This is a genomic window from Tepidimonas aquatica (assembly GCF_007556585.1).
Classification (GTDB): domain Bacteria; phylum Pseudomonadota; class Gammaproteobacteria; order Burkholderiales; family Burkholderiaceae_C; genus Tepidimonas; species Tepidimonas aquatica.
In genome coordinates this window covers 1-55468 of record NZ_VJNA01000017.1, presented here as the reverse complement: position 1 = coordinate 55468, position 55468 = coordinate 1, and the positions used below count along the sequence as shown (strand labels likewise).

At 69.6% G+C, this 55468-nt stretch carries 56 protein-coding genes, 1 tRNA gene and 1 pseudogene; 26 read left to right on the top strand and 32 right to left on the bottom strand.

The genetic code is table 11. The features are described 5' to 3' along the window. Window positions 1-354: 354 nt before the first annotated feature. Genes acnB through Taqua_RS08000 form a run of 3 tightly spaced genes read right to left on the bottom strand, consistent with a single transcriptional unit; the run spans window position 355 to window position 4985 of the window. A complete protein-coding gene (gene acnB / locus Taqua_RS08010; RefSeq protein ID WP_144326180.1) occupies window positions 355-2949 on the bottom strand; it encodes a bifunctional aconitate hydratase 2/2-methylisocitrate dehydratase in 2595 nt (864 codons plus the stop codon). A gap of 25 nt (window positions 2950-2974) precedes the next feature. After that, the gene (locus Taqua_RS08005; RefSeq protein ID WP_144326179.1) at window positions 2975-3982 is read right to left on the bottom strand and encodes an HpcH/HpaI aldolase/citrate lyase family protein; all 1008 of its coding nucleotides are present in this window, start codon (window positions 3980-3982) and stop codon (window positions 2975-2977) included. Window positions 3983-3998: 16 nt separating this feature from the next. Further along, a complete protein-coding gene (locus tag Taqua_RS08000) occupies window positions 3999-4985 on the bottom strand; it encodes a malate dehydrogenase (protein ID WP_144326178.1) in 987 nt (328 codons plus the stop codon). A 143-nt stretch (window positions 4986-5128) separates the two neighbouring features. Between Taqua_RS08000 and Taqua_RS07995 the strand changes: the two genes are divergently transcribed. From Taqua_RS07995 to accD, 18 genes are all read left to right on the top strand, one after another. Then, on the top strand, window positions 5129-5932 hold the full coding sequence (locus Taqua_RS07995) for a GntR family transcriptional regulator (RefSeq protein WP_144326177.1): 804 nt from the start codon (window positions 5129-5131) through the stop codon (window positions 5930-5932). Window positions 5933-6058: 126 nt separating this feature from the next. Beyond that, on the top strand, window positions 6059-6490 hold the full coding sequence (sdhC, locus tag Taqua_RS07990) for a succinate dehydrogenase, cytochrome b556 subunit (RefSeq protein ID WP_144326176.1): 432 nt from the start codon (window positions 6059-6061) through the stop codon (window positions 6488-6490). Between the two features lie 23 nt (window positions 6491-6513). After that, a complete protein-coding gene (gene sdhD / locus Taqua_RS07985) occupies window positions 6514-6879 on the top strand; it encodes a succinate dehydrogenase, hydrophobic membrane anchor protein (protein WP_132961937.1) in 366 nt (121 codons plus the stop codon). Between the two features lie 3 nt (window positions 6880-6882). Then, window positions 6883-8691 carry a succinate dehydrogenase flavoprotein subunit gene (gene sdhA, locus Taqua_RS07980; protein ID WP_144326175.1) on the top strand — a complete coding sequence of 603 codons (1809 nt, stop codon included), beginning with the start codon at window positions 6883-6885 and terminating at the stop codon, window positions 8689-8691. 31 nt (window positions 8692-8722) lie between these two features. Further along, entirely contained in the window at window positions 8723-9424 is a 702-nt protein-coding gene (locus Taqua_RS07975) for a succinate dehydrogenase iron-sulfur subunit (protein ID WP_132961939.1), read from the top strand. A 22-nt stretch (window positions 9425-9446) separates the two neighbouring features. Then, a complete protein-coding gene (locus Taqua_RS07970) occupies window positions 9447-9764 on the top strand; it encodes an FAD assembly factor SdhE (protein WP_144326174.1) in 318 nt (105 codons plus the stop codon). Then, window positions 9761-11071 (top strand): citrate synthase, encoded by a 1311-nt coding sequence (locus tag Taqua_RS07965; RefSeq protein WP_132961941.1) that lies wholly within the window; start codon window positions 9761-9763, stop codon window positions 11069-11071. Before Taqua_RS07970 ends, Taqua_RS07965 begins: the two co-directional genes overlap by 4 nt. A gap of 120 nt (window positions 11072-11191) precedes the next feature. Beyond that, window positions 11192-12613 carry a 3-isopropylmalate dehydratase large subunit gene (gene leuC / locus Taqua_RS07960; RefSeq protein ID WP_144326173.1) on the top strand — a complete coding sequence of 474 codons (1422 nt, stop codon included), beginning with the start codon at window positions 11192-11194 and terminating at the stop codon, window positions 12611-12613. 20 nt (window positions 12614-12633) lie between these two features. Next, a complete protein-coding gene (locus Taqua_RS07955; RefSeq protein WP_221933927.1) occupies window positions 12634-12768 on the top strand; it encodes an entericidin A/B family lipoprotein in 135 nt (44 codons plus the stop codon). Further along, a complete protein-coding gene (gene leuD / locus Taqua_RS07950; RefSeq protein WP_144326171.1) occupies window positions 12769-13419 on the top strand; it encodes a 3-isopropylmalate dehydratase small subunit in 651 nt (216 codons plus the stop codon). It begins immediately after the preceding gene. A gap of 78 nt (window positions 13420-13497) precedes the next feature. Further along, window positions 13498-14568: a 3-isopropylmalate dehydrogenase gene (gene leuB / locus Taqua_RS07945; RefSeq protein ID WP_144326170.1), complete on the top strand. Its 1071-nt coding sequence runs from the start codon at window positions 13498-13500 to the stop codon at window positions 14566-14568. Between the two features lie 250 nt (window positions 14569-14818). Next, window positions 14819-15937 carry an aspartate-semialdehyde dehydrogenase gene (asd, locus tag Taqua_RS07940; RefSeq protein ID WP_144326169.1) on the top strand — a complete coding sequence of 373 codons (1119 nt, stop codon included), beginning with the start codon at window positions 14819-14821 and terminating at the stop codon, window positions 15935-15937. Window positions 15938-16117: 180 nt separating this feature from the next. Then, window positions 16118-18535, top strand: a complete 2418-nt coding sequence (locus Taqua_RS13715) for a motility hub landmark protein FimV (RefSeq protein WP_281287775.1) — start codon at window positions 16118-16120, stop codon at window positions 18533-18535. A 12-nt stretch (window positions 18536-18547) separates the two neighbouring features. Further along, entirely contained in the window at window positions 18548-19342 is a 795-nt protein-coding gene (truA, locus tag Taqua_RS07930) for a tRNA pseudouridine(38-40) synthase TruA (protein WP_144326167.1), read from the top strand. A gap of 15 nt (window positions 19343-19357) precedes the next feature. Next, window positions 19358-20053, top strand: a complete 696-nt coding sequence (locus tag Taqua_RS07925; RefSeq protein WP_144326166.1) for a phosphoribosylanthranilate isomerase — start codon at window positions 19358-19360, stop codon at window positions 20051-20053. Beyond that, window positions 20050-21330: a tryptophan synthase subunit beta gene (trpB, locus tag Taqua_RS07920; RefSeq protein ID WP_144326165.1), complete on the top strand. Its 1281-nt coding sequence runs from the start codon at window positions 20050-20052 to the stop codon at window positions 21328-21330. Before Taqua_RS07925 ends, trpB begins: the two co-directional genes overlap by 4 nt. Then, entirely contained in the window at window positions 21327-22163 is an 837-nt protein-coding gene (trpA, locus tag Taqua_RS07915; protein ID WP_144326164.1) for a tryptophan synthase subunit alpha, read from the top strand. The genes trpB and trpA overlap by 4 nt, the downstream gene beginning before the upstream one ends. Window positions 22164-22223: 60 nt before the next feature. Next, the gene (gene accD, locus Taqua_RS07910; protein ID WP_144326163.1) at window positions 22224-23087 is read left to right on the top strand and encodes an acetyl-CoA carboxylase, carboxyltransferase subunit beta; all 864 of its coding nucleotides are present in this window, start codon (window positions 22224-22226) and stop codon (window positions 23085-23087) included. On the opposite strand, the gene nagZ is transcribed toward accD, so the two are convergent. The 22 genes and pseudogenes from nagZ to Taqua_RS07800 all read right to left on the bottom strand — a co-directional run bounded on the left by nagZ (window position 23084) and on the right by Taqua_RS07800 (window position 41908). Then, a complete protein-coding gene (gene nagZ / locus Taqua_RS07905; protein WP_144326162.1) occupies window positions 23084-24163 on the bottom strand; it encodes a beta-N-acetylhexosaminidase in 1080 nt (359 codons plus the stop codon). The two genes, accD and nagZ, sit on opposite strands and share 4 nt — an antisense overlap. 71 nt (window positions 24164-24234) lie before the next feature. After that, window positions 24235-24618, bottom strand: a pseudogene (gene acpS / locus Taqua_RS07900) (holo-ACP synthase); the annotation flags it as partial. Next, window positions 24615-25415, bottom strand: coding sequence for a pyridoxine 5'-phosphate synthase (locus tag Taqua_RS07895; protein WP_144326160.1), 801 nt, complete (start codon window positions 25413-25415; stop codon window positions 24615-24617). The pseudogene acpS and the gene Taqua_RS07895, both read right to left, overlap by 4 nt. After that, on the bottom strand, window positions 25412-26194 hold the full coding sequence (gene recO / locus Taqua_RS07890) for a DNA repair protein RecO (protein WP_144326159.1): 783 nt from the start codon (window positions 26192-26194) through the stop codon (window positions 25412-25414). Before recO ends, Taqua_RS07895 begins: the two co-directional genes overlap by 4 nt. A 3-nt stretch (window positions 26195-26197) precedes the next feature. Further along, the gene (era, locus tag Taqua_RS07885) at window positions 26198-27112 is read right to left on the bottom strand and encodes a GTPase Era (protein WP_425472590.1); all 915 of its coding nucleotides are present in this window, start codon (window positions 27110-27112) and stop codon (window positions 26198-26200) included. Between the two features lie 19 nt (window positions 27113-27131). Beyond that, window positions 27132-27845, bottom strand: coding sequence for a ribonuclease III (rnc, locus tag Taqua_RS07880; protein ID WP_144326157.1), 714 nt, complete (start codon window positions 27843-27845; stop codon window positions 27132-27134). A gap of 3 nt (window positions 27846-27848) precedes the next feature. Further along, window positions 27849-28256: a DUF4845 domain-containing protein gene (locus Taqua_RS07875; RefSeq protein WP_342780913.1), complete on the bottom strand. Its 408-nt coding sequence runs from the start codon at window positions 28254-28256 to the stop codon at window positions 27849-27851. Between the two features lie 29 nt (window positions 28257-28285). Further along, a complete protein-coding gene (lepB, locus tag Taqua_RS07870; RefSeq protein ID WP_425472589.1) occupies window positions 28286-29266 on the bottom strand; it encodes a signal peptidase I in 981 nt (326 codons plus the stop codon). Then, a complete protein-coding gene (lepA, locus tag Taqua_RS07865; RefSeq protein WP_144326156.1) occupies window positions 29263-31077 on the bottom strand; it encodes a translation elongation factor 4 in 1815 nt (604 codons plus the stop codon). The genes lepB and lepA overlap by 4 nt, the downstream gene beginning before the upstream one ends. Window positions 31078-31178: 101 nt before the next feature. Further along, window positions 31179-32675 (bottom strand): DegQ family serine endoprotease, encoded by a 1497-nt coding sequence (locus Taqua_RS07860; RefSeq protein WP_246094659.1) that lies wholly within the window; start codon window positions 32673-32675, stop codon window positions 31179-31181. A gap of 88 nt (window positions 32676-32763) precedes the next feature. Next, window positions 32764-33771 (bottom strand): MucB/RseB C-terminal domain-containing protein, encoded by a 1008-nt coding sequence (locus Taqua_RS07855; protein WP_144326155.1) that lies wholly within the window; start codon window positions 33769-33771, stop codon window positions 32764-32766. Window positions 33772-33775: 4 nt separating this feature from the next. Further along, window positions 33776-34384: an RseA family anti-sigma factor gene (locus Taqua_RS07850; protein WP_144326154.1), complete on the bottom strand. Its 609-nt coding sequence runs from the start codon at window positions 34382-34384 to the stop codon at window positions 33776-33778. Window positions 34385-34418: 34 nt separating this feature from the next. After that, entirely contained in the window at window positions 34419-35060 is a 642-nt protein-coding gene (locus Taqua_RS07845; protein WP_144326153.1) for a sigma-70 family RNA polymerase sigma factor, read from the bottom strand. 24 nt (window positions 35061-35084) lie between these two features. Then, window positions 35085-35552, bottom strand: coding sequence for a hypothetical protein (locus Taqua_RS07840; RefSeq protein WP_144326152.1), 468 nt, complete (start codon window positions 35550-35552; stop codon window positions 35085-35087). Between the two features lie 6 nt (window positions 35553-35558). Then, entirely contained in the window at window positions 35559-36803 is a 1245-nt protein-coding gene (gene fabF, locus Taqua_RS07835) for a beta-ketoacyl-ACP synthase II (RefSeq protein ID WP_144326151.1), read from the bottom strand. Between the two features lie 7 nt (window positions 36804-36810). Next, a complete protein-coding gene (gene acpP / locus Taqua_RS07830) occupies window positions 36811-37050 on the bottom strand; it encodes an acyl carrier protein (RefSeq protein ID WP_043703749.1) in 240 nt (79 codons plus the stop codon). Between the two features lie 88 nt (window positions 37051-37138). Further along, on the bottom strand, window positions 37139-37888 hold the full coding sequence (fabG, locus tag Taqua_RS07825; RefSeq protein ID WP_144326150.1) for a 3-oxoacyl-ACP reductase FabG: 750 nt from the start codon (window positions 37886-37888) through the stop codon (window positions 37139-37141). Window positions 37889-37934: 46 nt separating this feature from the next. Next, window positions 37935-38888: an ACP S-malonyltransferase gene (fabD, locus tag Taqua_RS07820; RefSeq protein ID WP_144326149.1), complete on the bottom strand. Its 954-nt coding sequence runs from the start codon at window positions 38886-38888 to the stop codon at window positions 37935-37937. Between the two features lie 16 nt (window positions 38889-38904). Then, window positions 38905-39924: a beta-ketoacyl-ACP synthase III gene (locus Taqua_RS07815; RefSeq protein WP_144326148.1), complete on the bottom strand. Its 1020-nt coding sequence runs from the start codon at window positions 39922-39924 to the stop codon at window positions 38905-38907. Between the two features lie 35 nt (window positions 39925-39959). Then, window positions 39960-40997, bottom strand: a complete 1038-nt coding sequence (gene plsX, locus Taqua_RS07810; RefSeq protein WP_144326147.1) for a phosphate acyltransferase PlsX — start codon at window positions 40995-40997, stop codon at window positions 39960-39962. Window positions 40998-41051: 54 nt separating this feature from the next. Continuing rightward, window positions 41052-41234, bottom strand: a complete 183-nt coding sequence (rpmF, locus tag Taqua_RS07805) for a 50S ribosomal protein L32 (protein WP_132961972.1) — start codon at window positions 41232-41234, stop codon at window positions 41052-41054. Between the two features lie 44 nt (window positions 41235-41278). Then, entirely contained in the window at window positions 41279-41908 is a 630-nt protein-coding gene (locus Taqua_RS07800) for a YceD family protein (RefSeq protein WP_144326146.1), read from the bottom strand. A 42-nt stretch (window positions 41909-41950) separates the two neighbouring features. On the opposite strand from Taqua_RS07800, the gene pdxH reads away from it, so the two are divergent. Further along, entirely contained in the window at window positions 41951-42583 is a 633-nt protein-coding gene (gene pdxH, locus Taqua_RS07795; RefSeq protein WP_144326145.1) for a pyridoxamine 5'-phosphate oxidase, read from the top strand. A gap of 22 nt (window positions 42584-42605) precedes the next feature. On the opposite strand, the gene folK is transcribed toward pdxH, so the two are convergent. Genes folK through Taqua_RS07770 form a run of 5 tightly spaced genes read right to left on the bottom strand, consistent with a single transcriptional unit; the run spans window position 42606 to window position 47197 of the window. Beyond that, the gene (gene folK, locus Taqua_RS07790) at window positions 42606-43073 is read right to left on the bottom strand and encodes a 2-amino-4-hydroxy-6-hydroxymethyldihydropteridine diphosphokinase (protein WP_144326144.1); all 468 of its coding nucleotides are present in this window, start codon (window positions 43071-43073) and stop codon (window positions 42606-42608) included. Further along, the gene (pcnB, locus tag Taqua_RS07785; RefSeq protein ID WP_144326143.1) at window positions 43066-44688 is read right to left on the bottom strand and encodes a polynucleotide adenylyltransferase PcnB; all 1623 of its coding nucleotides are present in this window, start codon (window positions 44686-44688) and stop codon (window positions 43066-43068) included. The genes folK and pcnB overlap by 8 nt, the downstream gene beginning before the upstream one ends. Further along, window positions 44685-45410, bottom strand: coding sequence for an HAD family hydrolase (locus Taqua_RS07780; protein WP_246094658.1), 726 nt, complete (start codon window positions 45408-45410; stop codon window positions 44685-44687). Before Taqua_RS07780 ends, pcnB begins: the two co-directional genes overlap by 4 nt. Further along, window positions 45407-46114, bottom strand: coding sequence for a DnaA regulatory inactivator Hda (hda, locus tag Taqua_RS07775; RefSeq protein WP_144326142.1), 708 nt, complete (start codon window positions 46112-46114; stop codon window positions 45407-45409). Before hda ends, Taqua_RS07780 begins: the two co-directional genes overlap by 4 nt. 3 nt (window positions 46115-46117) lie before the next feature. Beyond that, on the bottom strand, window positions 46118-47197 hold the full coding sequence (locus tag Taqua_RS07770) for an AI-2E family transporter (RefSeq protein ID WP_144326141.1): 1080 nt from the start codon (window positions 47195-47197) through the stop codon (window positions 46118-46120). Window positions 47198-47235: 38 nt separating this feature from the next. Here Taqua_RS07770 and purM point away from each other — a divergent pair, with 38 nt between their 5' ends. Then, a complete protein-coding gene (gene purM / locus Taqua_RS07765) occupies window positions 47236-48267 on the top strand; it encodes a phosphoribosylformylglycinamidine cyclo-ligase (protein WP_144326140.1) in 1032 nt (343 codons plus the stop codon). Between the two features lie 14 nt (window positions 48268-48281). On the opposite strand, the gene Taqua_RS07760 is transcribed toward purM, so the two are convergent. Both Taqua_RS07760 and murJ read right to left on the bottom strand, forming a co-directional pair. Beyond that, the gene (locus tag Taqua_RS07760) at window positions 48282-49133 is read right to left on the bottom strand and encodes a SirB1 family protein (RefSeq protein ID WP_144326139.1); all 852 of its coding nucleotides are present in this window, start codon (window positions 49131-49133) and stop codon (window positions 48282-48284) included. Window positions 49134-49137: 4 nt separating this feature from the next. Continuing rightward, window positions 49138-50700, bottom strand: a complete 1563-nt coding sequence (gene murJ / locus Taqua_RS07755) for a murein biosynthesis integral membrane protein MurJ (protein ID WP_144326138.1) — start codon at window positions 50698-50700, stop codon at window positions 49138-49140. A 39-nt stretch (window positions 50701-50739) separates the two neighbouring features. Here murJ and Taqua_RS07750 point away from each other — a divergent pair, with 39 nt between their 5' ends. The 6 genes from Taqua_RS07750 to Taqua_RS07725 all read left to right on the top strand — a co-directional run bounded on the left by Taqua_RS07750 (window position 50740) and on the right by Taqua_RS07725 (window position 55446). Beyond that, window positions 50740-51597, top strand: a complete 858-nt coding sequence (locus tag Taqua_RS07750; protein WP_144326137.1) for a 3',5'-nucleoside bisphosphate phosphatase — start codon at window positions 50740-50742, stop codon at window positions 51595-51597. Window positions 51598-51613: 16 nt separating this feature from the next. Then, entirely contained in the window at window positions 51614-52252 is a 639-nt protein-coding gene (locus Taqua_RS07745; protein ID WP_144326136.1) for an L-threonylcarbamoyladenylate synthase, read from the top strand. 25 nt (window positions 52253-52277) lie between these two features. Beyond that, on the top strand, window positions 52278-52946 hold the full coding sequence (locus Taqua_RS07740; RefSeq protein ID WP_144326135.1) for a site-2 protease family protein: 669 nt from the start codon (window positions 52278-52280) through the stop codon (window positions 52944-52946). 31 nt (window positions 52947-52977) lie between these two features. After that, window positions 52978-54276 carry a tryptophan--tRNA ligase gene (locus Taqua_RS07735; RefSeq protein ID WP_144326134.1) on the top strand — a complete coding sequence of 433 codons (1299 nt, stop codon included), beginning with the start codon at window positions 52978-52980 and terminating at the stop codon, window positions 54274-54276. A gap of 44 nt (window positions 54277-54320) precedes the next feature. Beyond that, window positions 54321-54413 (top strand) — tRNA-Ser (locus Taqua_RS07730). 220 nt (window positions 54414-54633) lie between these two features. Further along, window positions 54634-55446, top strand: a complete 813-nt coding sequence (locus Taqua_RS07725) for a cache domain-containing protein (protein ID WP_144326133.1) — start codon at window positions 54634-54636, stop codon at window positions 55444-55446. Window positions 55447-55468 lie beyond the last annotated feature (22 nt).

Genomic DNA, 55468 nt, shown 5'->3' with positions numbered 1-55468 from the left:
CAAGCCGACCGCGTTGGCCGCGTGCGCCGTCCAACGTTATCGGGTCACGGCAAACCTGCATGAGATAGGCACAAATGCCGGTCATCGTCGGACCAGTTTTGTAGGGCTTTTTTGGCGCGTGCCCATCGACGCGATGGCTGGAGAGCACGGTGACTTCAGAGAACCGCCTCCAGCCCTTTACGTTCGATGAGATCGAGCAGCTTTTGCGAGGGGCCACTGGGCTTCTTGTCGCCTATTTCTCACTTACGCACGGTCGAGACGCTGGACCCCTGGTCTGGGTAGCGCGGAGCTGTCAGCGCAACAAAAAAGCCCCCTTGAGGGGGCCTTAGTAGTGGCTGGAGCGAGCGCCGGGCGTCAGACCGTCACATCCTTGGCCGTCTCGATGTACTCGTCGATCTGGTCAAAGTTCATGTAGCGGTACACCTCGTCGGCCTTTTGGTTGATGACGCCCATTTCCGTCATGTACTCCTCGACCGTAGGCAGGCGGCCCAGGCGCGAGGCGATGGCGGCCAGCTCCGCCGAGGCCAGGAACACGTTGGTGTTGCGCCCCAGCCGGTTGGGGAAGTTGCGCGTGCTGGTGGACACAACGGTGGCGCCTTCGCGCACCTGGGCCTGGTTGCCCATGCACAGGCTACAGCCGGGTATTTCGGTGCGCGCGCCGGCGGTGCCGAAGGTGGCGTAGTAGCCTTCCTTGATGAGCTCGTTTTGGTCCATCTTGGTCGGCGGCGCCACCCACAGGCGCACCGGAATGTCACGCTGACCCTGCAGCAGCTTGGCCGCGGCGCGGAAGTGGCCGATGTTGGTCATGCACGAGCCGATGAAGGCCTCGTCGATCTTGGTGCCGGCCACCTCGGACAGCGGACGCGCGTCGTCCGGGTCGTTGGGGCAGCACAGGATCGGCTCCTTGATCTCGTTGAGATCGATTTCGATGACCGCGGCGTACTCGGCGTCGGGGTCGGCCTCGAGCAGCTGCGGGTTGGCCAACCACGCCTCCATGGCCTTGATGCGGCGCGCCAGCGTGCGCGCGTCCTGGTAGCCGTTGGCGATCATCCACTTCAGCAGCACGATGTTGCTCTGCAGGTACTCGATGATCGGTTCCTTGTTGAGCTTGATCGTGCAACCGGCCGCCGAGCGCTCGGCCGAGGCGTCGGACAACTCGAACGCCTGCTCGACCTTGAGGTCAGGCAAACCTTCGATTTCGAGGATGCGGCCCGAGAAGACGTTCTTTTTGCCTTTTTTCTCGACTGTCAGCAGCCCCTGCTTGATCGCGTAGTAGGGGATGGCGTGCACCAGGTCGCGCAGTGTGATGCCCGGCTGCATCTGACCCTTGAAGCGCACCAGCACCGACTCCGGCATGTCCAGCGGCATGACGCCGGTGGCCGCGGCAAACGCCACCAGGCCCGAGCCGGCCGGGAAGCTGATACCAATCGGGAAGCGCGTGTGCGAGTCGCCGCCCGTGCCCACCGTGTCAGGCAGCAGCATGCGGTTGAGCCACGAGTGGATGACGCCGTCGCCCGGGCGCAGGCTGACGCCGCCGCGGCTGCTGATGAAGGCGGGCAGCTCGCGGTGCATCTTCACGTCCACCGGCTTGGGGTACGCGGCCGTGTGGCAGAACGATTGCAAGACCAGGTCGGCGCTGAAGCCCAGGCAGGCCAGGTCCTTGAGCTCGTCGCGCGTCATCGGGCCGGTGGTGTCCTGGCTGCCGACGGTGGTCATCTTGGGCTCGCAGTACGTGCCCGGGCGGATGCCCTTGCCTTCCGGCAAGCCGCAGGCGCGCCCGACGATTTTTTGCGCCAGCGTGTAGCCCTTGCCCGAGTCCACAGGCGCCTTGGGCAGACGAAACACCGTCGACGGCGGCAGACGCAAAAATTCGCGCGCCTTGCCGGTCAGACCGCGGCCGATGATGAGGTTGATGCGGCCACCCGCGCGCACCTCGTCCAGCAGCACCTCGCTCTTGAGCTGGAAGGTGGCGATGACTTCGCCGTTCTTCTCGATCTTGCCGTCGTAGGGATAAATGTCGATGACGTCACCGAACTCGATCTTGCTGACGTCCACCTCGATGGGCAGTGCGCCGGAGTCTTCTTGCGTGTTGAAAAAGATCGGCGCGATCTTGCCGCCCAGCGTCACGCCACCGAAGCGCTTGTTGGGCACGTAGGGGATGTCTTCACCGGTCCACCAGATGACGCTGTTGGTGGCGGACTTGCGGCTGGAGCCGGTGCCCACGACATCGCCCACGTAGGCGACGAGGTGGCCTTTTTCCTTGAGCTTTTGCAGCACGCTGATGGGGCCCCGTTTACCGTCTTCGTCCGGCTCGAACGGCGCGTCGGGGCGCTTGTTTTTGAGCATCGCCAGCGCGTGCAGCGGGATGTCCGGGCGGCTCCAGGCGTCCGGTGCGGGCGACAGGTCGTCGGTGTTGGTCTCGCCGGGGACCTTGAACGCCGTCACCGTGATCTTGCGCGGCACTTCGGGGCGCGACAGGAACCACTCGGCATCGGCCCAGCTTTGCATGACGGCCTTGGCGTACGCGTTGCCGGCTTGCACCTTGTCGGCCACGTCATGGAAGGCGTCGAACATCAGCAGGGTCTTTTTCAAACCCTCGGCCGCCACCGGCGCCACTTCGGGGTCATCCAGCAGGTCGATCAGCGGCTTGACGTTGTAGCCGCCCACCATCGTGCCCAGCAGCTCCGTGGCCTTGGCCTTGCTGATGAGGCCCACTTGGATGTCGCCGTGCGCCACGGCGGCCAGGAAGCTGGCCTTGACCTTGGCGGCGTCGTCCACCCCCGGCGGCACGCGGTAGGTCAGCAGCTCCAGCAGGAACTGCGGGTCTTCGCCGGCGGGCGGGTTTTTGATCAGCTCGATCAGCTCGGCGGTTTGCTGCGCGGTCAGCGGCAGCGGCGGGATGCCCAGCGCGGCGCGCTCGGCCACATGTTGACGGTAGGCTTGCAGCATGGTCGTGCTCCAGTCAGGAAAAGCATTAGGAAAGCAGGCCGCGCACCGGCTGCGGCAATGCCACGCCGGTGGCGTGCGCGCGTTGCAGCACCTGCCAAAAATAGCGGAACGAAGCCCGGTCGTGCAAATGACCCTGGTAGGCGATCGGCGCCCACTGCGCAGCGGCGGCGCGCTCGATGATCTCGGCGGCGCGCTGCACCTCGTCCAGCGGCGGGCGCAGCGCCGTGACGATCGGCTCGATCTGGTCGGGGTGGATGCTCCACATGCGCGTGTAGCCAAACTCGCGCGCGGCGCGCTGCGCGGCGGCGGCCACCGCGGCGCGGTCGCGAAACTCGGTCACCACGCAGTGCGACGGCACCTTGCCGTGCGCGTGCGCGGCACTGGCGATGTCCAGCTTGGCGCGGCGCACCAGCGGGTGGCTGAATTGGCCCTGCAGCGTCATGGCCTCAGCCGGGATGGCCCCACCGTGCGCCGAGACAAAATCCATCAGCCCAAAGCTGAGCGAGGCCACGCGCGGGTGCGCGGCGATGTCAAACGCCCGATGCACCGCCAGCGGCGACTCGATCAGCGTGTGCAGCGGCAGCTCCGGGGCGCCGGCTGCGGCCACCGCCGCGGCGGCACGCTCGACGTCGGCCACCGACTCCACCTTGGGGATCATCAGGTGCGTCAGGCGCGCGCCCACCGCCCCGACGATCGTGGCCACGTCGGCTTCGAAGGCCGGGTGGTCCACCGGGTGCACGCGCACGCCCACGCGCGGCGGCACCGGTGCGGTCCAGTCCAGCCCACGCACCAGCTCCACCACCAGCGCGGCGTGCTCGGCCTCGCCCCCCACCGGGGCGCCGTCTTCGCAGTCCAGCGTGACGTCGAAGACGCACACGCCGTCGCGCTGCGCCCACTCGGCCTGCAGCGCGAGGCTTTTGCGCATGCGCGCCTCGACCCCGGCGTAGTGGTCGCACACCGGCAGCGCGACCGCACCCGCCGACGCGCCCAGCAGCACGTGGGCGGGATGCAGCGGCGCCGCGGCGGTGGTCATCGGCGTGGCCCCGGCATCAGAGCAGGTGCGCGACGGCGGCGCGCTCTTCTTCCAGCTCGGCCAGCGTTTTGTTCAAGCACTGCTGGCTGAACTCGTCGATCGGCAAACCTTCGACGACGGCGTACTCGCCGCCCTCGCAGGTGACGGGGAAGCCAAACATCACGTCCTTCGGGATGCCGTACCAGCCCTGCGACGGGATGCCCATCGTGACCCACTTGCCTTGGGTGCCCAGGGCCCAGTCACGCATGTGGTCGATGGCGGCGTTGGCCGCCGACGCCGCCGAGCTCAGGCCCCGCGCCTCGATGATGGCCGCGCCGCGCTTAGCCACCGTGGGCAGGAAGACGTTGCGGTACCAGTCTTCGTCGTTGATCATGGCCTTGACCGACTGGCCCTCGATGGTGGCGAAGCGGTAGTCGGCGTACATGGTGGGCGAGTGGTTGCCCCACACGCACAGCTTTTCGATGCTGGAGACCGGCTTGCCGGTCTTGGCGGCGATTTGCGACAGCGCCCGGTTGTGGTCCAGCCGCAGCATGGCGGTAAAGTTCTTGGCCGGCAGGTCAGGCGCCGACTTCATCGCGATGTAGGCGTTGGTGTTGGCCGGGTTGCCCACCACCAGCACCTTGACGTTGCGCGACGCCACCGCGTTGAGCGCCTTGCCCTGCGCGGTGAAGATCTGCGCGTTGGCCGACAGCAGGTCCTTGCGCTCCATGCCCGGGCCGCGCGGACGCGCGCCCACCAGCAGCGCGTAGTCGGTGTCCTTGAACGCGGTCATCGGGTCGCTGTGCGCTTCCATGCCGGCCAGCAACGGGAACGCGCAGTCCTCCAGCTCCATCATCACGCCCTTGAGGGCTTTTTGCGCCTTCTCATCGGGGATTTCCAGCAACTGCAGGATCACCGGCTGGTCCTTGCCCAGCATCTCACCCGAAGCGATGCGAAACAGCAGCGCGTAACCGATCTGGCCAGCGGCACCGGTGACGGCGACGCGCACAGGCTTTTTGCTCATGGGGTTCTCCAGTTACAGGTGGGGTACAACGGCCCCGAGTGTACCTTGGTAAACCCTAGGCGTCAATTTGTCTTATGTCTTATATAAGATATGATTGCGCCTGAACAACACGGGCTCCGCCCCTGGCGCCCGTCCCGCTAACCATGACGATCGAACGTCCACCCGCACGGCGCGTGCCCAGCGCCTCGGCCGATGCCCCCGCCGGCAGTGGCGGTGTGGGCGCGCCCGCGTTCAGCCCGCTGTACCAGCAAATCAAGGCGCTGATCCTGCAAAGCCTGCAAGCCGGCGAGTGGCGTCCGGGGGACCTGATCCCGAGCGAACAGGAGCTGGCGGCGCGCTACAAGGTCAGCCAGGGCACGGTGCGCAAGGCCATCGACGAACTGGCCGCCGACAACCTGCTGGTGCGCCGGCAGGGCAAGGGTACGTTCGTCGCCACCCACGCCGAGCAGCACGTGCAGTACCGCTTTTTGCGCCTGCACCCCGACCACGGCGACCGCGCCAGCGAAGGCCCCGCCACGCGCGACATCCTGGCCTGCCGCCGCGTGCGCGCCAGCGCCGACGTCGCCGCCGCGTTGCAACTGCGCGCCGGCGAAACCGTCGTGCAGGTCACGCGTGTGCTGGGCTTGGGGGGCGTGCCCACGATTTTGGAAGACCTGTGGCTGCCTGGGCAGGCCTTTCGCGGGCTGACGATGGACACGCTGACCGCCTACGCCGGCCCCATGTACGCGCTGTTCGAGAGCGAATTTGGCGTGCGCATGGTGCGCGCCGAAGAGCGCCTCAAGGCCGTGGCGGCCAGCCCGGCGGCCGCCACGCGGCTGGCGGTGCCGGCTGGCACGCCGCTGCTCAGCGTCGAGCGGCTCGCCTACACCTACAACGGTGTGCCGATGGAGCTGCGCCGCGGCCTGTACCGCACCGACCGGCACCACTACCGCAACGAACTCAGTTGAGGCACTGCAGCCATGTTGCATTGCAATAGAATCCGACAGTTTCCCGTCAGTGAACTGACCGACGATCGCGGCCCGCGCGTCGCGCGCTGACGGCAGCGAGCGCGGCCCCACCCCAGGAGAACCCCCATGACGCCCATGCGACCTGCGCGGCCCGAGTTTCGCAACATCAACGCCTTCAAAGACCTCACCACCTACCGGCTGCCGGTGGCCGGCTGGGTGTCCATCCTGCACCGCGCCAGCGGCGGGCTGATGTTCCTGCTGTTGCCGTTCGTGGTGTGGATGATGGACGCCTCGCTGTCGTCGGAGCTGTCGTACGGTGCGTTCACCGCCGCTTTTGACGCGGGCGTTGGTTTCGTACCCGGTTGGTTCCTCAAACTGGTGGTGCTGGCGCTGATCTGGGCGTACCTGCACCACTTCTGCGCCGGCGTGCGTCACCTGATCATGGACGCCACGCACAAGGTGGACAAGGCGTTTGGCCGCTCGTCGGCCATCGCCACGCTGGTGGTCAGCCTGGCGCTGACCGCGTTGCTGGGCGCCAAGCTGTTCGGCCTGTACTGATCACCCTGACGGAGTAACGACAAATGGCAGTCAACTACGGCTCCAAGCGCGTCGTCACCGGCGCGCACTACGGTTTGCGCGACTGGCTGGTGCAACGCATCACGGCGGTGCTGATGGCGCTCTTCACGCTGGTGCTGCTGGCGCAGGTCGTCGTCCACGCTGGGCCGCTGGGCTACGAGGGCTGGGCCGGCATCTTCGCCGCGCCGTGGATGAAATTCCTCACCTTCGCGGTGGTCGTCGCGCTGGCGTGGCACGCCTGGGTCGGCGTGCGCGACATCTGGATGGATTACATCAAGCCCGTGGGGCTGCGTCTGGCCCTGCATGTGTTCACCCTCGTCTGGCTGGTCGGTTGCACGGGCTGGGCGTTTCAAGTGCTGTGGAGGCTGTAAGCCATGACCGTCGTCACCACCAACCTTCCCCGTCGTCGCTTCGACGTCGTCATCGTCGGCGCGGGCGGCTCGGGCATGCGCGCCTCGCTGCAGCTGGCGCGCGCCGGCCTCAACGTCGCGGTGCTGTCCAAGGTTTTCCCCACCCGCAGCCACACCGTCGCGGCCCAAGGCGGCATCGGCGCCAGCCTGGGCAACATGTCCGAGGACAACTGGCACTACCACTTCTACGACACCGTCAAGGGTTCGGACTGGCTCGGTGACCAGGACGCCATCGAGTTCATGTGCCGCGAAGCGCCCAAAGTGGTGTACGAGCTGGAGCACATGGGCATGCCGTTCGACCGCAACCCGGACGGCACCATTTACCAGCGCCCCTTTGGCGGCCACACCGCCAACTACGGCGAAAAGCCCGTGCAGCGCGCCTGCGCCGCCGCCGACCGCACCGGCCACGCGATGCTGCACACGCTGTACCAGCAAAACGTCGCTGCGCGCACCACGTTTTTCGTCGAGTGGATGGCGCTGGACCTGATCCGTGACGCCGATGGCGATGTGGTGGGCGTGACCGCGCTGGAGATGGAAACCGGCGACATCTACATCCTGGAAGCCAAGGCCACGCTGCTGGCCACCGGCGGCGCCGGACGTATCTACGCCGCCAGCACCAACGCCTTCATCAACACGGGCGATGGCCTGGGCATGGCGGCGCGCGCCGGCATCCCGCTGCAGGACATGGAGTTTTGGCAGTTCCACCCGACCGGCGTGGCTGGCGCCGGCGTGCTGCTGACCGAAGGCTGCCGTGGCGAAGGCGCGATCCTGCTCAACGCCAATGGCGAGCGCTTCATGGAGCGCTACGCCCCGACGCTGAAAGACCTGGCACCGCGCGACTTTGTCAGCCGCTGCATGGACCAGGAGATCAAGGAAGGGCGCGGCTGCGGTCCCAACAAGGACTACATCCTGCTCAAGCTCGACCACCTGGGCCCCGAGACCATCCACAAGCGGCTGCCCTCGGTGTACGAAATCGGCATCAACTTCGCCAACGTCGACATCACCAAAGAGCCCATCCCCGTGGTGCCGACGATCCACTACCAGATGGGCGGCATTCCCACCAACATCAACGGCCAGGTGGTGGTGCCGGACGGCCAGGGCGGCCAGAAGATTGTCAACGGCCTGTACGCGGTGGGCGAGTGCTCGTGCGTCAGCGTGCACGGCGCCAACCGGCTCGGCACCAACTCGCTGCTGGACCTGCTGGTGTTTGGTCGCGCCGCGGGCAACCACATCGTGGCCAACCTGGACCGTGGCCGCGAGCACAAGCCGCTGCCGAAGGACGCCGCCGACCGCACGTTGGCCCGCCTGGCGCGGCTGGAAAGCTGCCGTGACGGCGAATACGCGCAAAACGTCGCCAACGACATCCGCGCCACGATGCAGCAGCACGCGGGCGTGTTCCGCACGCAGGCGAGCATGGACGAAGGCGTGCGCAAGATCAACGCCATCCGCGAGCGCGTCGCGCACATCGGCCTGAAAGACACCTCCAAGGTGTTCAACACCGCGCGCATCGAGGCGCTGGAGGTGGAAAACCTGATCGAGGTGGCGCAGGCGACGATGACCTCGGCCGCCGCGCGCAAGGAGTGCCGCGGCGCCCACACCGTCAAGGACTACGAGCGCCCGGCCGACGACCCCGAGTGCCCGCTGGGCCGCAACGACAAGGAGTGGATGAAGCACACGCTGTGGTTCAGCGACGGCAACCGCCTGGCGTACAAGCCGGTCAACCTCAAGCCGCTGACCGTGGCGTCCATCCCGCCCAAGGTGCGCACGTTCTGACGCCGCCGTCCCTACGCCGGAGACCACCGACATGGCCACACGCACATTCAAAATCTACCGCTACGATCCGGACAAGGACGCCAAGCCTTACATGCAGACGCTGCAGGTGGAGCTGACCACCGAGCGCATGCTGCTGGACGCCTTGGTCAAGCTCAAGGAGATCGATCCCACGCTGTCGTTCCGGCGTTCCTGCCGCGAGGGCGTGTGCGGCTCCGACGCGATGAACATCAACGGCAAAAACGGCTTGGCGTGCCTGACCAACCTGCGCACGCTGCCCGACACCATCGTGCTCAAGCCGCTGCCGGGGCTGCCGGTGATCCGCGACCTGATCGTGGACATGACGCTGTTTTTCAAGCAGTACCACTCGATCAAGCCGTACCTGATCAACGACACGCCACCGCCGGAAAAAGAGCGGCTGCAGTCGCCCGAGGAGCGCGAGGAGCTCAACGGCCTGTACGAGTGCATCCTGTGCGCGAGCTGCTCGACCAGCTGCCCGAGCTTCTGGTGGAACCCGGACAAGTTCGTCGGCCCGGCGGGCCTGCTGCAGGCGTACCGCTTCATCGCCGACAGCCGCGACCAGGCCACCGCCGAGCGGCTGGACAACCTGGAAGACCCGTACCGCCTGTTCCGTTGCCACACCATCATGAACTGCGTGGACGTGTGCCCCAAGAGCCTCAACCCGACCAAGGCCATCGGCAAGATCAAGGAGCTGATGGTGCGCCGCGCCGTTTGAGACCTTGCCGGAGCCTGGGGCCATGGACGACCGCACGCCGCTGGATGAGCGCGAGCTGGCGCGTCTGCGCTGGCGCTGTCGCCGCGGCCTGCTGGAAAACGACCTGTTCATCGAGCGCTTTTTCGCGCGCCACGGCGACACCCTGACGGTGCGGCAGGCGCGCGGCCTGGCGGCGCTGATGGACCTGGCCGACAACGACTTGCTGGACCTGCTGCTGCGCCGCCGCGAGCCCGAAGGCGCTCTGGCCACGCCCGAGGTGCTCGAGGTGCTGGCGTTGCTGCGCACTCCCAATCCCCACGACAACCCACCCACCGCCACGACGAGCAAGGACTCCCCATGAAACTGCAAGCCCACAAGGCCACCCTGTCGTTCTCGAACGGCGCGCCCAGCGTCGAGCTGCCGATCTACTCCGGCACGATGGGGCCGGACGTCATCGACATCCGCAAGCTGTACGCCCAAACCGGCATGTTCACCTACGACCCGGGCTTTCTGTCCACGGCGTCGTGCCAGTCGGCCATCACCTACATCGACGGCGACAAGGGCGAGCTGCTCTACCGCGGCTACCCGATCGAGCAGCTGGCCACGCAGTGCGACTACATGGAAACCTGCTACCTGCTGCTGTACGGTGAGCTGCCCAACGCGCAGCAAAAAGCCGAGTTCACCGAGCGTGTGACCAAGCACACGATGGTGCACGAGCAGATGCAGTTTTTCCTGCGCGGGTTCCGCCGTGACGCGCACCCGATGGCGGTGCTGACCGGCCTGGTGGGCGCGATGTCGGCCTTCTACCACGACAGCACCGACATCAACAACCCCGAGCACCGCGAAATCGCCGCCATCCGCCTGATCGCCAAGATGCCCACGCTGGTGGCGATGGCGTACAAGTACGGCATTGGCCAGCCCTACATCTACCCGCGCAACGACCTCAGCTACGCGGGCAACTTCCTGCGCATGATGTTCGCCACGCCGTGCGAGGACTACACCGTCAACCCGGTGCTGGAGCGTGCGATGGACCGCATCTTCATCCTGCACGCGGACCACGAACAAAACGCTTCCACCTCCACCGTGCGTCTGTGCGGCAGCTCCGGCACCAACCCGTTTGCGGCGATCGCCGCCGGCGTGGCCTGCCTGTGGGGCCCGGCCCACGGCGGCGCCAACGAGGCGTGCCTCAACATGCTGGAAGAAATCCAGGCCATGGGCGGCGTGGCCAAGATCGGCGAGTTCATCGCCAAGGTCAAGGACAAGTCCTCGGGCGTGCGCTTGATGGGCTTTGGCCACCGCGTTTACAAAAACTACGACCCGCGCGCCAAACTGATGCAGGAGACCTGCCACGAGGTGTTGGGCGAGCTGGGTCTGGACAACGACCCGCTGTTTGCGCTGGCGCGCAAGCTGGAGCAAATCGCGCTGGAGGACGACTACTTCGTGCAGCGCAAGCTGTACCCCAACGTCGACTTTTACTCCGGCATCGTGCAGCGCGCCATCGGCATCCCGGTCAGCCTGTTCACCGGCATCTTCGCGTTGGCGCGCACCGTGGGCTGGATCGCTCAGCTCAACGAAATGCTGGCCGACCCCGAGTACAAGATCGGCCGCCCGCGCCAGTTGTTCACCGGCGCGGCGCGACGCGACGTCCAGCCGATCGAGCAGCGCTGATGCCCCACGGCCGCACCCGGCTTGCGGCCGCCGCCTTGTGGGCATCGATCGACGCCACGGCCTACAATCGTAGGTCGTTTTTATGCCGCCACAGGCCTCACCCTGCACACGCCAACCACCATGGGCCGCACGCTGTACGACAAGATCTGGGACGAACACGTCGTTCACACCGAAGAGGACGGCACCGCCATCCTCTACATCGACCGCCACCTGGTACACGAAGTCACCAGCCCGCAGGCGTTCGAAGGCCTACGGCTGGCGGGACGCAAGCCGTGGCGCGTCAGCTCCATCGTCGCCACCGCCGACCACAACACCCCCACCACCGGTTGGGAGCTGGGCTACGACGGCATTGCCGACCCGATCAGCAAAGAGCAGATCGTCACGCTGGACGCCAACATCCGCGCCTTTGGCGCCGCGGCGTATTTCCCGTTCCTCAGCCCGCGCCAGGGGATCGTGCACGTCATCGGCCCGGAAAACGGCGCCACGCTGCCGGGCATGACCGTGGTGTGCGGCGACAGCCACACCAGCACGCACGGCGCGTTCGGGGCGCTGGCGCACGGCATCGGCACCAGCGAAGTCGAGCACGTGCTGGCCACCCAAACGCTGCTGGCGAAGAAGGCCAAGAATATGCTCATCCGCGTCGAGGGTGAGCTGCCGCGCGGCTGCTCGGCCAAAGACATCGTGCTGGCCATCATCGGCAAGATCGGCACCGCGGGCGGCACCGGCTACACGATCGAGTTCGCGGGCAGCGCCATCCGCGCGCTGAGCATGGAAGGCCGCATGACGGTGTGCAACATGGCCATCGAAGCCGGCGCGCGCGCCGGCTTGGTGGCGGTGGACGACAAGACCATCGAGTACGTGCGCGGCCGGCCGCTGGCGCCCAGCGGCGCCGAGTGGGAGCAGGCGGTGGCGTACTGGCGCACGCTGCACTCCGACCCCGACGCGCACTGGGACGCGGTGGTGGAGCTCGACGCGCGGCAGATCCTGCCCCAGGTGACCTGGGGCACCTCGCCAGAGATGGTGCTGCCGGTAACCGAGCGCGTGCCCGACCCCGAACGCGAGCGCGACCCCGTCAAGCGCGCCGCGATGGAGCGGGCGCTGCAGTACATGGGCCTGACGCCGGGCAAACCGATCACCGACATCACGGTGGACAAGGTGTTCATCGGCTCGTGCACCAACAGCCGCATCGACGACCTGCGCGAGGCCGCCGCCGTGGTGCAAAAACTTGGCCGCAAGGTGGCGCGCAACGTGCGCCAAGCGCTGGTGGTGCCCGGCTCCGGCCAGGTCAAGGCGCAAGCCGAGCGCGAAGGCCTGCACGAGATCTTCCGTGCCGCGGGCTTCGAGTGGCGCGAGCCCGGCTGTTCGATGTGCCTGGCGATGAACGCCGACCGGCTCGAGCCGGGCGAGCGCTGCGCCAGCACCAGCAACCGCAACTTCGAGGGCCGTCAGGGTGCCGGCGGACGCACCCACCTGGTCAGCCCGGCCATGGCCGTCGCGGCTGCCATCCACGGCCATTTTGTCGATGTCCGCCAGTTCGCGTAAGGCATCCAGACACGAGGGGAATGCAGATGCAACGGCTGATCGTGACCCTGCTGGCCTGCGCCGGCCTGTGGCTGGCGGGCTGCAACACCGTCCAAGGTTTGGGCAAAGACATTCAAAAAGGTGGCCAGGTCCTGCAAGACGCGGCCAAAAAATAAATGGAACGCTTCACCATCCACCGCGGGATCGTCGCGCCGATCGACCGTGAAAACGTCGACACCGACGCCATCATCCCCAAGCAATTTCTGAAGTCGATCCACAAAAGCGGCTTCGGGCCGCACCTGTTCGACGAGTGGCGCTACCTCGACCCGGGCTGGCCGGGCAAAGACCCGGCGACACGCCAGCCCAACCCGGACTTCGTGCTGAACCAGCCGCGCTACCAGGGTGCCTCGATCCTGCTGGCGCGCCAAAATTTTGGCTGCGGCTCCAGCCGCGAGCACGCGCCGTGGGCGATTCAGCAGTACGGCTTTCGGGCGCTGATCGCGCCGAGCTTTGCCGACATCTTTTTCAATAACTGCTTCAAAAACGGCCTGCTGCCGATCACCTTGCCTGACACCACGGTGGACCAGCTGTTCCACGAGGTGGCGGCGTTACCGGGCTACGAGTTGACCATCGACCTGCAGCGCCAGGTGGTGGTCAAGCCCGATGGCACCGAAATCGGCTTCGAGGTGCAGCCGTTTCGCAAATATTGCCTGCTCAACGGCTTGGACGACATCGGCCTGACGCTGCGCCACGCGGACAAAATTCGCGCCTTCGAAGCCGAGCGGCTGGCCCGCTTCCCATGGCTGGCGCGCACCTGGGCCGGCTAACCGATCGGCGCGGCGCCCTCCAACCCGCTGGGCGGCCACGGCGCCGCCCGTTGTCGATACTGTAGTTGCCCACACGCCATGAAAATCGCCATCCTGCCCGGTGACGGCATCGGCCCCGAAATCGTCGCCGAGGCCGTCAAAGTCCTGCGCGCGCTCGCCCTGCCGCTGGAGATGGAAACCGCCCCGGTGGGCGGCGCCGCTTACGAGGCCGCCGGTCATCCCCTGCCCGATGCGACACTGGCGCTGGCCCAGCAGGCCGACGCGGTGCTGTTTGGCGCCGTGGGCGACTGGAAGTACGACACGCTGCCGCGGCCGCTGCGGCCGGAGCAGGCCATCTTGGGGTTGCGCAAGCAGCTCGGGCTGTTCGCCAACTTTCGCCCGGCCCTGTGCTACGAGCAGCTGACGCACGCCTCCAGCCTGAAGCCGGAGCTGGTGGCGGGGTTGGACATCCTGATCATCCGCGAGCTCACCGGCGACATCTACTTTGGCCAGCCACGCGGGCGACGGGCCGCGCCGGACGGCCCGTTTGCCGGTGCCGAAGAGGCGTTCGACACGATGCGCTACAGCCGGCCCGAAATCGAGCGCATCGCGCGCGTGGCGTTCGAGGCCGCGCGGCAACGCAACCGCAAAGTCACCAGTGTCGACAAGGCCAACGTGCTGGAAACCTTCCAGCTCTGGAAGGACGTCGTCACCGAGGTGCACCGCGACTACCCCGACGTCGAGCTCGACCACATGTACGTGGACAACGCCGCGATGCAGCTGGTCAAGGCGCCCAAGAAGTTCGACGTCATCGTCACCGGCAACATGTTTGGCGACATCCTGTCGGACGAGGCGGCGATGCTGACCGGCTCGATCGGTATGCTGCCGTCGGCCAGTCTCAACGAGCGCGGCCAGGGGCTGTACGAGCCCAGCCACGGCAGCGCGCCCGACATCGCCGGCAAGGGCGTGGCCAACCCGCTGGCCACCATCCTGTCGGCGGCGATGATGCTGCGCTACTCGCTCAAGCAGCCCGAAGCGGCCGACCGCATCGAGGCCGCCGTGCAGCGCGTGCTGGCGCAAGGTCTGCGCACCGCCGACATCGCCAGCCCCGGCTGCACCGTGGTGGGCACGGCGCAGATGGGCGACGCGGTGGTCCGGGCGCTGGGGTGATGGCGGCGCGGTCAGCCTGCGGTCAGCCAGGCTGCGCTACAATGAAACGATGATGACGATGGCGCTTTCCCTGCTGAAACCGGCTGGACGCACCGCCGTGCGCACGGCGGTGGCTGCGCGCGCCACCATCAAAACCACGACCACGATTACCGGCTGACACCAGCCTGGTTCGTCGTGCGCCCACCCCGGCCAGACGAGCCGGGCAGCAGCCAGGGGCTTCTCCACCTCTTCGACTGAAAGGGCACACGCGATGAACAACGTTGGCAACCTGGTCGGCCTGGTCGGCTGGCGCGGCATGGTCGGCTCGGTCCTGATGGACCGCATGCAGGCCGAGGGCGACTTCGACCTGATCGAGCCGGTGTTTTTCTCCACCTCCAACGCCGGCGGCCCCGCGCCGGCGCAAGCCAAGACGCACCGCACGCTGCGCGACGCGCACGACATCCAGGCGCTGGCGCAGTGCGACATCATCATCACCTGCCAGGGCGGCGACTACACGAAAGAGGTGTTCCCCAAGCTGCGCGCCGCCGGCTGGCAAGGGCACTGGATCGACGCCGCCAGCGCCCTGCGCATGGAGCCCGACGCGGTCATCGTGCTCGATCCGGTCAACGAACACGTGATCCGCAAGGCCCTGGCCGCTGGCGGCAACAACTGGATTGGTGGCAACTGCACCAACTCGATCCTGTTGATGGGCCTGGGTGGGCTGTTCCGCGAAAACCTGGTCGAGTGGGTCAGCTCGATGACCTACCAGGCCGCCAGCGGCGCCGGCGCCAACAACATGCGCGAGCTGCTCAAGGGCATGGGTGTCATCCACGCCGCGGTGGCCGACGAGCTGGCCGACCCCGCTTCGGCGATTCTGGAGATCGACCGCAAGGTGGCCAAGGCCATCCGCGAGGACGTGCCGACCGAGTTTTTCGGTGCGCCGCTGGCCGGCAGCCTGATCCCCTGGATCGACGTGCAACTGCCCAACGGCCAGTCCAAGGAAGAATGGAAAGGCCAAGCCGAGGTCAACAAAATCCTTGGCACCACGCAGACCATCCCGGTCGATGGCCTGTGCGTGCGCATCGGCGCCATGCGCTGCCATAGCTTGGCACTGACCGTCAAGCTCACGCGCGATGCGCCACTGCCGGAGGTCGAGGCCATCATCCAGAGCGGCAACCCGTGGGTCAAGTGGGTGCCGAATGAGCGCGCGATCACCGTGCGCGAGCTCACCCCGGCGTCGATCACCGGCACGCTGCAGGTGGGCGTGGGCCGCGTGCGCAAGCTCAACATGGGGCCGCAGTACCTGTCCGCGTTCGTCATTGGCGACCAGCTGCTGTGGGGTGCGGCCGAGCCGCTGCGCCGCATGCTGCGCATCCTGCTGGGGGCCTGACGTCGCCCGCGTCGCCAACCGGCGTTGTGCCACGGCAACACCGGCGCCGTGCAGGGGCGCCGTGGTGCATGCAGGGGCGTGACGACACGCGCACCTTGGTCCCCTGCGGTACTATGATGGTGGCATCGTGCACGCACCGTGCGCCGGTGCGGCCATTCCTGCCGAGGAGCGCCCGTGTCCATGCCCGAACGTCACCCTCCGACGACGCCGCCCGCGCGTAGCTGGCGTCATGTCGCGCTCGCGGCAGCCCTGAGCCTGGGCGTGGCCAGCAACGCCTGGGCGCTGGCGTTGGGGCGCGTCAGCGTGCAGTCGCCGCTGGGCGAGCCGCTGCGCGCCGAAATCGACATCCCGGCCATCACCGACGAGGAAGCCGCCACCCTCGCGCTGGACATCGCCGGGCCGGAACGCTACCGCTCCGCCAGCCTGGAGTGGACCCCCTGGCTGCGCGACATCCAACTGGAACTGCAGCGGCGGCCGGATGGCCGCGCGGTGGTGCTGGTGCGCAGCGACCGGCCGATCACCGAACCTTTTTTGGACCTGGTCATCGTAGCCCGCTGGGCCGGGGGCGAACTGCTGCGCGGGTACACGTTGTTGTTCGACCCGCCGAACCTGCGCCCCCCCGCGCCCGTGGTGCCGATGGTGGGCACACCGCCGGCCGCGCCGGAGCAGCCGGCCGCGGCGGCCCCTGCACCCGCCGCCGCGCCGTCACCGGCCCCCGCGCCGGTGCGCAGCACCACGGTGCCCTCGCCACGGTCCCCGGCGACGACGGCGCCGGCCGGGCGGCGCATCACGGTTAGGCGCGGCGACACCGCCGGACGCATCGCGCAAGCGCAGCGGCCGGCCGACGTGACGCTGGAGCAAATGCTGGTGGCCATGCTGCGCGCCAACCCGCAGGCCTTCATCCATGGCAACGTGCACCTGCTGAAAGCCGGCGCGGTGCTCGACCTGCCCGACGCCGAGGCCGCACGCGGCGTCGACGCCGGCGAAGCGCGTCGGCTGGTGGCCGCCCAAACGCGCGATTTCGACGCCTACCGGCGACGCCTGGCGGCCGCCGCCCCCGCCCAGCGCAGCGACGCCCCCAGCCAGCAGGCCCAGGGCAGCGTCGAAGCCGCCGTGGCTGACACCAAGCCGCAGGCCAACACGGCGGACAAGCTCACCCTGAGCAAACCCGGCACCGACGACGCCGCGGCCCGCGTGGCGGCCGAACGCCAGCAGGCCGAACAACAGCAGCGCGCCGCCGAGCTGGAACGCAACCTGCGTGACCTGGAGCAACTGCGCCAACAGGCACAGGCCACCCCGCCCGCCGGCGCCGAACCGCCGGCCGCACCGGCCACCGAGGCGCCACCGGCGGCGCCTGCAGCCAACGAACCCTCCCCAGCGCCCGCCCCAGCGGCCGCGCCGGCAGCGCCGCCCCCACCGCCGCCCGCCACGCCGGCCGTGCCGGCGCCGGTGGCCCCCTCAGCGGCCCCGCAGGAGGGACCGGTGCAGGCGGTGCTGCAGCACCCCTGGACGCTGCCGGGCGCCGGCGCGGTGGTGTTGCTGCTGGGTGCTTTGGCCGCGCTGCGCTGGCGCCAGCGCCGCCGCAGCGCCGCGGCCGACGACGATACAGCTGGAGCTGCAGCGGCCAGCGTCGCGGCGGTCGAGGCAGAGCCTGCCGACGCCGACACCGCGGCACCGGCCGACGCGCTCGACACCGATAGCCCGGTCGATCCGGTGGCCGAAGCGGACGTGTACCTTTCCTACGGCCGCGACGCCCAGGCCGAGGACCTGTTGCGGGAGGCGCTGCAGGCCGATCCGCAGTGGCTCGACGCGCGACTCAAGCTGCTGCACATCCTGGCCCAGCGCCACGACACAGCCGGCTTCGAGGCCGAAGCACGTGCGCTGCAGCCGCTGGCCGACGCCACCACCTGGGCGCAGGTGTGTGAGCAGGGGCGCGCCCTCGACCCCGACAACCCACTCTATGGGCCAGGGGCGGGCGCCGCCGACACCGCCACGACCACGCCGGCCGCTGCTGAGGACGAATTGCCGACGCTGGACCTGGCGCTGGACACGGTCGATGCCACGGCGCAGGCCGGCGACTCGGCGCTCGACATCGACGTGGCGCTGGACAGCACGCTGAGCGCCGATGACGGTGCCCCCGCCACGGCCACGTCCCCCGCGCCGCCCGCCGACACCGAAACCAGCCCGCCCGCGGCGCCGCCCGCCCCCGCAGCGGCCGACGACGACCTTGGGCTGGACTTCGACATCGACCTGGAGCCCGCGGCAGCGGCCCCGGCGCAAACCCCTCCCGCGCCCGCCACGCTGCCGCCGGAGGTGGCGGAGCTGTCGCTGGACCTGCCGGTGGACGAAAGCACCGAAGCCGCGCCGCTGCCCGAGCTGCCGGCGCAAGCGCCGCCCGAGACACCCGGCCAGGATGGCAACGCCAGCGCCGAGCCCCCGACCGACCAGGATCCGCTGGAAACCAAGCTGTCGTTGGCGCGTGAATTCGAAGCCATCGGCGACGTCGACGGCGCGCGCATCCTGGCCGAAGAGGTGCTGGCCGAAGCGCAGGGCGAGCTGCGCGAGCGTGCCCAGGCCTTTTTGGCGCAGCTGGGCTGACGCCACTGTGGCATGACGGCACGCATCGCGCTGGGGATCAGCTACCTGGGCACGGCTTACCAAGGCTGGCAAAGCCAGCCCAGCGGGGCCACCGTGCAGGACCACCTGGAGCGTGCGCTGGCCACCTTTGCCGCCGTGCCAGCCATCGCCACGGTGTGCGCGGGCCGCACCGACGCCGGCGTGCACGGACTCAACCAGGTGGTGCATTTCGACGCGCCGGTGGCGCGCGAGCTGTTTTCCTGGGTACGGGGCGTCAACCGCTACCTGCCGTGCGACATCGCGGTGCAGTGGGCGCGCGCCGTGCCGTCCACCTTCCATGCCCGCAACAGCGCGCGTGCGCGGCGCTACGCCTACGTGCTGCTGGAGTCACCGGTGCGCCCCAGTGTGGAAGCCGGGCGCGTGGGGTGGGTGTTTCGGCCGCTGGCGCTGGAGCCGATGCAGCAGGCCGCGCAACATCTGCTGGGCGAGCACGACTTCAGTGCCTTTCGCGCCGCGCAGTGCCAGGCCCACTCCCCGATCAAAACCTTGTACCGCATCGACATCACGCGCCGCGGCCCTTACTGGCGCTTCGACTTCGAGGCCAATGCCTTTTTGCACCACATGATCCGCAACATCATGGGCTGCCTGATCGCGGTCGGCCAGGGTCTGCGCCCGCCGTCGTGGCTGGCCGAGGTGCGCGACGCCCGCCGGCGCGAGGTGGCCGCCCCCACCTTCGCTGCGGACGGGCTGTACTTCCTGGGGCCACGCTACGATGCCGAGCTGGATTTGCCTGAGCGCACGCCCGCCTTCGACTGGTTGCCGCTGTAACCCCCCGCCCCCGCCATGCCGCACCGCACCCGCATCAAGATCTGTGGCCTGACGCGCGAGGCCGACGTCGAACACGCCGCCGCCGCGGGCGCCGATGCGGTCGGGTTCGTGCTGTACGCGGCCAGCCCGCGCGCCGTCACGCCGCAGCGCGCCGGCGCGTTGGCACGGCGCTTGCCGCCGTTCGTCACGCCGGTGCTGCTGTTCGTCAACGCCACCGCGGCCGAAGTCGATGCCGCGCTGCAGGCGGTGCCGCACGCCGTGCTGCAGTTCCACGGCGACGAAACGCCCGCGCAGTGCGCCGCGCTGGCCCAGGGCCGCGCGTGGCTGCGCGCCGCGCGCGTGCCGCTGGGGGCCGGCGCGGCTGGCTTCGATCTCCTAGAATACGCCCAACGGTTTGCCGCCGCGACCGCGTTGGTGGTCGACGCCCAGGTTCCGGGTTACGGCGGCGGCGGCCATGCCTTCGACTGGAACGCGTTACCGTGGTCACACCCTCGACTTCACGCCGCCGCTCGGGTCGTTTTGTCTGGTGGACTCACACCCGCAAATGTGACCGATGGCGTGCGGCTCGTGCGCCCTTGGGGCGTTGACGTCTCGTCGGGCGTCGAAGCCGCCAAGGGCGTCAAAGACGCCGCGCTCGTGTCGGCCTTCATCGCCGCTGTGCGGCGGGCCGACGCCGAGCTTGCCGCCCCCCCTTTCGTGACCGCACCATGACCACCTACACGTTCCCCGACGCCCAGGGCCACTTCGGCCCCTACGGCGGGCGCTTTGTCAGTGAAACGCTGACCCACGCCATCGACGAGCTGTGCGCCGCTTACGAACGCTGGCGCGCCGACCCCGAATTCCAGCGCGAGTTCCAGCACGAGCTCAAGCATTTCGTCGGCCGGCCCTCGCCGATCTACCACGCCGCGCGCTTGAGCCGCGAGCTGGGCGGCGCGCAAATCCTGCTCAAGCGCGAAGACCTCAACCACACCGGCGCGCACAAGATCAACAACGTCATCGGCCAGGCGATGCTGGCGCGGCGCATGGGCAAGCCACGCGTCATCGCCGAAACCGGCGCGGGCCAGCACGGCGTGGCCACCGCCACCATCTGCGCCCGCTACGGGCTGGAGTGCGTGGTGTACATGGGGGCCGAGGACGTCAAGCGCCAAAGCCCCAACGTCTACCGCATGAAGCTGCTGGGCGCCACCGTGGTGCCGGTCACCTCCGGCAGCCAGACGCTCAAGGACGCGCTCAACGAAGCGCTGCGCGACTGGGTAACCCACGTCGAGCGCACGTTTTACATCATCGGCACGGTGGCCGGCCCGCACCCGTATCCGATGATGGTGCGCGATTTTCAGAGCGTCATCGGGCAGGAATGCCTGCAGCAAATGCCCGAGATGCTGGCCGAACTGGGATTGCCCGGCCACGGTGGCCCGCACCCCGACGTGGTGGTGGCCTGCGTCGGCGGTGGCAGCAACGCCATGGGCATTTTTTACCCCTACATCCCGCACGACCAGGTGCGCCTGGTGGGGGTGGAAGCGGCGGGTGCGGGGCTGGACAGCGGGCGCCACGCCGCCTCGCTGCAGCGCGGCGCGCCCGGTGTGCTGCACGGCAACCGCACCTACGTGCTGCAAAACGCCGACGGTCAAATCACCGAAACGCACAGCATCAGCGCGGGGCTGGACTACCCCGGCGTCGGACCCGAGCACGCGTGGCTGAAGGACAGCGGGCGCGCCCAGTACGTCGGCGTCACTGACGAGGAAGCGCTGGCCGCGTTTCACCGCCTGGCGCGCACCGAAGGCATCATCCCCGCGCTGGAGTCCAGCCATGCGGTGGCGTACGCGATCAAGTTCGCCCCGACGCTGCGGCCCGACCAAACGATTCTGGTCAACCTCTCGGGCCGGGGCGACAAGGACATCGGCACCGTGGCGGACCTCAGCGGCGCGGACTTTTACTGTCGCCCGAGCTGCCGCGGCCAGGCCGTCAAAACCGCCGGAGGTGCCCGATGAGCCGCCTTGCCCCCACGTTCGAGCGCCTGCGCGCGCAAGGGCGGCGCGCCCTGATCCCGTTTGTCACGGCGGGCTTTCCGGACCCCGCGCTGACCCCGGCCGTGCTGGACGCGCTGGTGGCCGGCGGGGCCGACGTCATCGAGCTGGGCGTGCCGTTTTCCGACCCGATGGCCGATGGCCCCGTGATCCAGCGCGCCGGCGAGCGGGCGCTGGCCGCCGGCGTGGACCTGGCGCGGGTGCTGGCGATGGCGCACGACTTCCGCATCCGCCATGCGGATGTGCCGCTGGTGCTGATGGGCTACGCCAACCCAATCGAGGCCTGGGAGTTGCGCCATGGCGCGGGCAGCTTCGCACGCGCCGCGGCGCAGGCCGGCGTCGATGGCGTGCTGGTGGTGGACTACCCGCCCGAGGAATGCGCCGAATTTGCCGCCACGCTGCGCGCGCATGGGCTGGACCTGATCTTTTTGCTCGCACCCACCAGCACCGAGGCGCGCATGGCCCAGGTGGGCGCGTTGGCCAGCGGCTACGTGTACTACGTGTCGCTCAAAGGCGTCACCGGGGCGGCGCACCTGGACACCGCCGCGGTGGAGGCGATGCTGCCGCGTATCCGCGCCCACGTGCGGGTGCCGGTCGGGGTGGGCTTTGGTATCCGCGACGCCGCCAGCGCCCAGGCGGTGGGTCGCCACGCCGACGCGGTGGTCGTCGGCACGCGTCTGATCCAGGCGCTCGAGGCGGCCCCACCGCAGGCAGCGGCCGCAGCGGCCGAGGCGCTGATGCGCGAGCTGCGCACGGCGCTGGACGCCCTGCCCCCCCGCGACGCGGCTGGCGCATAATCGCGGCCACGACGGCGCCGCGCCCCGCGCGGGCGAGGCGCCCCCACGCAAGGAGTTGCCATGTCCTGGCTGGAAAAATTGCTGCCCCCCAAAATCAGCGGCGGCGCGCGCCGCAGCATCCCCGAGGGCCTGTGGCTCAAGTGCCCGAGCTGCGACGCGGTGCTGTACAAGGCTGACCTGGAAAAGAACCTCAACGTTTGCCCGCACTGCGCGCATCACCACCGCATCGGTGCGCGCGCGCGGCTGGACGCTTTTTTGGACCCCGAAGGCCGCTACGAAATCGGCCAGGAGGTGCTGCCGGTCGATGCGCTGAAGTTCAAAGACAGCCGCAAATACCCCGAGCGCCTCAAGGAAGCGCTGGAGGCCACCGGCGAGACCGACGCGCTGGTCGTGATGGGTGGCGCGGTGCACTCACTGCCGGTGGTGGTGGCGTGCTTCGAGTTCGATTTCATGGGCGGCTCGATGGGGTCGGTGGTGGGCGAGCGCTTCGTGCGTGGCGTGCACAACGCCATCGAGCAGCGCGTGCCGTTCATCTGCTTCACCGCCACCGGCGGCGCGCGCATGCAAGAAGGGCTGCTGAGCCTGATGCAAATGGCCAAGACCAACGCGGCCTTGACGCGGCTGGCGCAGCAACGCCTGCCGTACATCAGCATCCTGACCGACCCGACGATGGGCGGTGTGTCGGCCAGCTTTGCCTTCATGGGCGACGTCGTCATCGCCGAGCCCAAGGCGCTGATCGGGTTCGCCGGGCCGCGCGTGATCGAAAACACCGTGCGCGTCAAGCTGCCCGAGGGTTTTCAGCGCGCCGAGTTCCTGCTGCAAAAAGGCGCCATCGACATGATTTGCGACCGGCGCGAGCTGCGCAGCACGGTGGCCAACGTGTTGGCGATGCTGACACGCCAAAGCGCCGACGCGGTCGCTTAAGGCAGCAGCTCCAGCGCCCGCTGGTAGCGCGCATCGGCCATCAGGGCATCCCACGGCTGCGCGGCGGCGCTGGGCAGCAGGGCGCGGCGGCGCACTTCGGAGGTGTCGTCCGGCGTCCAGCGCCCCTCGTAGTAGGCGCGCGCCAGGCCCTCGATGAGCTCGTCGATCGCCGCGCCGCCGTCGACCAGGCTTTGGTTGCACAGCAACACCATGTCGCAGCCGGCGTGCAAGGCGGCCAGGGCGGCCTCGGTGTAGCTGAGCGTGCGGCCGTCGAGCACGCGCGCGCCGGCCATGCTGAGGTCGTCGCTGAACACGGCGCCGGTAAAACCCAGCCGCTGGCGCAACACGTCGCGCAGCCACACCGCCGAAAACCCGGCCGGGCGCGTATCGACCTGCGGGTACAGCACGTGCGCCGGCATCACCGCAGCCAGGCTGGCGCTCAGCCAACCGTACGGCGCGGCGTCGTCGGCCAAAATCGCCTCCAGCGGCCGGTCGTCCACCGGCAGGTCTACGTGCGAGTCCGCCTCGGCCCAGCCGTGCCCTGGGAAATGCTTGCCGCAATGTGCCATGCCGGCTTGGCGCATGCCGTGCATCAGGCTTTGCGCCAGCAGCGTGACCACGCGGGCGTCGGCGTCGAAGGCGCGGTCGCCAATGACCTCGCTGCGGCCGTGGTCGAGGTCCAGCACCGGCGCAAAGCTCAGGTCCACGCCGCAGGCGCGCAGCTCGGCCGCCAGCACGTAGCCAGCGGCGGCAGCGGCGTTGCAGGCCGCCAGCGCCGCTTCGCCGGGACGCAGCTCGGGCGCCTGGCGCCACAGGCGGCCCAACTCGCGCATCGCCGGCAGGTGCGTCATGCCGTCGAAGCGGAAGCGCTGCACCCGCCCGCCTTCGTGGTCCACGGCGATCAACAGGTCGCGCCGCACCCGCTTGATCTGCGCGCACAGGCGCGTCAGCTGCGCGCGGCTGTGGGCGTTGCGGCTGAACAGGATGACGCCGCCCACCAGAGGGTGGGCCAAGCGCGCGCGGTCGGCCTCGGTCAGCCGGGTGCCGGCGATGTCGATGATGAAGGGGGCGTGCATGGCAGCTCCAGTGGCGGTTCGGTTAGGCATGGGGTTGGGGTCGGCGCGCCGGTGGGGAGCGCCGTCGCGGCTTCGACGACGACGAAGGCCAGCGCCAGGTCACCTTCGTCGCTGAGGCTGACGTGGGCGCGCCAGCCACGCGCGTCGAACCAGGCGCGCAGCGCGCCATCGAGCTGCACCCTCGGTTGGCCACTGGGCGCGTTGACGATTTGGCAGGCGCGCCACGTCATCGGGGCGCGCAGGCCCAGGCCGACGGCTTTGGCAAAGGCTTCTTTGGCGGCAAAGCGCGTGGCCAGGTAGCGCAGCCCGCGCTCGGGCCAGCGCTGGCTGCGCCGCTGCCACACGGACAGCTCGTGCGCGCCCAGGATACGCTGGGCAAAGCGCGGCCCGTGGCGTTGCAGCGCGGCCGCGATGCGCCGCACGTCGCAGGCGTCGGTGCCTATGCCGACGATCATGCGCCAGCCTCGGTCGCCGCGGCGTCGGCCGCCGCGATGCACGCCAGGTACGCCTGCACGGTGGCGGCGTAGCCCAGCTCCAGCGCGTCGGCGATCAGTGCGTGCCCGATCGACACCTCGGCCACACCCGGCACCGCGCGCAAAAAATCGGTCAGGTTGTCGCGGTTGAGGTCGTGGCCGGCGTTGACCTGCAACCCCGCAGCCTGCGCCGCCGCCGCAGCGGCGCGGTAGCGTGGCAACCACTGCGCACGCGCGGCCGCATCGGGCCAGGCGGCGGCGTAGGGCTCGGTGTAGAGCTCGACGCGGTCGGCCCCCACGGCGGCCGCAGCGGCCATCGCCTGTGGGTCGGGGTCCATGAACAGGCTCACCCGGGCGCCCAGCGCGCGGGCCTGCGCAATGACCGGACGCAGCCGTTCGGCGTCATCCGGCAGGCGCCAGCCGTGGTCGCTGGTGAACTGCCCCACGTCATCCGGCACGAAGGTCAGCTGATGCAGCGGCAGGCCGCGCGCCACCACCTCGCGCGCCACGTCCAGCAGGTTGTGAAACGGGTTGCCTTCGATGTTGTACTCGCGCCCGGGCCAGGCCTGCACGACGGCGGCGATGTCGAACACGTCGTGCCAGCGGATATGGCGCTCGTCGGGCCGCGGATGCACGGTGATACCGTGCGCCCCGGCCTGCAGGCACAGCGTGGTCGCGCGCGTCACGCTCGGGATGCCGATGTGGCGGCTGTTGCGCAGCAGCGCCACCTTGTTGACGTTGACGGACAAAGCGGTGCGTGGGCGGTGGGCGGGGGTCATGGCACGGTATCGGACGTGGTGGGGAGGGGCAGCAAGCGCTGCACCTCGCGCCACAGGGCGCGGCTGCGCAGCGCGCGCACGCCGCTATGGTAGTGCAGCAGCGGCAGCAGCTCCTGGCGCAGCGCGGGCGCTGCCAGCACCGCCTGGGCGCTGGCTTGCAGCGCATCCCACGGCTCGGGCGCCTGCAGCGCGGCGGCCAGCCGTAGCCAGTGCGCCCCGGGCAACCCGCGCTCGGCCTCACAGGGCAGCAGGCCATGCTCCGGCAGCAAGCGGTAGTGCTGGGTGGGTTGCAGCGGCTGCAGCGCCGCCGCGGTGCGGGCCAGGTCGGGCAGCCAGCCTTGCGCGCGCAGCAGCAACAGCTCGAACGCACGCAGCAACGGGGCCGCTGGCTGTCCCCGCCCCAAGCCCGCCACCGCCGCAGCGTAGGCGTCGAACAGGCTGGGGTGCGGTTCACCGCGCGGCAGCAAGCGCAGCAGCAGCTCATTGAGGTGGTAGCCAGCCAGCAGCGCGTCACCGCGCGGCAGCACGTGCCCGCCAGCCCAGATCGCGCCGCGCAGCGTGCGCACCTCGTCGGCGCCGCTCCAGTCGAGCCGCAGCGGTTGCAACGGCAGCAGCACCGCGCGCAGCGCCGAGGTGGCGCGCTTGGCGCCTTTGGCCACCAGCACCACGCGGCCGTGGTGGCGCGCCCACACATCCAGAATCAGGCTGGACTCGCTCCAGTCGTGCTGGTGCACGACGTAGGCCGGTTCGTCGTGCACCCGGGGGCTGCGCCGGACCACGTCTCACTCGTAACCGTAGGCGCGCAGCTTGGCCTCGTCGTCCGACCAGCCCGAGCGCACCTTGACCCACAGCTCCAGATAGACCTTGCCACCCCACAGCCGCTCCAGCTCCTGGCGCGCTTCGGTGCCGATGCGCTTGAGGCGTGCGCCGCCTTCGCCGATGACCATGGCCTTGTGGTTGTCACGCTCGACGATGATGGTGGCGGCGATGCGGCGCAGGTCGCCCTCGTGCTCGAAGCGGTCGACGACGACCGTGGCGCTGTAGGGCAGCTCGTCGCCGGTGAGGCGAAAGAGCTTTTCGCGCACCAGCTCGCCAGCCAAAAAACGCTCGCTGCGGTCGGTCAGGTCGTCGGCCTCGTACAGCCACGGCTGCTCGGGCAGGTAGCGCTCACACAACGCCAGCAAGCGCTGCACGTCGCGCGGGCTGCGCGCCGACATCGGAAAAAACTCGGCAAAAGGGTGCCGGTCTTGCATGCTGCGCAGCCACGGCGCCAGCTCGGCGCGGCGGTGCACGCGGTCGAGCTTGTTGGCCACGAGGATGGCCGGCACCTTGGGCGGCAGCAACGCCAGCACCTTGGCGTCGGCCAGGTCGAAGCGGCCCGCCTCGACGACGAACAGCACCACGTCGACGTCGCTCAGCGTGGCCACCACGGTGCGGTTCAGCGCGCGGTTGAGCGCGTTGTCGTGCCGCGTCTGGAAGCCCGGCGTGTCGACGAAGATGAACTGCGCGGCGCCTTCGGTGCGGATGCCGGTGATGCGGTGGCGCGTGGTTTGCGCCTTGCGCGACGTGATGCTGACCTTGGCCCCGACCAAGGCATTGAGCAGCGTGGATTTGCCGACGTTGGGTTTACCGACGATGGCGATATAGCCACACCGGGTGGGGGCAAGCATGGCGGAGGGTTGGGAAGCGTCGTCCATGGTGTGGTTCGGACCCCTGTCAAGCCAAGGCACGCGGGCGTGGCGTGCCGGGGGCATGGCGCAGGCGTTGCAGCATCGCCGCGGCGGCCTCTTGTTCGGCAGCGCGGCGCGACGCGCCACGGCCGCGCGTCGGCTCGGGCTGACCCTGCACGTGGCAGGCCACCTCGAACGTCTGCGCGTGGGCCTGGCCATGCACGGCCACCACTTCGTAGCGCGGCAGCGCCAGGCGCCGCCCCTGCAGCCACTCCTGCAGCGCGGTCTTGGGATCCTTGTCCGCCCCCACCGGCACCATATCGACCCCGGCGTACCAGCGCATCGCCACGGCCCGTGCTGCCTCGAAGCCGGCATCCAGGTAGACGGCGCCCAACAGGGCCTCGACGACGTCGGCCAAAATGGAGGGGCGCTCGTGGCCGCCGCTGCGCCGCTCGCCCTCGCCGACACGCACCAGCGGCGGCAGCTGCAGTTGCAGCGCAATGCGGTGCAGCGCATCCTGTCGCACCAACGCCGCGCGGGCACGCGACAGGTCGCCCTCGCGTCCTTCGGGCAGGCGCTGCACCAGCAGCGTCGACACCACCAGCCCCAGCACGGCGTCGCCCAAAAACTCCAGCCGTTCGTAGTGCTCGCGGCCGTGGCTGCGGTGCGTCAGCGCCTGGCGCAGCAACGCCGGGTCACGAAACGTGTGCCCCAGACGGGCCTGCAAGCCCTCCAGCGGGGTGGCTTGGGCGTCATGCATCGTTCACTGGCTGCGGCCGCGGTACTTCAGCACCAGGTACGCCGGGCCGAACAGGTGGATTTCCTTGTCGTAGGCGAACTCGACGACGATGTTGTCGCCATCCTTGCTGATGTCGAGATCCTTGCCGCTGATGGCCTCGAAATAGTCGGCCGTCTTGGCACGCTCGAAAGCGTTGCGAATCTCGGTGACGGTGGTGCCGCTTTGTGCCGCCCGGTTGACCGCCTTTTGGATCGCCCAGTATTCGGTTACGGTGGGCACGACCTTGGCCGCCAACACCACCACCAGCGCCAGGATGATCCCGACCAAGACCATGCCGATGACCGACACACCACGCTGTTGCCGCTTCATGGTAACCCCCACCGGGCGACCGCTGGCCGATGCCCCGGCCAGCTCGGTGCCCTCGCGTCGCATGATAGCGTCTTTCGCCGCGTGCGGGCCGATCATTCGAAACGCCCAATGCGGCTGAGGTCGCCAAAGTTCATCCACACCAAAAACGCGCGCCCGACGATGTGGTCCTCCGGCACGAAGCCCCAAAAGCGCGAATCGAGCGAGTTGTCGCGGTTGTCGCCCATGACGAAGTAGTGCCCCGGTGGTACTCGGCACACGACCCCCTCGATGCTGTAGCGGCACTGGTCGCGGTGGGGGAAGTCGCCCACCGCCGGCACGAACGGTGGCTGCTCATCGTCCACCAGCGTGTGCACGCGCTTACCACCCAGCACCTCGATGAACTGCTTGCGGTAGCGCATCGCGTCGGCGTCGTAGTAGTCCGGGGCGGGCACGCGCGGCACCGGCTGGCCGTTGATCGTCAGCTGTTTGTTCAGGTAGGCCACCTCGTCACCCGGCACGCCGACGACGCGCTTGATGTAGTCCAGGCTGGGCTTGGGCGGAAAACGAAAGACGATCACGTCACCCCGCTGGGGCGTATGGTTGTCGACGACCTTGGTGTTGACCACCGGCAACCGCACGCCGTAGTGGTACTTATTGACCAGGATCAGGTCGCCCACCTGCAACGTGGGGATCATCGAACCGGATGGGATCTTGAACGGCTCGAACAAAAACGAGCGCAGCACAAACACGGCCACAATGACCGGAAACAGCCCAGCGGTCCAATCCAGCCACCAGGGTTGCTGCAGCAGGCGCTGGCGCAGCGCCGCTTCGTCCACCGGCTCCGGCGCCACACCGGCGCGCGCGGCTTCGGCGACGCGCTGGCGCGCCTGGGCGCACGCGGCATCGGCCGCGGCGCGGCGCCGCGGCAAAAAAACGAGTTTTTCCGCCACCCAGTACACGCCGGTGATGAGCACCGCCGCCAGCAGCAGCACGGCGAAGTTGCCCTCCACCACCCCCAGCGCCCAGGCCGCGCCGTAACCGGCGAAGGCGGCCAGCACCACGCCGGTGAGCGTGGCCATGGTTTGATCGTTCATGATTCGTCCACTTGCAAGATGGCCAAAAACGCCTCTTGCGGCACCTCGACGGTGCCGATTTGCTTCATGCGCTTCTTGCCGGCCTTTTGTTTTTCGAGCAGCTTGCGTTTGCGCGTGATGTCGCCCCCGTAGCATTTGGCCAGCACGTTTTTGCGCAACGCCTTGACGGTTTCACGCGCGATGATCTGCGCGCCGATGGCGGCCTGGATGGCCACGTCGAACTGCTGGCGGCTGATGATTTCGCGCATTTTTTGCACGACGGCGCGGGCGCGGTGCTGCGCCTGGCTGCGGTGCACGATGATGGACAGCGCGTCGACCTTGTCGCCGTTGAGCAAGATGTCCACCTTGACCACGTCCGACGGGCGGTACTCCTTGAACTCGTAGTCCATCGACGCGTAGCCGCGGCTGACGGACTTGAGCTTGTCGAAGAAGTCCAGCACGATTTCGGCCAGCGGCAGGTCGTAGGTCAGCAGCACCTGCTTGCCGTGGTAGGCCATGTTGAGCTGCACGCCGCGCTTTTGGTTGCACAGCGTCATCACCGGGCCGACGTAGTCCTGCGGCACGTAGATGTGCACGGTGACGATCGGCTCGCGGATTTCCTGGATGCGGCCCGGCTCCGGCATCTTGGACGGGTTTTCGACCTCGATGACCTCGCCGTCGCCCTTGACCACCTGGTACACCACGCTGGGCGCGGTGGTGATGAGGTCCTGGTCGAATTCGCGCTCCAGCCGCTCCTGCACGATTTCCATGTGCAGCAAGCCCAAAAAGCCGCAGCGGAACCCGAACCCCAGCGCTTGCGACACCTCAGGTTCGAAGTGCAGCGAGGCGTCGTTGAGCTTGAGCTTTTCCAGCGCGTCGCGCAGCGCGTCGTACTCGCTGGCTTCGGTCGGGTACAGGCCCGCAAACACCATCGGCTGCACCTCCTTGAAGCCGGGCAGCGGCTCGACCACGGGCGTCAGGTTGGCGCCGCTGGCGGTCTTGAACGAGGTGACCGTGTCGCCCACGCGCGCAGCCTGCAGCTCCTTGATGCCAGCGATGACGTAGCCCACTTCGCCCGCGTGCAGCGCCTCGCGCGGCTGGTTGGCCGGGGTGAACACCCCCAGCTTTTCCACTTGGTAGGCGGCGCCCGTGGCCATCAGCCGGATGCGGTCACCGCGGTGGAGGTGCCCGTCGACCACGCGCACCAGCATCACCACGCCGACGTAGTTGTCGAACCACGAATCGATGATCATCGCGCGCAGCGGGCCGTCGGGGTTGCCACGCGGCGGCGGCACCTTGGCCACGATGGCCTCCAGGATGTCATCGATGCCCAGGCCGGTTTTGGCCGAGCACGGAATCGCCTCTGAAGCGTCCAGGCCGATGACGTCTTCGATCTCCTGCTTGGCGCGCTCGGGGTCGGCCTGCGGCAGGTCCATCTTGTTGAGCACCGGCAACACCTCCACCCCCAGGTCCAGTGCGGTGTAGCAGTTGGCCACCGTCTGCGCCTCCACCCCCTGGCTGGCGTCCACCACCAGCAACGCGCCTTCGCACGCCGACAGCGAGCGGCTGACCTCGTAGGAAAAGTCCACGTGCCCGGGCGTGTCGATCAGGTTGAGGTTGTAGGTCTGGCCGTCGCGCGCCTTGTATTGCAGGGCCGCGGTCTGCGCCTTGATGGTGATGCCGCGCTCCTTTTCCAGCTCCATCGAGTCGAGCACCTGCTCGGTCATCTCGCGCTCGCTCAGGCCGCCGCAGCGCGCGATCAGGCGGTCGGCCAGCGTGCTTTTGCCGTGGTCGATGTGCGCGATGATGGAAAAGTTGCGAATGTGCTTCATGACAAAAAGGAAGGCGCGCCACTGGGGTGCGCGCCTGCATGGCGATCAACCCGCCATTGTAGGCGCAGCGCCGCCAAGGCCGGCGTCGCGGCGCCGGGCGGTCACGGCCGCACCAGCACCCACTGCGCCCATTCGCCGCGGCGCAGCAGCAGCGTCACCGGCCGTCCTTTCGGCAGCGCCGCGGTGATGCGCTCGAAGTCCGCCACGCTGCCCACCGGCTGGTTGCCCACGCCGACGATGACGTCGTCCGGCTGCACGCCCGCCGCCGCCGCGGGGCCGCTGGCTTCGACCACGCGCACGCCGCCGGTCACCTTCAGCTGGCGCCGCTCGGCCGCGCTGAGCTCGCGCACCGTCAAGCCCAGCGGCGCGGCCTTGGCCGGCTCGCTGCGGGCGGGTTGGGCCTCCTCGTCGTCGAACGTGCCCACCGTCACCGTCAGGGTGCGGGTGGCGCCGCGGCGCCAGACCTCCACCGCGGCCTTGGTGCCGGGCTTGGTGTTGCCGACGATGCGCGGCAGGTCCACCGACTGCTCGATGGCCTTGCCATCGAAGCGCAGGATGATGTCACCCGGCTCGATACCGGCTTTGGCGGCGGGCGAGCCGTCCTCGACCCCGCGCACCAGCGCACCAGCGGCCTGCGGCAACCCGAGCGACTCGGCCACCTCCTTGTCCACCGGCTCGATGGCCACGCCAATGCGCCCGCGCGTGACCTTACCGTGCGCCTTGAGCTGTTCGGCCACGCGCACCGCCTCGTCGATCGGGATCGCGAAGCTGATGCCCATGAAGCCGCCCGAGCGCGAGTAGATCTGGCTGTTGATGCCGACCACCTCGCCGCGCATATTGATCAGCGGCCCGCCGGAGTTGCCGGGGTTGATGGCCACGTCGGTCTGGATGAACGGCACGAAGTCGCCCGTCTCGCGCTGTTTGGCGCTGACGATGCCAGCGGTGACGGTGTTGTCCAGGCCAAACGGCGAGCCGATGGCCATCACCCACTCGCCCACCTTGAGCCGGCCAACGTCGCCGATGCGCACCGGCTTGAGCCCGGTGGCGTCGATTTTGACCAGCGCCACGTCGGTGCGCTTGTCCGCCCCCACGACGCGCGCTTTGAACTCGCGCTTGTCGCTGAGGGTGACGATGACCTCTTCCGCACCGTCGACCACGTGCGCGTTGGTCATGATGTAGCCGTCGGCGCTGAAGACGAAGCCCGAGCCGACCCCGCGCTGGCGGCGCTCGCGGCTGCCCTCGTCGTCGTCCCCGCCGCGCGGACCACGCGGCACCATGCCCGGCGGCAGCGGGATGCCAAAGCGGCGGAAAAACTCCTGCATCTGCTCGTCCGGCGTGCCGGGCTGGGGCGCGCGGCTGACGCGCTCGACGGTGCGGATGTTGACCACCGACGGCCCCACCTCCTCCACCAGCACGGTGAAGTCGGGCAAGCCGCTGAGGCGCGGCGCCGGCGCGGCGGCGCTGGTGGCCGGGTTGGCAGGCTGGGCGTCGACGCGCGGCTGCACCGCGGCCCACAGCAGCGCGACGCTGGCCGCCAGCGTCACGGTCATCGGCGCCCAGCGGCGCCAGACCGGTTGCAGGGGTTGGGCTTCAGACATGGCTCTCACCTGGGTCAACAAACGCCGCGGCCAGCGGGCCGGGCCATGGGGTGGTATAGGGTCGATATGGGGACTGTGCACTGCACTGTCAAGGCTCGCGCTCCAAGGCAGCCAGCAGGCGCTGCAGGGTGGCTGGGGGGACTTCGCCGACGGCGGTCAGCGTGTGCTCCCCCACCGCAAGCGAGCGCACCTGCATGGCCCCGCTGACACGCGCCGGCGCAGCCCCCCCCGTCCCAATGAACAGCGACACCGAAGCCAAGCCGTCGGTCAACACGCATTGCACCGGCGGGCGCTCGCGCGCCACCGCGTCGTCGCGCTGCCAGCAACCCAGCCACTGGAACCCCGGCACGCCGCCGTTGAAGCGCCAGCCCAGCGCCTGCAACGTCGTTTTGGTCAAATTGGGTTGCTGCACGCGGTAGCCCTGCGTGTCGGCCATTTGGCGCAACAGCGCGTCCATGCGCAACGGCACGTCCAGTTGCACGTCGGTGTAGGCCATCTGCTCCAGCACCTGACCGCCCGGCCCGACGGTCTGCAGCTTCAGCGCCAGCCCGGTGGTCTGCTCCGACCACACGCGGTAGCCGTAGCGCCACTCATCCCGCGGCACGAACTCCACCACCCAGGCGTCGAGTCCAGCCACCCGTTGCGCGCCGCGCGTCACCGCGCGGTAGTACTCGTCCACGTCCACCCCCGGCACCCGCGACGGCCCGGGAAACAAGCGCAGCACCTCGCGCCGGTCGCGCAGCCCGAACTGCCGCTGCGGCCACAGCGTCAGCACCTCGTCGTCGTAGCGCCACGTCACCCGCACCGGGCCACTGAGCGTTTCGATGCGCTCGATCTGGTGCTGGCCGTCGCACACGTGCGCTACACGCGCGGCGGCCACCTCGTCGCCACGCGTCACGACGAAGGTGCCACTGTAGGCCCGGTTGCGGGTGGCGGCGTGCAGCCGCTGCAGCCAGCCGGCCACCGTCAACGTCGGCGCCTCGGGTGGCGCTGCGTGCGCCACCGAGGCCCAGGCGAGCCACAGCGTCAACCAGCCGGCCAACCAGCGCGCCGCCAGCGGCGGCCGACCAGCGTAAACCGTGCCACGGGTGCCCATCGCGTCAACGTCCCGGCGTGTCGTACGCCACGGTGCGCAAAAAGCCGCCCGGCGCCTGCAGCGCCGACGCGCTGCCCCACGCCCGGTGCGCGGCCACCAGGTCGTCCAGCTGCGCGTCGCGCGCGGCCGACTCCGCCTCCGCCGCGGTGGGCGGCGCGGCCGGCGCGGGCGCCCCCGCCAGCGTCACCGGCTCGCCCGGCACGCCACCGGTGGGCCCGAGCACCGGCCACAGCACCGCCACGACCGCCGCAAGCGCCGCCACCCCGGCCAGCGCGCGCCAGCGCCACAACGCGGCGTTGGCTGCGGAGGGCAGCGCGGTGCGGCGTTGCAGCCGCGCGGCCGGCTCTGGTGAGACCTGGGGCTCCTTCGCCACGCGGGCCATCACCGCGCGCACAAAGTCCGGGTCGGCCGCGCTCGGTTGGGCCGCTTCGTGCGCGCGCAGCGCATCGCCAATGCAACGGTACAGGTCCCAGGCGGCATCGCGCGCCGCAGCATCCTCGTGGCCCAGCAGACGGTCGAGCTCGTCGGCCCTGCACTCGCCGTCGAACAGCGCGGACCAACCCAGCCGCCGCGGCTCGGCCGATGGGTTTGACGTGCGACGTGGCATGTTCATAGCGTGTTCACCTGTCCACGGTGCGCGGCACCGTTCACCATCGCTTGCCCGACTGCCGCTCCAGCATCGGCTTGATGCGCGCCGAGATGGCTTCGCGCGCCCGGAAAATGCGCGAGCGCACGGTGCCGATCGGGCAGCCCAGCGCCTGGGCAATCTCCTCGTAGCTCAAACCGTCGATCTCGCGCAGCGTGATGGCTTGCGCCAGCTCTGGCGGCAGCGCTTCCACCGCCGCCTGCACCGCTTGCGCGATTTCTTTGCTGGCCAGCACCGCATCGGGCGTCTCGGCGTCGGCCACCTGCGTCATCAGATCCAGTTCCGGGTGCGAAGTTTCGTCGCCGTCGTCACCGCTGTGCAGCGCGCTCATCGGCACCAGGGGGTCGCGCTTGAGCTCTTGCAACGCCTTTTTGGCCGTGTTGACGGCGATGCGGTACAGCCAGGTGTAAAACTGCGCGTCCCCGCGAAACTGCGGCAGCGCCCGCCAGGCACGCACAAAGGTCTCTTGCGCCAGGTCCTGCACCAAGTCCTGGTCGCGCACCAGGCGGCCGATCAGGCGCTCGACCCGGCGCTGGTACTTGACCACCAGCAGCTCGAAGGCGCGCACGTCGCCGGCCAGCGCGCGCTGCACCAGCGCGGCGTCGGCATCACCAGGGCGGGGGGTGTCGTGGTCGGCGTGCATGTTGAATCGAGGCTCGGGCACCGACTATAGCTGCGCAGGCGCGTCACCGGGCAAGGTCAGCGCCCGGCGCAGTGCGCGCCAGGCCGCATCGCCGTTGCCACGGGTGCAGTGCAGCCACCCTACCCAGCCGTCCGGCGCTTGCGCGCGCAGCAGCAGGCTGCCCCCGGGCAGCGGCCACGCCTGCAGTTGCACCAACACCCGCCCGCGCGGCCGATCGACAGGGCACCAGCGCCACACGCCGCCACCCGCGGGCGCGGGCTCCCAGCGCAGCACACCGGCCTGGGCGTGCCGCAGCGACCAAGCCGCCCACGCCAACCAGCCAAGCGACGCCGCCACCCCGACCCACCAGGCCGGGCCAAGACCAGGGTCGTGCCACGCCCACGTCGTCAGCGCTCCCGCCAGGACGACCGCGGCCGCCGACACCGGCAGCCACCCCGTCACCACGACGGCGCGCGCCGGGTGCTGCAGCGCGGCGGCCGCGTAGCGGGGCATGGGGCCTCAGACGCGCTTGAACACCAGCGTGCCGTTGGTGCCGCCGAAGCCAAAGTTGTTCTTCAGCGCCACCCGGATCGTGGCATCGCGCGCGGTGTTGGCGCAGTAGTCGAGGTCGCACTCGGGGTCTGGCTGCGCCAGGTTGATCGTCGGCGGAATCTGCTGGTGGTGCACCGCCAGCACGGTGAACACGCTCTCTAGACCGCCCGCCCCACCCAACAGATGGCCGGTCATCGATTTGGTGGAGCTGACCACGACACGGCGTGCGTGTTCACCCAGCGCCGCCTTGATGGCGTTGGTTTCGTTGACGTCACCCAGCGGCGTCGAGGTGCCGTGGGCGTTGAGGTAATCGACCTCGTCGGGGTTGACGCCCGCGTTGCGCAAGGCGTTGAGCATGGCGCGGCGCGGACCGTCCATGTTCGGCGCGGTCATGTGCCCGGCGTCGGCGCTCATGCCGTAGCCGGCCACCTCGGCGTAGATGCGCGCGCCGCGCGCCTTGGCGTGCTCGTAGGCTTCCAGCACCATCACACCGGCGCCCTCGCCGAGCACGAAGCCGTCACGGTCCTTATCGAACGGCCGCGACGCCGCCTGCGGGTCGTCGTTGCGGGTTGACAGCGCACGCATCGCCGCAAAGCCGCCGATGCCCAGCGGCGACACGGTGGCTTCGGCGCCCCCGGCCACCACGACGTCGGCGTCGCCGTACTCGATCAGCCGCGCGGCTTCGCCGATGCAGTGCAAACCAGTGGTGCAGGCCGTCACCACGGCCAGGTTGGGCCCCTTGAAGCCGTAGCGCATCGACACATGGCCCGAGATCATGTTGATGATCGAGGCCGGCACGAAAAACGGCGAAATGCGCCGCGGGCCGCGCGCGGTCAGCTCGGTGTGCGTGGCTTCGATCAGCGGCAACCCACCGATGCCGGAGCCGATCACGCAGCCGATGCGGCACGCCTCGTCCTCCGACAGCTGCTCGCCGGTGGGCAGGCCGGCGTCGGCCACCGCCTGCGCCGCGGCCGCCAGACCGTAGTGGATGAAGGTGTCCATCGTGCGTGCCTCCTTGGGCGGGAGGTACGCAGCGACGTCGAAGCCGCGCACCTCACCCGCGATCTGGCAGGCAAAGGCGCTGGCATCGAACTTGGTGATGCGGTCGATGCCGGAGCGGCCGGCGAGCACATTGGCCCAGGCCTCAGCCACCGTGTTGCCCACGGGGCTGATGCAGCCCAAGCCGGTCACGACGACACGGCGGCGGCTCATCGCAGGCTCAGCCCTTGTAGTGCGCCTTGGCGTAGTCGATCGCCTGCTGCACGGTGGTGATCTTTTCGGCGTCCTCGTCGGGGATTTCGATACCGAACTCGTCTTCGAGGGCCATCACCAGCTCCACGGTGTCGAGGGAGTCGGCGCCCAGGTCGGCGACGAACGCCTTCTCGGGGGTCACCTGGCTCTCCTCCACGCCGAGCTGCTCGGCGATGATCTTCTTGACGCGTGCTTCGATGTCGCTCATGGGTTCCCTCGTCGGGTGGTTGAAAAATGCCCCGGCATTGTAGCGGGCCTGCCCGCGTGGGGGACAAGCCGCGCGTGCCCGGCCGGTGTCAGGCCATGAACATGCCGCCGTTGACGTGCAACTCCTGCCCGGTGATGTAGCCTGCCTGCGGGCTGGCCACGAACACCACCGCGTGCGCCACATCGGCCGGTTTGCCCAGGTGCCCCAGCGGAATCTGCGCCAGCAGTGCCTGCTGTTGCTGTGGCGGCAGGCTGGCGGTCATGTCGGTTTCGATGAAGCCCGGCGCCACGCAGTTGACCGTGATGCGCCGGCTGCCCAGCTCGCGCGCCAGCGCGCGCGTCATGCCGGCCACACCGGCTTTGGCAGCGGCGTAGTTGGCCTGACCGGGGTTGCCGGCGGCGCCAACGACGCTGGTGATGTTGACGATGCGGCCGTAGCGCTGCTTCATCATCGGGCGAATGGCGGCGCGGCACAACCTGAACACCGCCTTGAGGTTGGTGTCCAACACCGCGTCCCAGTCCTCGTCCTTGAGACGCATGGCCAGCATGTCACGCGTGATGCCGGCGTTGTTGACCAGGATGTGCAACGCGCCGTGCTCGTTGACGATGGCCTCCACCAACGCGTCGGCTGCCGGGCCGTCGTTGACGTCCAGCCGCGCGCCGCGGCAGCCCTCGAAGCCGGCCAGCGCTTGCGTGATGCGCTGCGCGCCGTCGTCGGTGGTGGCGGTGCCGACCACACGCACACCACGCTGGGCCAACTCACGCGCGATGGCGGCGCCGATACCGCGTGACGCGCCGGTGACCAGCGCCACCTGGCCCTGGAAGCTGAGTTCTGACATGGCAAGGTTTTCCCTGTTTGAATGCCCGTGGCACGCGCTGCTGGCCTCAGGCGGCCAGCAGCGCCTTGACTTCGGTCAACGTGGCCGGATCGTACAGCGCCGCCGCCTGCGCCTGCGGGTCGATGCGCTTGGTCAGCCCCAGCAGCACCTTGCCCGGCCCGCATTCGACGATGGCCTGCGCGCCGCGCGCGCGCAGCGCCTGCACGCATTCGACCCAACGCACCGGGCCGGCGGCCTGGCGCACCAGCGCATCGCGGATGCGCGCCGGGTCGGTCTCGACCGCCACGTCGATGTTGTTGACCACCGGGATGCGCGGCGCCTGCAGCGGCACCGTGGCCAGGCGCTCGCGCAGGGCCTCAGCAGCCGGGCGCATCAGGCTCGAATGAAACGGCGCCGACACCGGCAGCGGCAGCGCCCGCTTGGCGCCACGCGCCTTCAGCACCTCGCACGCCTTGGCCACCGCGGCCTTGGAGCCGGCGATCACGGTCTGCGCCGGGTCGTTGAAATTGACCGCCTCGACCACCTCGCCGCTGTCGGGCGCAAAGCTGGCCTGGGCTTCGGCGCAACCGGCGCGCACGGCCTCGGCGTCGAGCCCAAGGATGGCCGCCATCGCACCCGCCCCCACCGGCACCGCCTGCTGCATCGCCTGCGCCCGAAACCGCACCAGCGGCGCCGCATCCGTCAGGCTGAGCGCACCGGCCGCCACCAACGCCGAGTATTCGCCCAGCGAGTGACCGGCCACGGCGATCGGGTCGGCGCCACCTTCGGCTTGCCACACGCGCCATGCGGCCACCCCGGCCACCAGCATCACCGGCTGGGTGTTGGTGGTCAGGGCCAGCGCCTCCTTGGGCCCTTCGTGGATCAGGCGGCCGATGTCCTCGCCCAGCGCGTCGGACGCCTCCTCCAGCGTGGCACGCACCACCGGATGGCCGCCCCAGCCGTCGAGCATGCCAACCGACTGCGAGCCTTGCCCAGGAAAAACGAACGCGAATGCGGTCATCGAAACGACTCCTTGCTCAGTAGCGCACCAGCGCCGAGCCCCACGTGAAGCCGCCGCCCACACCCTCCAGCATCAGCAGCTGGCCGGGTTGGATGCGGCCGGCGCGCACCGCGTGGTCCAACGCCAGCGGGATCGACGCCGCCGAGGTGTTGCCGTGCTGGTCCACGGTGACGACCACACGCTCCATCGGCAGCTTCAGCTTGCGCGCGGTGCTTTGCATGATGCGGATGTTGGCCTGATGCGGAACCAGCCAATCGAGGTCGGTTTCCGTCATGCCCGCCTTGGCCAACGTGGTGCGGGCGGTCTCTTCCAGCACACCGACGGCGAGCTTGAACACCGCCTGCCCGTCCATGCGCAGCAGCGGGTCGCCCAGCACCTGGCCGCCGGCGACCGTGCCCGGCACACACAGTATGCCGGTGTGGCGCCCGTCGGCGTGGATATCGGTGGCCAGCACGCCGGGGCCGCTGCCGTCGTGTTCGGTGGCCTCCAGCACCACGGCGCCCGCGCCGTCGCCGAACAGCACGCAGGTGGTGCGGTCGTCGAAGTTGAGGATGCGCGAAAACACCTCCGCCCCCACCACCAGCGCGCAGCGCGCCGTGCCGGTGCGGATCAACGCATCGGCCACCGTCAGCGCGTAGATGAAGCCGGTGCACACCGCCTGCACGTCGAACGCCGCGGCACCGATCGGCCCGTGCCCGCCTTGCGCCTGCGCGGCCTCGTGCAGCTTGCGCTGCAGGATGGTGGCGGTGGAGGGAAACACCATGTCCGGCGTGGAAGTCGCCACGACGATCAGGTCCACCTCGTGCGGCTGTCGGCCGGCGGCGGCCAGCGCCTGCAGGCTGGCTTGCAGCGCCAGGTCGCTGGCCATCTCGCCATCGGCCGCGAAGTGGCGTGTGCGGATACCGGTGCGCTCGACGATCCACTCGTCGCTGGTCTGTAAGCCCCGCTGCGCCAGCAGCGCGGCCATGTCGTCGTTGGTCAGGCGCCGCGCCGGCAGGTGGCTGCCGGTGCCGGTGATGCGGGCGTACAGGGTCATCGGTGCATCGCGGTTGGGTTGATCGAAGCGGCGCGTCAGTCGCCCGCCGCCGGCGCAGGGACCAGCAGCGGCGCCGCGTGGGCGATGCCCGCCTGCACGCGCTGCAGCAACTGCGCGCCGGCGGCATCATACGCACGCGCCAGCGCGTGCTCGAACGCCAGCGCGTCGGCCGAACCGTGGCTCTTGAACACCAGGCCACGCAGCCCCAGCAGCGCCGCGCCGTTGTAGCGCCGGTGGTCCACCCGGCGCTTGAACGCGCGCAGCACCGGCAAGGCCAGCAACGCCACCAGGCGCGTGTACAGGTTGCGCTCGAATTCCTCGCGCAAAAAGCCCCCCACCATCGACGCCAAGCCTTCGCTGGCTTTGAGCGCGACGTTGCCGACAAAGCCGTCGCACACGACGATGTCGGTGGTGCCTTTGAAGATGTCGTTGCCTTCGACGTTGCCGTGGAAGTTGAGGTCGCCCCGCGCGGCGGCCTCACGCAACAACTGGCCGGCGCGCTTGATGACGTCGTTGCCCTTGATGACCTCTTCGCCGATGTTGAGCAGTCCGACGCTGGGCTGCGCGCGCCCGCCGGTGGCCGCCACCAGCGCCGAGCCCATCAGGGCAAACTGCAGCAAGTGTTCGGCGCTGCAGTCGACGTTGGCGCCCAGGTCCAGCATCGTCGTGGCGCCGCCGCGGGCGTTGGGAATCTGGGTGGCAATGGCGGGGCGGTCAATGCCGTCCAGCGTCTTGAGCACGTAGCGCGCGATGGCCATCAGCGCGCCCGTGTTGCCGGCCGACACGGCGGCGTCGGCTTGGCCGTCACGCACCAGCGTGATGGCCACACGCATCGATGAGTCTTTCTTGCGTCGCAGGGCCACTTCCACCGGGTCGTCCATGGCGACGACCTCGGTGGCCGGCACCACCGAGCAACGACCGTCGACCCACCCTGCAACCTCCCGCAGGGCGTCAGGCAACCCCACCAGCAAGAGGTGAGCGTGCGGGTGGCTTTGCAGGAACGCTCGACAGGCCGGCAGCGTCACCGCCGGGCCGTGGTCGCCCCCCATGCAATCGACGGCGATACGCACCACGTTTGCGCGCAAGAGGCGGATGCGGCACCGCCGCCGACCCGCCCAGGCGGGTGATCAGGCCGAAGCCTTGGACTTGATGACCTGACGGCCACGGTAAAAACCGTTGGGGCTGATGTGGTGGCGCAGGTGCACTTCGCCCGTGGTGGGCTCCACCGCGATGCCGGGCACCGACAACGCCTGGTGCGAGCGGTGCATGCCGCGCTTGGAGGGCGACTTCTTGTTTTGCTGAACGGCCATGATCGAATCCTTACCGTGGGTGGGGCTGACAACGAAACTTCATATTATAGCCTGCCGCCTTTGCGCAAGCTGGCCAGCACCGCAAGCGGTTGGCGCGGCCCGGCGGCCACATCGTCGCCGACTTCGGCATCGGGCAGGCGGTCCACGGCGCCCAAGCGGTCGCCCGCCGCCAACGGCAACGGTGTGGGGCACTGCAGGTGGTGCGGCACCAACGGCGCCGCCAGCAGCAGCTCGTCTTCGATCAGGCCCCGCAGGTCGAAGCGTGGGCCACTGCGCACCAGCAGGTCTTCCTCGCAGTGCTCGTCCTCGGCCTCGGCGGTGGCTTCGTCAGCGACGAACCGAAACCACCGATCCACCTCGAGCGGCTGCCAGTACGGCTCCAGGCAACGCTGGCACACCAACGGCACCGCGCCGTGGATCTGCAGCCGCAGCCACAGCTGCCGTGCCGCCGGCGCGCCACCCAGCGCACGCAGTGCGGCGGCCACCGCCACGGGCGGCTCGCGCCACTCCGCCCAGACGCGCCAGGCCACGCCGGCGTGGTCACGCGCGTCGAGCTCAGGCGCCTCGGCGCGCACGCGCGCCAGGCGGTCGATGGGCTGCCGCCCCTCGAGCCACTGGCCGCTGCGCGCCAGCGTATCAAGGTCGATCCAATCGTGCAGGGCGGTGTCGTGCATGCTACGCATTATCCCCTGGCGGCGCGTGCGATACTTGCCCGCATGGACATCGCCGCGTTGCGCAAAAGTTATGAAAAGGCCGAGCTGAGCGAGGAAGCGTCGCACCCCGACCCGCTGCGCCAGTTCGACCAGTGGCTGCAGGAGGCGATCCGCGCCGAACTGCCCGAACCCAACGCGATGACGCTGGCCACTGTGGGCAGCGACCTGCGGCCCAGCACGCGCGTGGTGCTGATCAAGGGCTACGACGAGCGCGGCATCGTCTGGTACACCAACTACCACAGCCGCAAGGGGCGCGAGCTGGCCGGCAACCCCTACGCCGCGTTGCAGTTCCACTGGGTGGAGCTGGAGCGCGTGGTGCGCATCGAGGGGGTGGCCGAACCCGTCAGCGCCGAAGAAAGCGACACCTACTTCGCCAGCCGGCCGCTGGACCACCGCATTGGCGCGTGGGCCAGCCCGCAAAGCGAGGTGATCGACAGCCGCGCGGTGCTGGTGGCCAACGCCGCCAAGTACGCGGCGCAATTTCTGATGAACCCGCCGCGCCCGCCGCACTGGGGGGGCTACCGGCTCAAGCCCGACCGTTGGGAGTTCTGGCAAGGACGCAAGAGTCGGCTGCACGACCGGCTGCGCTACCGGTGGCACGACGGCCAGTGGATTCGCGAGCGCCTGGCGCCCTGAGCCCTGGCGGTCAAGCGTTGGGTCATCCCCAAGGGCGGATGGCCTGCCCGGCCACCGCGTCCAGCGCGGCGGCATCGACCAGGTGCGGGGCCACCTCGCGCAGGGGCACGAGCACAAACGCGCGCTGCGCCAGACGCGGGTGCGGCACCGTCAGCCACGGCGACGCGATGCGCGCGCCGCCGTACAGCAGCAGGTCCAGGTCCAGCGTGCGCGGGGCGTTGCGGTACGGTCGTTGGCGGCCCGCACGCGCCTCCAGCGCCTGCAACGCTTGCAGCAGCGCCGGCGCCGTCAGGTGCGTGCGCAGCGCCGCCACGGCGTTGCAGTAGTCGGGGCCGTCGGCGTCCACCGGCGCGCTGCGCCACAACCCCGAAGCCGCCACGCAACGGGTCTGCGGCAGCTCGTCGAGCCAACCCAGCGCCGTGCGCAACCGCGCCGCCGCATCGCCCAGGTTGGCCCCCAGGCCCACGTAGGCCACCACCGCGTCACGCATCGGGTGTGGCGGCGCCGGGCGCGGCGCCGTCCCCTTGGCCGCCGCCAGCGGGCTTGCGGCGGCGGCGCCGGCGCTTGCGCGCCGGGGCGCCGTCGCTGGCCTGTGCGTCCTCGCCGTCGCTGGCCTGTGCGTCCTCGCCGGCGGGCGGCGGCGCCTCGGTCGCCGGCGCGGCGGGCACCGCAGGGGGTGCGGTGTCGTCGGCGCGCGCGCGCCGCGTCCGCGCACCCTTGCCACCGCGCTGGGCGCGCTGCTGCTCCAGCCGCACCGCTTCGATCATGTCGCGCCGCACCGGCTCGCTGGCCTGGCTAAACGTCTCCCACCAGTGGGCCAGCTCCTCCTCGACTTCGCCCACCTGCGCGCGCAGGCGCAAAAAGTCGAACCCGGCCCGAAAGCGCGGCGCTTCCACCAGCGTAAACGGCGACTGCCCGGTGCGCTTGTCAAAGCGCGGCTGCATCATCCAGATCTCGCGCATGTCGGCGCCCAGCTTGCCGCGGCCCGACACGTCGCCGATGCGCGCTTCGAACACCTCGTCCACCGCTTCGGCCAGCGCCGGGAAGGTGGGCGTGCCCGCCTGCACCCGGCGCTGCCACACCGCACGCACGTCCTGCCACAGCACGCAAGCCAGCAAAAAGCTCGGTGCCACGGGCTTGCCCTCGGCCACGCGGCGGTCGGTGTCCAGCAGCGCCGCGCGCACAAACGGCTCGTCGGCGCGCTCCACCACCACGTCCAGCAGCGGGTAGATGCCGCGCGCCAGGCCGTTGGCACGCAGCGCTTCGACGCTGGCGATGGCGTGTCCGGTCTGCAGCAACTTGAGCATTTCGTCGAACAGCCGGCTCGGTGGCACGTCGGCCAGCAGGTGCAGGTGGGCCGCCATCGGCGCGCGCGTCTTGGCGTCCAGCTTGAAGCCCAGGCGGCTCAATTTGGCCTCGAAGCGCACCGCGCGGATGATGCGCACCGGGTCCTCGCGATAACGCGTGGCCGGGTCGCCGATCATGCGGATGACGCGCTTGCGCGCGTCGCGGATGCCGTGGTGGAAGTCGACCACGGTCTGCGTTTCCGGGTCATAGTACATGGCGTTGATGGTGAAGTCGCGCCGCGCGGCGTCTTGCTCGATCGGACCCCAGACGTTGTCGCGCAGCACGCGGCCGCTGGCGTCCACCGCCAGCGCCACGCCAGCCAGCGCGCGCTTGCTGCGCTCGTCGCCCACCACCGGCTCGGCCTGGCTGGGGTCGAGATAGGCGCGAAAGGTCGACACCTCGATGACCTCGTGCTCACGTCCGCGCCCAAACACCACGTGCACGATGCGAAAGCGCCGCCCGATGATGAACGCGCGCCGAAACAGCGCCTTGACCTGCTCAGGCGTGGCGTTGGTGGCCACGTCGAAATCCTTGGGCCGCAGGCCCAGCAGCAGGTCGCGCACCGCGCCGCCCACGATGTAGGCCTCGTAGCCAGCGCGCTTGAGCGTGTGCACAACGTCGATGGCACGTCCGTCGACCAGGGAGGGGTCGATGCCGTGCACCGTTGCCGGCACGTCCTCGCGCTTGCCCCACCGGGGGCGGCGCAGCGTGGTGCGCACGGTTTTGTCCAGCAGTTTGTCGATCAGTTTTTTGATCATGGCTTGGGCTCGAACAGATCGAGGATACGCCAACCGCGCTGGCGCGCCAGCGTGCGCAGCGCCGCACTGGGGTTGGTGGCCACGGGCACGTCGGCGTACTGCAGCAGCGGCAGGTCGTTGGTCGAGTCGGAATAAAACGTCAGGTGCGCCTGCTCGCGCGACAGGCCCTGCTGCTGCAGCCACGCCTGCACGCGCTGCACCTTGCCTTCACGAAACGACGGCACGCCGTCGATGCGTCCGGTGATCCAGCCGCTGGCGTCGCGCTGCAGCCGCACGGCGATCAGCTCGTCCACGCCGAGGGCGCGCGCGATCGGGGCAGTGACGAATTCGTTGGTGGCGGTGACAATGGCCACGCGCTCGCCGCGCGCGCGGTGTGCCGCCACCAGCGCGCGCGCCTCGGGGCGCAGCACAGGCTCGATGACTTCGGCCATAAAGCGCGCATGCGCCGCCGCCGCGGCCTGCGGGCCGGCACGGCGGATCGCCTCGGTGGCAAACGCCACGTAAGCATGCACGTCCAGGCGGCCCGCCTGGTAGTCGGCAAAAAAGGCGTCGTTGCGGCGTGCAAACGCCACCGGGTCGGTCCAACCGATGCGGGTGGTGAACACCCCCCACTCGTAGTCCGAGTCCAGCGGCAGCAGCGTGTGGTCCAGGTCGAACAGCGCCACCGGCACACGCCCGGCGGCGTCGTGCGGGGCGGGGGCTGGCGCATGCAGCATCGTCATCGTGGGGTGTCCCTCTGTTCGTGCGCGTCGTCGGCCAACATGGCGCGCAGCAGCGGCACCGTCACCGCCCGCTGGGTGCGCAGCGCGTAGGCATCCAGCCGCTGCAGCAGGTCCATCAGGCTGCCCAGGTCGCGCGCAAACCGCGTCAGCACGTAGTCCAGCACCTCGGGGGGCAGCGCGAAGCCGCGCGCGTGGGCCGCCTGCTGCAGCACCGCGCGGCAAGCGGCTTCCGGCAGCGGCTGCAGCGCCTGCACCTGGCCCCACGCCAGGCGGCTGCGCAGGTCGTCGCGCAACGGCAGTTGCGCCGGCGGCGCGTCACCCGCGGCCAGCACCGGGCGCGGCGCGCCACGGTCGGGCGCCTGGGCATGGACGAACCAGTTGAACGCCGCCGCCTGCCGCAACGGGTCGTAGCGGTGCACATCGTCCAGCACGATGGCAGCCCAGCGCTCGTCGAAAGGCTGTGGTTGGGTGCCGCCAGCGTCCAGCCAGCCCGCGCACTCCCCCTGCTCGGCCAGCGCCTGTGCGGCGGCACGCAGCAGGTGCGTCTTGCCGCTGGCCGGCGGCCCCCATAGGTACAGCGGCACCGCCGGGCGCTGCTGCAGCCACTGGCGCAGCAGCGCCACGGCCGCTTCGTTGCCATCGGGCACAAAGGCTTGCAGCGTGGGCAGCGGCGCCAGCCCCAGGTCGAGCGTCAACTGGCGCACGGCTCACTCCCCGCGCGCGGGCGGCGGGCCGAACAGCGGGCTGCTGAGGTACAGCGCCTGCAGCCGCCGCAGCGCCACCAGCGCCACCGCCGACGCCGGCAGCGCCAGCAACACGCCGACAAAACCGAACAGGTGCCCAAACGCCATCAACGCAAAGATCACCGCCACCGGGTGCAGGCCGATGCGTTCGCCCACCCAGCGCGGGGTGAGTACAAAGCTCTCCAGCACCTGGCCGACGCCATACACCGCCGCCACCGCGGCCACCGACCACGGGTCGGCAAATTGCAGCAGCGCCGCCAGCAGCGCCAACACCAAGCCGACGCCAAAGCCCACGTACGGCACAAACACCGCCAGCCCGGTGAACACCCCCACTGGCAACGCCAGATCCAGCCCCACCAGCCGCAACGCCACCGCGTAGTACACGGCCAGCGCCCCCATCACCAGCAGCTGCCCGCGCAGATACTGCCCCAGCACCGCGTCGGTCTCGGCCCACCAGCTGCCCAGCGCCGCGCGCCAGCGTGGCGGCACCAGCGCCTGCACACGCGCACCCAACGCCGGCCAGTCCAGCAGCAGGTAGTAGGCCACCACCGGCATCAACACCGCGTTGCCCAGCACTGCCACCAGCAGGCTGCCGCCAATGCGCAACGACGACAGCAGGTGCGCCAGCACCTGCTCCTCGTGGCCGCTGAGCAGGCTGCGCAGCAGCTGGCGCACGCCGTCGACGTCGACCGCGATGTCCAGCCCGAGCCGCCGCGCATGCGGCACCAGCCAGGCGTTGAGGCGTTCCAGCAGCGCCGGGATCTGCTCGCGCAACAGCGGCCACTGTTTGACGATGACCGGTACGATGATCAGCACCAGCGCCAGCAGCAACGTGCACACCAGCGCAAGGGCCAACCCCGCCCCCAACCAACGCGGCACGCGGCGCGCGTGCAGCCACTGCACCAGCGGCGCCAGCACGTAGGCCAGCACCAGCGCCAGCAGCAGCGGAAACAGCACCGGCGCCAGCCGCCCCACCAGCCACCACGTGGCCAGCGCCAGGGCCAGCCACGGCAAGGCCTGTTGAAGTTTCAGCGTGGGTGGCATCGGGTCACCGTACAATCGGGCCGGATTGTACCGACCCCATGAACACGACACCCCTTTCCTACAAAGACGCTGGCGTCGACATCGACGCCGGTGACGCGCTGGTGGAGCGCATCAAGCCGCTGGCCAAGCGCACGTTGCGCGAAGGCGTGCTGGCTGGCATCGGCGGCTTTGGCGCGCTGTTCGAAATCCCCAAGCGCTACCGGGAACCGGTGCTGGTCAGCGGCACCGACGGCGTCGGCACCAAGCTCAAGCTGGCGTTCGAGTGGGGCATGCACGACACGGTCGGCATCGACCTGGTGGCCATGAGCGTCAACGACGTCTTGGTGCAAGGGGCCGAGCCGCTGTTTTTTCTGGATTATTTCGCCTGTGGCAAGCTGGATGTGGACACCGCCGCGCGGGTGGTGGCTGGCATCGCGGCGGGCTGCGAGCAGTCGGGCTGCGCGCTCATCGGCGGCGAAACGGCCGAAATGCCCGGCATGTACCCGCCGGGCGAGTACGACCTGGCCGGGTTTTGCGTCGGCGTGGTGGAAAAGTCGCGCATCCTCACCGGCGCTGACGTGCGGGTGGGCGATGTCGTGCTGGGGCTGGCCTCCAACGGCGTGCACTCCAACGGCTTTAGCCTGGTGCGCAAATGCCTGGAACGCGCCGCCGGCAACCTGCCGACCACGCTGGACGGCCGCGCGCTGCGCGACGCGATCATGGCGCCGACCCGCCTGTACGTCAAGCCGGTGTTGGCGGCCCTGCAGCGCCACCCGATCAAGGCACTGGCCCACATCACCGGCGGCGGGCTGCTGGAGAACATCCCGCGCGTGCTGCCGCAGGGGCTGGCCGCGCACCTGGTCCAAGGCAGCTGGCCGCGGTCGGAGCTGTTCGCCTGGCTGCAGCGCGTCGCCGGCATCGACGACCACGAGATGAACCGCACCTTCAACAACGGCATCGGCATGGTGGTCGTCGTCGGTGCCGAGCACGCCGACGCCACCGCAGCGACGCTGCGCGCCCACGGCGAGACGGTTTACACGATCGGCACCATCGCGCCGCGCGGCGATGGCGCGGCGGTGGTGGTGCGCTAACGGCGCGGCGCCCGTCAGCCCAGCCCCTGGCGCAGCGCTTGTACGCGCGCGGCCACCGTGTCGGCGTCGCTGGCGTCGGGCTGGTGGTGCAGGTAGCCCTCCAGGTCAGCCAAGGCACGCTGCGTTTGACCCAGCTCGGCCCACGTCAGGCCGCGGTCGCGCCGCTCGGCCCAGTCGTGCGGCAGCAGGCACACCAGCCGCTCGGTCACCGCCAGCAGGCGCGTCCAGTCGTGCCCGCTGCGGTGGATCTCCTTGAGGTTGCGCAGCACCCGCGCCACGATGTCGCGCGCCGCGGCCGGCTGCAAAAACAGCTCCACCGGCACGTCGAAGTCGTCGATCAGCCCCTGCCGGCGCTTGTACGGCTCGAGCCGTTCGATCAAATCCTCGCGGCTGAGCGACTGGCCGGTAAACGGATCGACGATCACCTGCCCGTGCGGCAGCTGCGCCTTGACCAGGAAGTGCCCGGGGAAATTGATGCCGTCGGCGCGCAGCCCGATGCCGCGCGCCAGCTCCAGCCACAACACCCCCAGCGTGATCGGCAAGCCCCGGCGGCGCTGCAGCACCAGGTGCAGGTAGCTGTTGTCGGGGTCGTAATAATCGTTGATGTTGCCGCCAAAGCCCAGTTCGCGAAAGAAATAGTGGTTCAGCAGGCGCAGCCGGTGCAGCGTGCCGGCGTCGGCGGGCAGGCGGCGGCGCAGGCGCTGCAGCAAACGCTCGACATCGTCCAGCACCGCCTGCAGGTCCAGCTCGGGGTATTCGTCCAGCGCCACCGCAGCCACCGCCTCCAGCAGCGGCAAGCCATCGTCCTGCGCCACCAGCGCGGCAAAGTAGTCCAGCGACGTTGGCGCCTGCGCACTCCATTCCATGGCGCTACTTTCGCACAAATCGGCGCAGCGGCAAACCCAGTGCCGCCAAGGCCCCAAAGTACAGCAGCGCCGCGCCCGCCAGCACCGCCACCAGCCAGCCGATGCGCGCCAGCCGACGCGCCGCGTCCAACCAGTCCAGCGCCTGCTGTGCCCACAACAGGTAGGCCGCCAGCAGCGCCGCCGCCACCCCCACCTGCAAGGCAAAGCGCCTCCAGCCCGGTTGCGGCGTGTAGGCGCCGCGCCGGCGCAACCCCCACAGCAGCCAGCCGGCGTTCAGCAGTGCCCCCAGCCCGATGGCCAGCGCCAAACCCGCGTGCGCCAGGTGCGGCACCAGCAGCGCGTTGAACGCCTGCGTGCACACCAACACGACAATGGCGATGCGCACCGGGGTGCGGATGTCCTGGCGGGCGTAGTAGCCCGGCGCCAGCACCTTGATGGCCACCAGCCCCAACAGGCCGGCGCCGTACCCCATCAGCGCCATCGCGGTCTGGCGCACGTCGGCCACGCCAAACGCGCCGTAGTGGTACAGCACCGCCACCAGCGGCTCGGCCAGCGTCAACAGACCCACCGCGCTGGGCACGGCCAGCAGCACCACCCAGCGCAGGCCCCAATCGAGCAGCTCGCTGTAGCGCGCGCCGTCACCGCTGGCCTGCGCCGCGGCCAACTGCGGCAGCAGCACCACGCCCAGCGCCACGCCCAGCAGCGCGGTCGGAAATTCCATCAGCCGGTCGGCGTAGGTCAGCCACGACACGCTGCCGGGCGTCAGGTGCGAGGCGATCTGGGTGTTGATCAGCAGCGAAACCTGCGCCACCCCCACGCCCAGCAGCGCTGGCGCCATCAGCGCCAGGATGCGCCGCGTGCCGGGGTGCTGCCAGCCCGCGCGCAGCCCCGCCGGGCGCAGGCGCAAGCGCGGCAGCACACCCAGCCGCGCCAGCGCCGGGATCTGCAGCCCCAGCTGCAACACCCCACCCAACATCACGCCACCGGCCAGCGCGTAGATCGGCTCGACCCCGCGCTGACCGAGCCACGGCGCGCCCCACGCGGCGGCGGCGATCATGGCCACGTTGAGCAGCACCGGCGTGGCCGCCGGCACCGCGTAACGCCGCCAGGTATTGAGGATGCCAGCGCTGAGCGCCACCAGCGACATGAAGCCGATGTAGGGAAACATCCAGCGCGTCAGCACCACCGCCACCTCGAACCCCTGCGGCGTTTGCCGCAAGCCCGCGGCCATGGCCCACACCAGCAGCGGCGCGGCCAGCACGCCCAGCAGCGACGTCACCAGCAACGCTGCCACCAGCACGGTGGCCACGTGGTCGATCAGAGCGCGCGTGGCCGCGTCGCCCTGCTGCGTGCGCGTGGCCGCCAGCACCGGCACGAACGCCTGCGAAAACGCCCCTTCAGCAAACAGCCGCCGCAGCAGGTTGGGGATGCGAAACGCTACGTTGAAGGCGTCGGTCAGGGCACTGGCGCCAAAGGTGGCGGCGATCAACAGCTCGCGCGCCAGCCCCGTGACGCGCGACGCCAGCGTCCACAACGACACGACGGAAGCGGATTTGAACAGCGACATCGGCGCCAGTGTAGCGGCGCGCCTACAATGGCTGCCACCATGGCCCTGCTCAACGCCGACTTGCACTGCCACTCCACCGTCTCGGACGGCACGCTGGAACCCGAAGCGCTGGCCGCGCGCGCCCACGCCAACGGCGTCGAGCTGTGGGCGCTGACCGACCACGACGAAGTGGGCGGCCAGCACCGCGCCGCCGCCGCCGCGCGGGCGCTGGGCCTGCCGTACCTGTGCGGGGTGGAAATTTCCGTCACCTTCGCGGGGCTGACGGTGCACATCGTCGGGCTGGGCATCGACCCGGACGATGCGCAGCTCGTGCAGGGCCTGGCCGCCACGCGCGGCGGGCGCGAGCGCCGCGCGCGCGCGATGGCCGAACAACTTGCCGCCGTCGGCATCCGCGGCGCGTTCGAAGGCGCGCTGCGCTACGTCGGCAACCCAGAGCTGATCTCACGCACCCACTTTGCGCGCTACCTGGTCGAGACCGGCGTGTGCAGCGACACGCACGAGGTGTTTCGCCGCTTTCTGACCGAGGGCAAGCCCGGCTTCGTCGAACACCAATGGGCCCGGCTGGGCGATGCGGTGCGCTGGATCCGTGACGCCGGTGGTATCGCCGTGCTGGCCCACCCGGCGCGCTACGCCCACCCCACCCCAACGCACGAGTACGCACTGTTGGCCGAGTTCAAAGCGCACGGTGGGCAGGCACTCGAAGTCGTCACCGGCAGCCACAGCAGCGCCGAGATCGCGCGCTACGCCGACTTGGCGCTGGAGTTTGGGCTGGCAGCCTCGCGCGGCAGCGACTTTCACAGCCCCGCCGAATCGCACTGCGACCTGGGGGCGCTGCCGTATCTGGATGGACGCCTGACCCCGGTGTGGGAGCTGCTGGCCCACCGCGTGCTGCACTGAACACGGCGCGTCCACCATGGCCCAACGGTTCGAGCTGCACCCGGTCAACCCGCAGCCGCGTCTGCTGCGCCAAGCCGTGCAGGCGCTGCAAGGCGGCGGCGTGCTGGCCGTGCCGACCGACTCCAGCTACGCGCTGGTGTGCCACCTGGACGACAAAGCGGCGGTGGAGCGGCTGCGCCGCATCCGTGGCGTCGACGAACGCCACCACCTGACGCTGCTGTGCCGTGACCTGTCGGAGCTGGCGCAGTACGCCCGCGTCGACAACCGTCAGTACCGCCTGCTCAAGGTCGCCACGCCGGGGCCGTACACCTTCATCCTCGAAGCCACCAAGGAAGTGCCGCGGCGCGTCAGCCACCCGGCGCGCAAAACCATCGGGCTGCGCGTGCCCGACCACGCAGTGACGCTGGCGCTGCTGCAACTGCACGGCGCGCCGCTGCTGGCCACCACGCTGCTGCTGCCCGGCGACGACACCCCGCTGAACGACGCGCACGCCATCCAGGCACGGCTGCAGCACGAGCTGGCCGCGGTGCTGGATGCCGGCGCCTGCCCTGCCGAGCCGACCACGGTGGTGGACCTCACCCCCATGGGGCGCGGCGACGATCCGGTGGTCATCCGCCACGGACGCGGGGCGCTGGCGGCCTTGGGCCTGGCCTGACCCGAGCGGCTGCGACAATACGCGCATGGACCTCGCCGCGTTGATCCAAACCATCGCCGTGTACGCGCTGCCGGTGCTGTTCGCCATCACCGTGCACGAAGCCGCGCACGGCTACGCCGCACGCCACTTCGGTGACCCCACGGCCGAGCGGCTGGGCCGCATCACACTCAACCCGTTGCCGCACATCGACCCCATCGGCACCGTGCTGATGCCGCTGCTGCTGTACGTTGCGACGGCAGGCAACTTTTTGTTTGGCTACGCCAAACCGGTGCCGGTGGACTTTGGGCGGCTGCGCCACCCCAAGCGCGACATGGTCTGGGTGGCGCTGGCCGGCCCGGGCGCCAACCTGGCGCAGGCGCTGCTGTGGGCGGCGCTGAGCTACCTGCTTGCGGCGCTGGCCATCGAAGAGCCGTTCTTTCACAGCATGGCGCGCGCCGGCGTGCTGGTCAACGTGGTGATGTTCGCCTTCAACCTGTTTCCGCTGCCGCCGCTGGACGGCGGACGCATCCTGGTGGGCCTGCTGCCGCTGCGCCAGGCGCTGGCGCTGTCGCGCGTGGAGCCGTACGGCTTTTTTATCGTGATGGCGTTGGTCATCACCGGTGTCGTCAGCGCGCTGTGGCTGCGCCCGCTGATGCAGTTGACCCTGCAGGCCATCCAGCTGGTGCTGGCGCCGCTGCGCTGGCTGCTGTTCTGACGCCCTACCCCATCTGTCGTCTGTTCCGATCATGCCAACCCCCGCAACCGTGCGCGTCCTCACCGGCATCAAGCCCTCGGGCACCCCCCACCTGGGCAACTACGTCGGGGCCATTCGCCCCACCGTGCGCGCCAGCCGCGAGCCGGGCATCGAAAGCTTTCTGTTCCTGGCCGATTACCACGCCCTCATCTCCACCCACGACCCGGTGCGCGTGCAGCGCTCGACGCTGGACATCGCCGCCACCTGGATCGCCTGTGGGCTGGACCCCGAGCGCGTGACGTTTTACCGCCAGTCCGACATCCCGGAAATCCCGGAACTCACCTGGCTGCTGTCGTGCGTGTGCGGCAAGGGGCTGCTCAACCGCGCCCACGCCTACAAGGCCGCGGTGGACAAAAACCTCGCCGATGGGCGCGACCCCGACGACGGCGTGACGATGGGGCTGTTCATGTACCCGGTGCTGATGGCGGCCGACATCCTGATGTTCAACGCCCACCGCGTGCCCGTGGGGCGCGACCAGATCCAGCACGTGGAAATGGCGCGTGACCTGGCCGCCAGCTTCAACCACCGTTACGGCGAACACTTCACGCTGCCGGAGGCGATCATCGACGAGCAGGTGGCCACGCTGCCCGGCCTGGACGGGCGCAAGATGAGCAAGAGCTACGACAACGTCATTCCGCTGTTTGCGCCGCGCGAGCAACTGCGTCGCCTCATCATGGGCATCGTCACCGACTCGCGCGCCCCCGGCGAGCCCAAACCCACCGAGGGCAACGCCGTGTTTCAGCTGTACCAGGCGTTCGCCAGCGCCGACGAAACCGCGCAGTTCGCGCGCGACCTGGCCGCCGGCATCGCCTGGAGCGAAGCCAAGCAGCGCCTGTTCGAACGCATCGACCGCGAAATCGCGCCGCTGCGCGCCACCTACGATGACTTGATGGCCGACCCGGCGCGGGTCGAGGCGATGCTGCAAGCCGGTGCCGCCAAAGCGCGCGCAGTGGCCACCCCGCTGGCGCAGCGGTTGCGGCGCGCGGTGGGGCTGCGCTCGTTGGCCGACCTGGCCGCTGCACCCACGCCTGAGCCCGCGGCCAAAGCCGCGCGGCCCGTGTTCAAACAGTACCGCGAAGCCGACGGGCGGTTTTACTTCAAGCTCACCGACGCCAAAGGCCACCTGCTGCTGCAAAGCACGGGCTTCGAGTCCCCGCGCCAGGCCGGCCAGGCGGTGGCGCGGCTCAAAGCCGAGGGCTGGGCCGCCTGCCCCGACCTGCACGCGCAGGTGACGGTCCACGCCGACGCCGAACACGTCGAAGCCGCGCTGGCGCTGCTGCGCGACGCCTGAACCAGTCCGCGGCCTGCTACAATGCAGGGCTTCGGTTCGACCGCGGAGAGATGGCAGAGTGGTCGAATGCGCCGGACTCGAAATCCGGTATACGGGTCTTCCCCGTATCGAGGGTTCGAATCCCTCTCTCTCCGCCACCGCTGGCGCCGCCGCTGCGGCGCCGAGGCTGTCTCAGCCGCCGGACGCCCTCCCAAGCCACAGCCTGTCGCCGGCCGCGGCTAACCCCCTCGCCCAGCCCAACCACATGCTGCGCCCCCGGCGGCGCAGCGCGCCGCTGTCCCCGTGGGTCGTGACTGTGTTACAAAGCCAAGGTGCAGCGTAACGCAGGCTGCACTGCCGATCCCTCGTCCTTCGACCATGTGGAATTCCTTGCGTGCGCGGCTTTGGTTGATCGTCGCCTTGGCGGTGGTGCCGCTGTTGGCGTTGTCGTACCTGGACCACCAGCGCCAGCGGCAGCAGGCGGTGGCGGCCATCGCGGCCGAGGTGCACGCCGTGCGCGCGGCGGTACTGGCGCGCGAGCGGGACGTGCAAGCCGAGCTGCGGCGCGTGCTGACGATGATGTCGCGTGCGGACGAAGTCTCCGACGCCGCCCCTGCCGCCTGCAACGACCTGGCCGCGCGGCTGATGCTGGTGTACCCCACGTTCAACAACCTTGGGGCCGTACGTCCCGATGGCACGGTGTTTTGCAGCGGCCGTCCTGCGCCACCAGGGACAACGTTGCCGGTGCGTGTCAACGACCGCGCATGGTTCCAGGCCACGCTGCAGGCCCACGACATGACCGCGGGCGAGCTGGTCGTGGGCCGCATCAGCGGTCACCGTGGCCTCGTGTACGGCTACCCCGTGCGCGACGACCAGGGCACCCTGCAAATGGCCTTGTTTGCCGCGCTGCAAAAGGAGTGGTTCGACGACCTGGTGCGCGCTTCCAGCCTGCCACCCGGCTGGCAAGCCCACGTCGTCGACGATGAGGGGTTCGTGCTGAGCTCGATGCCCGGCTCCGACACGGCAGCGCTGCAGCAGCTGTTTGTGCAACTGCGCCGCGCCGACCCAGCGCACGCGGTGGCTGAGTGTCAGGTCCCGGACGATTGCATTGATCCGCGACGTCGTGCATTATTCATAGGTCGCGAGACGATGCGTGAGCTGATCGAGGAACTACGGAGGCAAAAGTCATGATGGTTCGACTGCACAAGAACGC

Excerpts from the sequence above, each read along its gene's own strand:
- Taqua_RS07770 (WP_144326141.1), bottom strand. The coding sequence starts at position 47,197 with ATGCCACCCACGCTGAAACTTCAACAGGCCTTGCCGTGGCTGGCCCTG.
- lepA (WP_144326156.1), bottom strand. The coding sequence starts at position 31,077 with ATGAAGCACATTCGCAACTTTTCCATCATCGCGCACATCGACCACGGC.
- Taqua_RS07780 (WP_246094658.1), bottom strand. The coding sequence starts at position 45,410 with ATGACGATGCTGCATGCGCCAGCCCCCGCCCCGCACGACGCCGCCGGG.
- era (WP_425472590.1), bottom strand. The coding sequence starts at position 27,112 with ATGGACGACGCTTCCCAACCCTCCGCCATGCTTGCCCCCACCCGGTGT.
- Taqua_RS07725 (WP_144326133.1), top strand. The coding sequence starts at position 54,634 with ATGTGGAATTCCTTGCGTGCGCGGCTTTGGTTGATCGTCGCCTTGGCG.
- Taqua_RS07970 (WP_144326174.1), top strand. The coding sequence starts at position 9,447 with ATGGACGACCGCACGCCGCTGGATGAGCGCGAGCTGGCGCGTCTGCGC.
- asd (WP_144326169.1), top strand. The coding sequence starts at position 14,819 with ATGAACAACGTTGGCAACCTGGTCGGCCTGGTCGGCTGGCGCGGCATG.
- Taqua_RS07815 (WP_144326148.1), bottom strand. The coding sequence starts at position 39,924 with ATGACCCTGTACGCCCGCATCACCGGCACCGGCAGCCACCTGCCGGCG.
- leuD (WP_144326171.1), top strand. The coding sequence starts at position 12,769 with ATGGAACGCTTCACCATCCACCGCGGGATCGTCGCGCCGATCGACCGT.
- fabD (WP_144326149.1), bottom strand. The coding sequence starts at position 38,888 with ATGACCGCATTCGCGTTCGTTTTTCCTGGGCAAGGCTCGCAGTCGGTT.
- lepB (WP_425472589.1), bottom strand. The coding sequence starts at position 29,266 with ATGAACGATCAAACCATGGCCACGCTCACCGGCGTGGTGCTGGCCGCC.
- Taqua_RS07745 (WP_144326136.1), top strand. The coding sequence starts at position 51,614 with ATGGCCCAACGGTTCGAGCTGCACCCGGTCAACCCGCAGCCGCGTCTG.
- truA (WP_144326167.1), top strand. The coding sequence starts at position 18,548 with ATGACGGCACGCATCGCGCTGGGGATCAGCTACCTGGGCACGGCTTAC.
- sdhD (WP_132961937.1), top strand. The coding sequence starts at position 6,514 with ATGGCAGTCAACTACGGCTCCAAGCGCGTCGTCACCGGCGCGCACTAC.
- acnB (WP_144326180.1), bottom strand. The coding sequence starts at position 2,949 with ATGCTGCAAGCCTACCGTCAACATGTGGCCGAGCGCGCCGCGCTGGGC.
- folK (WP_144326144.1), bottom strand. The coding sequence starts at position 43,073 with ATGCGTGACGCGGTGGTGGCCTACGTGGGCCTGGGGGCCAACCTGGGC.
- Taqua_RS07860 (WP_246094659.1), bottom strand. The coding sequence starts at position 32,675 with ATGTCTGAAGCCCAACCCCTGCAACCGGTCTGGCGCCGCTGGGCGCCG.
- pdxH (WP_144326145.1), top strand. The coding sequence starts at position 41,951 with ATGGACATCGCCGCGTTGCGCAAAAGTTATGAAAAGGCCGAGCTGAGC.
- purM (WP_144326140.1), top strand. The coding sequence starts at position 47,236 with ATGAACACGACACCCCTTTCCTACAAAGACGCTGGCGTCGACATCGAC.
- Taqua_RS08000 (WP_144326178.1), bottom strand. The coding sequence starts at position 4,985 with ATGAGCAAAAAGCCTGTGCGCGTCGCCGTCACCGGTGCCGCTGGCCAG.
- leuB (WP_144326170.1), top strand. The coding sequence starts at position 13,498 with ATGAAAATCGCCATCCTGCCCGGTGACGGCATCGGCCCCGAAATCGTC.
- Taqua_RS07925 (WP_144326166.1), top strand. The coding sequence starts at position 19,358 with ATGCCGCACCGCACCCGCATCAAGATCTGTGGCCTGACGCGCGAGGCC.
- fabF (WP_144326151.1), bottom strand. The coding sequence starts at position 36,803 with ATGAGCCGCCGCCGTGTCGTCGTGACCGGCTTGGGCTGCATCAGCCCC.
- rpmF (WP_132961972.1), bottom strand. The coding sequence starts at position 41,234 with ATGGCCGTTCAGCAAAACAAGAAGTCGCCCTCCAAGCGCGGCATGCAC.
- Taqua_RS07850 (WP_144326154.1), bottom strand. The coding sequence starts at position 34,384 with ATGAACATGCCACGTCGCACGTCAAACCCATCGGCCGAGCCGCGGCGG.
- Taqua_RS08005 (WP_144326179.1), bottom strand. The coding sequence starts at position 3,982 with ATGACCACCGCCGCGGCGCCGCTGCATCCCGCCCACGTGCTGCTGGGC.
- Taqua_RS07895 (WP_144326160.1), bottom strand. The coding sequence starts at position 25,415 with ATGACCCCCGCCCACCGCCCACGCACCGCTTTGTCCGTCAACGTCAAC.
- acpP (WP_043703749.1), bottom strand. The coding sequence starts at position 37,050 with ATGAGCGACATCGAAGCACGCGTCAAGAAGATCATCGCCGAGCAGCTC.
- rnc (WP_144326157.1), bottom strand. The coding sequence starts at position 27,845 with ATGCATGACGCCCAAGCCACCCCGCTGGAGGGCTTGCAGGCCCGTCTG.
- accD (WP_144326163.1), top strand. The coding sequence starts at position 22,224 with ATGTCCTGGCTGGAAAAATTGCTGCCCCCCAAAATCAGCGGCGGCGCG.
- fabG (WP_144326150.1), bottom strand. The coding sequence starts at position 37,888 with ATGTCAGAACTCAGCTTCCAGGGCCAGGTGGCGCTGGTCACCGGCGCG.
- Taqua_RS07735 (WP_144326134.1), top strand. The coding sequence starts at position 52,978 with ATGCCAACCCCCGCAACCGTGCGCGTCCTCACCGGCATCAAGCCCTCG.
- murJ (WP_144326138.1), bottom strand. The coding sequence starts at position 50,700 with ATGTCGCTGTTCAAATCCGCTTCCGTCGTGTCGTTGTGGACGCTGGCG.
- Taqua_RS07740 (WP_144326135.1), top strand. The coding sequence starts at position 52,278 with ATGGACCTCGCCGCGTTGATCCAAACCATCGCCGTGTACGCGCTGCCG.
- Taqua_RS07840 (WP_144326152.1), bottom strand. The coding sequence starts at position 35,552 with ATGCCCCGCTACGCGGCCGCCGCGCTGCAGCACCCGGCGCGCGCCGTC.
- trpA (WP_144326164.1), top strand. The coding sequence starts at position 21,327 with ATGAGCCGCCTTGCCCCCACGTTCGAGCGCCTGCGCGCGCAAGGGCGG.
- leuC (WP_144326173.1), top strand. The coding sequence starts at position 11,192 with ATGGGCCGCACGCTGTACGACAAGATCTGGGACGAACACGTCGTTCAC.
- trpB (WP_144326165.1), top strand. The coding sequence starts at position 20,050 with ATGACCACCTACACGTTCCCCGACGCCCAGGGCCACTTCGGCCCCTAC.
- Taqua_RS07975 (WP_132961939.1), top strand. The coding sequence starts at position 8,723 with ATGGCCACACGCACATTCAAAATCTACCGCTACGATCCGGACAAGGAC.
- sdhA (WP_144326175.1), top strand. The coding sequence starts at position 6,883 with ATGACCGTCGTCACCACCAACCTTCCCCGTCGTCGCTTCGACGTCGTC.
- Taqua_RS13715 (WP_281287775.1), top strand. The coding sequence starts at position 16,118 with ATGCCCGAACGTCACCCTCCGACGACGCCGCCCGCGCGTAGCTGGCGT.
- pcnB (WP_144326143.1), bottom strand. The coding sequence starts at position 44,688 with ATGATCAAAAAACTGATCGACAAACTGCTGGACAAAACCGTGCGCACC.
- nagZ (WP_144326162.1), bottom strand. The coding sequence starts at position 24,163 with ATGCACGCCCCCTTCATCATCGACATCGCCGGCACCCGGCTGACCGAG.
- Taqua_RS07800 (WP_144326146.1), bottom strand. The coding sequence starts at position 41,908 with ATGCACGACACCGCCCTGCACGATTGGATCGACCTTGATACGCTGGCG.
- Taqua_RS07965 (WP_132961941.1), top strand. The coding sequence starts at position 9,761 with ATGAAACTGCAAGCCCACAAGGCCACCCTGTCGTTCTCGAACGGCGCG.
- Taqua_RS07995 (WP_144326177.1), top strand. The coding sequence starts at position 5,129 with ATGACGATCGAACGTCCACCCGCACGGCGCGTGCCCAGCGCCTCGGCC.
- Taqua_RS07750 (WP_144326137.1), top strand. The coding sequence starts at position 50,740 with ATGGCCCTGCTCAACGCCGACTTGCACTGCCACTCCACCGTCTCGGAC.
- Taqua_RS07855 (WP_144326155.1), bottom strand. The coding sequence starts at position 33,771 with ATGGGCACCCGTGGCACGGTTTACGCTGGTCGGCCGCCGCTGGCGGCG.
- Taqua_RS07955 (WP_221933927.1), top strand. The coding sequence starts at position 12,634 with ATGCAGATGCAACGGCTGATCGTGACCCTGCTGGCCTGCGCCGGCCTG.
- Taqua_RS07760 (WP_144326139.1), bottom strand. The coding sequence starts at position 49,133 with ATGGAATGGAGTGCGCAGGCGCCAACGTCGCTGGACTACTTTGCCGCG.
- Taqua_RS07845 (WP_144326153.1), bottom strand. The coding sequence starts at position 35,060 with ATGCACGCCGACCACGACACCCCCCGCCCTGGTGATGCCGACGCCGCG.
- sdhC (WP_144326176.1), top strand. The coding sequence starts at position 6,059 with ATGACGCCCATGCGACCTGCGCGGCCCGAGTTTCGCAACATCAACGCC.
- Taqua_RS07875 (WP_342780913.1), bottom strand. The coding sequence starts at position 28,256 with ATGCGACGCGAGGGCACCGAGCTGGCCGGGGCATCGGCCAGCGGTCGC.